The sequence below is a fragment of the Chelativorans sp. Marseille-P2723 genome (assembly GCF_902809845.1).
Lineage (GTDB): Bacteria > Pseudomonadota > Alphaproteobacteria > Rhizobiales > Rhizobiaceae > Chelativorans.
Map to the genome: position 1 here is coordinate 1 of NZ_CADDWI010000009.1, position 57,671 is coordinate 57,671.

The window sequence follows — 57,671 nt, forward strand, 5'->3', positions numbered from 1 at the left end:
CCAACGATCGGGAGGAATGAAGCCCTGCTCGCTCCTCTCGAAATAGAAGATGCGGTAACCAAGCAGGTTGGCGCGGTCCATCTCTTCCCGAAAGCCATCCGGCACAACACCGAGATCCTCACCGATGATGATGGCCTGCCGACTTTGCGATGCCTCGGCCAGAACACGCACCATTTCTGGCATCGGGTAAAGGACATAGGCGCCATCGGCGGCGCGCATTCCTTCCGGAACCCAGAACAATCGGTGAAGGCTCATCGCATGGTCGATCCGCAAAGCCCCTCCGTGGCGCAGAATCGTTTCATAGGCGAACCGCAAAGGCTGATATTGCCGGGCGGTGAGTTCGCGCGGCGACACGGGCGCTAACCCCCATTTCTGGCCCTCTGGATTGAACATGTCGGGCGGTGCGCCGATTTCGGCCCCGACTATGGTTAGCGTGCGATCGCTCCAAGTAGCGGCACCATCCGGTGCAGTGCCGACCGCCAGATCGAGATACAGACCGGTACGCATACCCGCCCTGCGAAGCCTGCCTGCTACAGCACCGAGTTGAGCGTCCGCGATCCACTGAAGCCAGATGAGAAACTCTACCTCTTCACTATGCTCGCGTGCAAATTGTGCCACTGCCTCGCCTTCAGGGTCCTGGAACTCCTTTGGCCAAGCATACCAGCCGCTCCCGATCTTCCGGCGTACCATCTCAAGGCTGATAGCCTCAAAAAGGGCGAAACGAAAAAGCGGGGTGCTCCCCTTTTCCCTAAAAGTGTTCAACGCCACCCGGTTCGCGGCGATGGTGCGCCGAAAGATGCGGCGGAGCACGCCAAGCTTATGGGAGCAGACAGCCGGATAGTCTACCAGCTCGCGCTCCCTCAGCGCCCCGATAGCTGCTTCATCCAGATCGCTGCCTGGGTCGAAGCCCTCGATCTTGTCGGTGGCGATATAAAGTGGGTTTAAAAAGCTGCGGTCGCTTGGGGAAAAGGGGCTTGCCTTCTGCGGCTCGGACAGAAAGAGGCCGTGAAGCGGATTGACGCCAATGAAGTCCGCACCTTTTTGCGCCAACAGCTCCCCAAGCCGGGCAAGGTCCTCAAAATCCCCTATCCCCCAGTTCCGCCGGGATCTGAGGCCGTAAAGCTGACAGGTCACTCCCCATGCCCTGCCCTCCTGCAGGAAGGCAGGGAGATAGCACGAAATATCGTCTGGCGCACGTGGCGGCGGCGGCCAGTCGCCTTTGGGTGCCGGAACGTTCTGGTATCCGGTTGCACCCAGGATATCGAGGATCGCATTTACGGCCTCGTCCGAAGCTCGCGAAATGGTCGCGTCGAGCGCCTGATAGGAGCGGACGATGCCATTGGCGGCTGCAAGCCGATCAAGATCGTCGTTCATTCCGCACCTTCGGTTAGAAGCAGGACGCTCTTTCCGGGCAGCCGTCCCTGCCGGAGTTTTTCAAAGGCGCCGCTGCTGCTTTCATAGATGGATGCGGGATTGCGGACAATTTCTCCTGCCTCAACATCGGCTGCAGCGAAGTTAGCAACCAGCAGGAGGGTCCGGTCACCCAATCCCCAGCGGACAGCAAAGGCAGCGTCCGCAATGCGCAGCGGTTCTGCGCGTATCGAGCGCATGCTTTTCAGATAGGGACCAAGATGGTTCATTCGAACCTGCAGAAGGTTGCGAAACAGGTTTAGCCGCCGCTGACCAACTGCACTTCCTGCACGATGCCAATCGAGGCGCGAAGCTTCGAAAGTAGAAAGTTCATTCGGATCGGGAATGCGAGCGGCATGATCGCCGGAAAACTGGCTGAACGAGGCAAACTCGCGACGCCGCCCCTCACGGACGGCGGTGGCCAGATCTCCGTGAAAATCAGTGAAGAACAGAAACGGATTCGCTTCTCCATATTCCTCGCCCATGAAGACCAGCGGAATCTGGGGATTGAGAAGAAGCACCGCGGTGAGCAGCTCCAGCGTCTCCGCATCAGCAAGCTGGGTGAGCCGCTCGCCTAGAGCGCGGTTGCCGATCTGGTCGTGGTTCTGGAGAAAATCGATGAACGCGGCCGGGGGCTGATTGACGCTCGGCACGCCGCGCGCCTGGCCACCTTTCGGGCCGTACGCTTCGCCTTGATAGCAAAAACCTTCCGCCAGCGCGCGGACCAGATGGCCGATCGGGTTGTCGGCGAAACCGGCGTAATAACCGCCATCCTCACCCGTGGCAAGGACGTGGGCAGCGTGGTGGAAATCGTCGTTCCACTCGGCGGTGAACAGGATCGGGCGGTTCGCCTCATCATAAGGGTGCAAGCAAACGATGTTGCGCTCGTCCTCGGTGGTCAGATGAATTTCCCGCCCATCGAAACGCTCGCGGATCGTGGTCGCGATCTCCTCCAGTATCGGCGTTGGGCTGCGATCCTGAATCTGGTCGATCGCGTCGAAGCGCAGCCCGTCGAAGCGGAACTCGTCGAGCCAGTAGATCGCGTTGTCGAGGAAGAAGGCGCGTACTGCCGGCTCTTCAAAGCGGATGGCCGGTCCCCAGGGCGTGTTACGGTCTGGGTCGAAGAACGCGGGCGCATAGGTGCCTAGATAATTCCCGTCCGGGCCGAAATGATTGTACACCACGTCGAGAATCATCATCAGGCCGCGTTCGTGCGCGGCATCGACCAGCCGCTTCAGTCCGATGATTCCGCCATAAACCGAATGAGGACAATAAGGCAGAACGCCATCATAACCCCAGCCGCGAAGCCCTGAAAATTGCGCGACGGGCATCAGCTCGATTGCCGTAAAGCCTACGCCCGCCAGGTGATCGAGCTTGCGCCGTATGCCGTCGAAGTCTCCTTCGGGGGTGAATGTGCCGGTGTGAAGCTCATAAATGACCGCCTGCTCCCATGGCCTTCCCCTCCAGTTCCTGGTCTTCCAATCGAAAGCGGAGGAGACCAGAAGGCTTGGCCCGTGTACGTCCGCGACCTGCGCCCGAGAGGCAGGATCTGGAACCGCCAGTCCGTCGGCAAGGACAAACTGATAGGGCGTGCCTTCGGCCATGCCGTCCAGTTCTAGTTCAAACCAGCCATGCTCGTGTGGCTCCATCTCCTGCTCTTCGCCCTGGCCCAGCCGGAGGCGCAGCCGGTCAGCTCCGGGTGCCCAGAGGCGAAATACGGACGTTCCGTCGCCACGCAGATGTCCGCCCCAGCGGCCTTCGAAGGAAAAGGTCATCGTATACGCCCCTCCAGAAGAAGCACCGTATGAGCGCCAACATCGATCTCGGCCGGCGTTCGGAGCACATCCCAAACCGGCCATCTGCCGGTATCGGTGCGCATTACAATCCTCCATCCGGCTGCGCCCAGTTCGCGTGGAAGCTTGAACTCCACAGCTTCCGGGGCAGCATTGAAGAGGATGAGGATGGCGGAGCCATGTGCCTCGCAATGCATCAGGCCGAGCGTCCGGAGGTTCGGATCGGCCCAATCCTCATCAACCATCGGTTCGCCGGAAGGGCGCAGCCAGGACACGTCGCGAATACCATCCGCCACCATCCTTCCATGCAAAAAGCTTCGATAAGTCAGGCGGGGGCGGGCATGCCGGTACTGGAGCAACTTGCGGACAAACTGAAGGAAAGCCTCATCCTCGGGATCAATACCTTCCCAGGGGAGCCAGTTCATCTCATTGTCTTGGCAATACGCATTGTTGTTGCCGTGCTGCGTACGGCCTACCTCATCTCCCATCAGAATCATGGGCGTGCCTTGGGAAAGCAGCATGGTGGCGATGGCGTTGCGGCGCATCCTTGCTCGCAGTGCCAGAATGTCGGGATCGTCAGTGGGACCCTCGACGCCACAATTCCAGCTTTTGTTGTCGCTGTGGCCGTCGCGATTTTCTTCCTGGTTCGCCTCGTTGTGCCGCTCGTTGTAGCTGTACAGGTCCGCAAGGGTGAATCCATCATGAGCGGTGACGAAGTTGACGCTCGCCCAAGGCCTGCGTCCCCGGCGATCGAACATGGCGGCCGAGCCCAGAAGCCCGCTGGCAAGATTTGGCGCCACCTGCTCGTCACCGCGCCAGAAAGATCGAACCCAATCGCGATAAGCACCGTTCCATTCCGCCCAGCCGGGTGGAAAATTCCCTAGCTGGTAACCGTCGGGCCCGAGATCCCAGGGTTCGGCGATGAGTTTCACGCCTGAAAGAACCGGGTCCTGCCGCACCGTGTCGAAGAAGACCGATGACGGCTCGAAATTGTCACGTTCACGCCCAAGCGCGGTGGCCAGATCAAAGCGGAAGCCATCCACATGGCATTCCTCAACCCAGTATCGCAGCGAATCCATGACCATCTGCAACACCCGAGGGTGCTTCAGGTTAAGCGTGTTGCCGCAGCCGGTGGTGTCATAATAGTAGCGCGGGTCGTCTGCGAGGATGTAATAGCTGGCATTGTCAAGGCCGCGGAAGGAAAGCGTCGGCCCTAGCTGATTACCTTCAGCCGTATGGTTGTAGACCACGTCGAGAATGACCTCTATGCCTGCCTGATGCAGCTTGCGCACCATACGCTTGAACTCATGCAAGCCGCCTGCCGGCGATATGTAGCGCGGGGCCGCTGCGAAGAAGCCGATGGTGTTGTAGCCCCAGTAATTGGTGAGGCGCTTTTCGACGAGATAGCGGTCGTCAAAGAAAGCCTGGACAGGCAGCAGCTCGATGGCCGTTATGCCAAGCTTGACCAGATAATCGATAACACGGCTGTCAGCGAGGCCGCCGAAGGTGCCGCGAACCTGCTCGGGCACGTCGGGATGAAGCGCTGTCATTCCCTTCACATGCGCTTCATAGATGATCGTTTCCTGCCATCGACGGCGCGGGCGAACGTCGTCGCCCCAAGTGGTGGCTGTATCGGTGACCACGCATTTAGGCATGACGAAAGCGGAGTCACGCCGGTCGATCGAAAGATCCTGACGCTGGGAGCCAACACGGTAGCCGAAGCAGGCGTCATGCCACCGCAAGTCGCCCAGCAGCAGCTTCGCGTAAGGATCGATCAGAAGCTTGTGAGGATTAAAGCGGTGTCCCCGTGAAGGATCGTAGGGACCGTGGGCGCGCAGGCCGTAGACCTGGCCGGGCCGCATATCGGGAAAATAGCCGTGCCAGACTTCGTGGGTATATTCCGGCAAGGGCACGCGTTGCAACTCGCGCCTACCCTTGGCGTCGAAAATGCATAGCTCGATCTTCTCAGCATGGGCCGAGAATACAGCTACGTTGACACCCGAACCATCCCATGTGGCGCCAAGAGGAAACGGAAGACCGGCATCAACGTGCATGCTTCATCTACCCAGGTTCGCGGATCAGAACAGTGCTGCCGAGCGGAGGCAGCCTCAGTTCAGCCGATGCCGGCCGCCCATGCCACGGCTCTTCCGTTACCTCCAGAACCCCGTTGGTCACGCCGGAGCCGCCATAACGGACGTCGTCACTGTTTAGGATTTCCCGCCAACGGCCAGCTTCAGGCAGGCCAATGCGGTATCCTTCGCGGGGAATGGGCGTGAAGTTGCAGGCGACAACGACCTGCGGCGCTTCGACGTTACCCTTGCGCAGATAAATGAATACGCTGAGGTCGGGATTGGATGCGTCGATCCATTCGAAACCTGCCGCTTCGCAATCCAGTTCGTGGAGCGCTCTATGGTTGCGGTAAATCCCGTTTAGGTCACGGATAAGATCGTGCACGCCCCTATGCAGCGGATCGTCGAGATGGTGCCAATCGAGCTGCCAATCATGGTTCCATTCGCGCTCCTGTGCGAACTCGCCTCCCATGAAGAGCAGCTTCTTGCCCGGATGCGTCCACATGAAGGTGAAGTATGCCCGCAGATTAGCGAATCTCTGCCAGCGGTCGCCCGGCATGCGCCCGATTAGCGATCCCTTTCCGTGCACTACTTCATCATGGCTCAAGGGCAGGATGAAGTTTTCAGAAAAAGCATACACCAGGCCGAAGGTCATCTGGTTATGATGATGCCTACGATGGATAGCGTCGCGCTTCATGTAATCAAGCGTGTCGTGCATCCATCCCATGTTCCACTTGAAGCCGAAACCCAGGCCCCCGTCATGGACGGGCCGGGAGACACCTGGGAACGCGGTGGACTCCTCGGCAATCGAGGTCGCACCGGGATGCTTCGAGAACAGCGCGATGTTGGTGTCGCGCAGGAAGGCAATTGCCTCCAGGTTCTCGTTGCCGCCATGAACATTCGGCACCCACTCGCCAGGCTGGCGGCTGTAATCGAGATACAGCATCGACGCGACCGCATCCACGCGTAAGGCATCGACATGATACTGATCGATCCAGAAGAGCGCATTGGCAGCGAGGTAATTCGCAACCTCCCGGCGGCCGAAATTATAGATCAGCGTGTTCCAGTCGCGATGGAACCCAAGCCGCGGGTCGGCGTGCTCGTAAAGGGCGGTTCCGTCGAACCGGACCAAGCCGTGGGCATCGGACGGAAAATGCGCCGGCACCCAATCGATGATCACGCCAAGCCCCTCGACATGGCAGCGGTCGACGAAGCGTGCGAATTCCTCGGGTTCGCCAAAGCGGCTAGTGGGCGCATAAAGCCCGACGGGTTGGTAACCCCAGGAGCCGGAGAAGGGATGCTCGCTGACAGGCAGGCATTCGATATGCGTGAAGCCCAGATCTTTCACATACGGGATGAGCCGGTCAGCAAGCTCTCCATAGGACAGATAGCCGCCATCGTCGCGTCTCCGCCAGGAGCCGAGATGCACCTCATAGATGGAAATCGGGGCACTGCGATCATTGCGCGCGGCCCGGCTTTCCATCCATTGCACATCTTGCCATTCGTACCGGGGAAGACCCTTGACCACGGAGGCGGTCGCCGGCGGCACCTCGCTTGCAAAGCCTACAGGGTCGGCCTTGGCAGGTAGCATCTCTCCGTGCGCGCCAATGATCTCGTATTTATAGATGGCTCCGGATCCCACTCCCGGCAAGAAAAGTTCCCATACGCCGATGGCTGGATGCCGCCGCATCGGATGCCTGCGGCCGTCCCAATCGTTGAAAATTCCCACAACGCTGACCCGACTGGCGTTAGGGGCCCAAACGGCGAAGCGGGTGCCCTCGACACCCTCGCAGCGTAATGGGTGCGCTCCCAGCTTGTCGTAAAGCCGGAAGTGGCGGCCTTCACCGAAAAGATGGCGATCGAGTTCTCCAAGCGTACTGTGGAAGCGATATGGGTCCTCCTCCTCCCAAACATCCCTATCCCGTCTGAAACGCAGCCGGTAAGCAGGAGTGTCCTGTCCGTTCCCAATCAGTCCTTCAAAAAACCCTCTTGCATGACGCTTCAGCAGCTTGCCAAGGCTCCTGCCCGACACTGGATCAAATGGCTCGGCGCTGTCGGCTTCCGGCCGCAGGACGCGAAGGACGATGCCGGCATCTGTCCTGTGCGGCCCGAGCACTGCAAAGGGGTCACCATGCCGCCCCGCCACAAGCGCAGCTATCGCGTGGGGGTCAGCAAGCCGCCAGGATGGGAGCGGGCTCTCCTCCACCGCATTCATTCGCCCGGCCCTTCCATGAGGTTGAGCACACCCTGAAGGGGAATAGCGACCCAGTCTGGACGGTTGGAGAGCTCATAATTGACCTCGTAAAGCGCCTTTTGCAGCAGGAACAATTGCAAAAGTGCATCCCGGGTTACTTGCTCATCGGTCCCGCTTACCGGGCTACCCGCGACCGCCGAGTAACCTGCGAGAAACTCACCTGACATGCGGTCGCGCCATCGCGCGGCGAGCGCTTCGCTGTCCCGCGACTGATCGGGAAGCCGCGCGGCCACCTGGCGCGCCGCGGTTGAGGCGGCATAATCGAACGAACGCAGCATCCCGGCCAGATCGCGCAAGGGTGAAGTCTTGGCCCGGCGTTCCGCAAGGGAGCGGCGAGGCTCGCCCTCGAAGTCAATGATGAAGAGATCCTGTTGCGCCACCAGCACCTGTCCCAGATGGTAATCGCCATGAATACGGGTCTTCATGCCGGAAGGCCGGATCCTGCGCAGGCCGGCGAGTCGGCGGTCCAGGTTGCGTGCCAAGGAAAGCACATGTTCCGCCATTTCCCTGCTTGTCGGGGGAAGGCGTTCGAGTGCATTTCCCAGGCCGGTTCGAACGGTGGAAAGCTCCGCCCTGGCATCCTTTACCCATTCGTCAATATCGGCACGGCGGACTGGCTCGGCGCGAAACGACTCAATATCCGTCTTTATGGCGAGGGCCGCATGCATCTGCCCCGACCGTTCTCCCAGCCGATAGATGAGATCGAGAGGGTAAACGAATGGAATTGGCATATTTTCAGCGGATGGAGGTGACAGGATTTCATCCTCCATGTGGCGCTCCAGGGCATGCACGAACACGCTCCAGGCGTCTCCCTGATTCTCGATATAGGCTGCAACGCTCACGAGTACCGTGTTCTCCTCTCCCTCCTCTAAAAGTTCAATGCTGCCCAGGAAGGCAGGTGTATTCGTGAAGCCTGCCTCCTCGGTAAGAAAACGCGCCACCTCGACTTCCGGCTGGTGGCCCGGACGGAGACGGCGGAAGATCTTCATGAGCGCCTGTCGGCCAAAAGCGATGGAAACATTGCTTTGCTCCTGCCTGAGTGCGGAGGGTGGCTCTGCGAAGCTCATCTCTGTCAATTTCTGGCTCCCGTAGAAGCGTAGAACGCCTCCAGGGCCGGAAAGTTCGCGGCCCGCCTGCATGCACCGCATCAATTCGGACGCGAAACGCTCATCATAGGACCCGTCGACAAGCGCTCCCAACTGAGCACCCCGGCGCACGCGGGCAAGCGTGGCAGAGAGGCTGGGGGCGCCGTACAGCACGTGCTCCTCGCCCCAGAGAATGCTCAATGGCAGCAGGTAGTGCTGATTGCCCGAAGCAAGATCGACCTCGACTATGGCAAGCAATCCGGCCTCTTCATCGAGCCTTGCCAGCTCGCGGATGCGTGCAGAGCGTATTTCCTCGCTCTTGGCGCCGAACCATCGCTGACGTTGAAGAAACGGAGCCAGCACGTCCTCTTCAAGCTGTCGCAGCGCCCGTCCTTCCAGCACCCGCTCGATGTTCGTGCGCACCAGGGTCAGCGTAATGAATTCGGGAAGCGGCTCCGGAACGGGTGCATGCCAGTGCGGCGCCTGCGATTCATCGGCGATCAGAAACCAGAAGGCACCGTAGCTTGAGAGCGTCAGCATATAAGGCAGGTCGCCAATGGGCGGAAAAGGCGAGTGGCTGATAAGTTCTATGGGGACGCAGCCACGATATTTTGAAAGATCAAGCTCTACTGCCTGCGCTGAACGGGAAAGATTAGCCACGCACAGGATGGTCTCGTTACCGTCGCTTCGCGTATAGGCGAGAATGCGGCGATTGCCGGGATAGAGCATGGTGAAGTCGCCGCGCCCGAAGGCCGGATGCTGTTTGCGTACGGCGATCATCCGGCGGACCCAGTTGAGCAGCGAAGACGGGTCCGTCTCCTGCGCCTCCACATTGATGGTTTGATAGCCATAGATCGGGTCCATGACCGGCGGCAGATAGAGCATCTGGGGGTTGGCGCGCGAGAAACCCCCATTGCGATCAGGCGACCACTGCATTGGCGTGCGGACCCCATCACGGTCGCCCAGATAGATATTGTCGCCCATGCCCAGTTCGTCCCCATAATACATGACCGGTGTGCCGGGCATCGACAGGAGCAGCGCGTAGAGCAGTTCGATCTTGCGCCGGTCGTTCTGCATCAGCGGCGCAAGCCTGCGGCGGATGCCTAGATTGATGCGTGCACGCACGTCCTCTGCATAGGTACGCCAGAGGTAGTCGCGTTCGCGGTCCGTCACCATTTCCAGCGTCAGCTCGTCGTGGTTGCGTAGGAAAATGGCCCATTGGCAGCTTTCAGGAATCTCCGGCGTCTGCCGCATGATGTCGGAGATGGGGTGCCGGTCCTCCTGCGCGAGCGCCATGTAGATGCGTGGCATAAGCGGGAAGTGGAAGGCCATGTGGCATTCATCGCCATCGCCGAAATAGGGACGGGTGTCCTCGGGCCACTGATTGGCTTCGGCAAGCAGCATACGGTCCGGATATCGCTCGTCCAGCGCGGCCCTAAGCTTCTTCAGGATTTCGTGCGTTTCCGGAAGGTTCTCGTTGTTCGTACCATCGCGCTCGACCAAATAGGGAATCGCGTCCAGCCGAAGCCCGTCAACGCCCATATCAAGCCAGTACCGCATGATCTTGATGACCTCATCAAGAACGCGCGGATTGTCGAAGTTTAGATCCGGCTGATGGGAGTAAAACCGGTGCCAGAAGAACTGTCCGGCAACCGGGTCCCAGGTCCAGTTGGATTTTTCCGTGTCCAGAAAGATAATGCGCGTTTCGGGGTAGCGCTCGTCATCGTCGTTCCAGACATAGAAGTTGCGCGCAGCAGAACCTTTCCTGGCGTGGCGCGCGCGCTGGAACCAGGGATGCTGATCGGAAGTGTGATTGATGACAAGTTCCGTGATGACGCGGATCCCCCTCCGGTGTGCTTCCGCCACGAAACGGCGGAAATCCCGCATCTTCCCGTATGCAGGATTGATGGCGCGGTAGTCGGAGATGTCGTAGCCGTCGTCGCGCAGCGGCGAGGGATAGAAGGGAAGCACCCAGATGGTGTTCACCCCCAGCCGCTCTATGTAATCGAGCCGCTGCAAAAGCCCGTTGAAATCTCCGATTCCATCGCCATTGGAATCGTGAAACGCCTTGATATGAAGCTGGTAGATGATCGCGTCCTTGTACCAGTCGGCTGCATCCGCCGTTTCCGGGGGGAGCCCGGCTTGCCGATCGCCCGTATCTGCCGCTGCAACAAGCGTTTCCGTCGCGTTCATCGGCGTCCTCCGGGTACGATGAGCCGCCATGCCATATAGGGGCGCTGGCGTGGGTCGAGATGCATGTGCTGGATTTTTCCGGTCCAGGCGAAAGGCTGTTCCGTGACTAGATCGAACGCCTCTATCGTCGCATCGTCCGGCAGGCCAAACTCCCACAAGGGCACTTCGAAGTATGCGCCCTGGGGATTGTGGGGGTCGAGATTGACAGCAAAGAGAAGGAAGTTGGAGAGGTCGTCCGTATACTTGCCGTAATAAAGAATTGCGTCGTTCCAGGCGTTATAGAAATTGAGATTGATGAACTGCTGCAACGCCGGGTTCTCGCGCCGCATCCGGTTTACGAACGCAATATCGGCCTTGATGTTGCCTGGTCGATCCCAGTCCCAGGCCCGGATCTCGTATTTTTCCGAATTTAGATACTCCTCCTTGCCGGGGATTGCCTCCGCCTCGCAAAGCTCAAAGCCGCTATAAATGCCGTAATTTCCCCCAAGCGTGGCCGCCAGAAACAGCCGCACCTGAAAGCCCGGCCGCCCGCTAGTCTGAAGATAAAACGGGTTGATGTCCGGCGTGTTCACGAAGAAATTCGGCCGCATGTAGTGGCGGCATTCGTCGCGCGTAAGCTCCGTCAGATACTCGGTCAACTCCTGTTTGGTGTTGCGCCAGGTGAAATAGGAATAGGATTGGTTGAAGCCGACCTTGGCAAGCCGCTTCATCATCTTTGGCCGGGTGAAGGCTTCCGAAAGGAAGATAACTCCAGGGTCGGCCACCCGTACCTGCCTGATCAGCCATTCCCAGAAAGGCAAGGGCTTGGTGTGCGGATTGTCCACGCGGAAGATGCGCACGCCCTTTCCCAGCCAGAACAGCACCACATCGCGCAGGGCGAGCCAAAGGCTGGGAATCGCATCGCGGTAGAAATGGACGTTGACGATGTCCTCATATTTTTTGGGCGGGTTCTCGGCGAATTTGATCGTCCCGTCCGGCCGCCAGTCGAACCATTCTGGATGCTCCTTGACCCATGGATGATCCGGCGAGCACTGTATGGCGAAATCGAGCGCGATCTCCAATCCATGTTCTGCGGCCGCCTTCACGAGCCGCTCAAAATCCTCGAACGTACCGAGTTCGGGATGAATCGCATCGTGCCCCCCTTCGTCAGAGCCAATCGCATAGGGGCTGCCGGGATCGCCGGGCGCAGCAGTCAACGCATTGTTGCGCCCCTTCCGGTTGGTGCGGCCGATCGGGTGGATGGGCGGGAAGTAAAGCACATCGAAGCCAAGGCCGCGTACATAAGGCAGCCTGGCAATTACATCGTTGAAGGTGCCATGCCTTTGCACGCTGCCGGACTGGGAGCGGGGAAAAAGCTCGTACCAGGCGGAAAAGCCGGTCTTCGCGCGATCGACGAATACAGGAAATGGCGCCTCTGTCATCGTCAGGTTTACCCGCGGCCCGATGCGCCGCATCAACAATGCTGCCTCGTCATTCATCATCAGCGCGAACCGGCTGCCTTCGTCAGATGGCGGCGATAGCTCCGCCAACAGCGCGTTCAATGCCGCACGATCCTGCCGTGAACAGCCCCTGCAACGGGCAAGCGCCTGCTCGATCAGGATCTTTCCTTCCTCTAGTTCAAGTGAGATATTCTGCCCGGCGCCATGTTTTTTCGCCGTATCCATCCGCCAGGTGGCAAAGAGGTCGCGCCAGGAGGCGATGGCGAATTCGTGGTACCCGGCCTCCTCGAAAATGACGGCCGCCCGCCAGCGATCATTCACCAAGTGCCGCATAGGCGCCTCACGCCACGTGCCGTCTCCCCGACGACGGTGAAGAAGCACGGCTGTAATCGCCTCATGCCCGTCGCAGAAGATGTCCGCTTCCACCCGGAAACGCTCGCCTTCAAGCGCTTTAACAGCAAAGCGCCCCGCATCTATCGCCGGTTCTACGGCCTCTATCGCGATCCGGGCAGAGGCAAATTTCTCAAGCGGCGCGTCATGACGGTCCATCTGGATCTTCCTGGAGGTAACCCCGCTCTTCCAACGCCGCGGCAGGGAGCATGTTCCAGAAGGATCAAAGAAGAACGACGCGACAGCACCAGCACTGCCGACGCTCCTTGCGACAACTACACGAGCCAAATATGGGATTTGATATCTATTTATAGATACATAAACATAATCGCTATTCACGAATACAGCAGTTGAAAACGGGTACAGGCTTCTGGACACAGAGCGTATACATCGCCTAGATGGCTACAACTTTAAGAAGAATCTTCACTTCGATAACATCGGGAGCAAGTATGTTCCAGGTCCTTAGCCGCCTGCATCGCATCGCGCATGTCTTCATTTCCTCTACCCAGAACATACGATGGGCTCGGCATACTTATCGTCGAGCGCGGGAGGCCGCCGCCAACTCCATGCGAGCGGCAGTCGGCTGGCGCTTATTTTCGCCGTAGCCCTGCTGGAGGTTGCATTTTCAGCAAGCCCGGCCGGGGCTGTATACGTGGCCCCCACCTCACCATGTACGCCGTCGTCTCAGGTAATGCCCGACGGTTGGATGAAGGCAAGTTCGGATTCCGGGGGGTGTACGAACGGAAATCAATACCAGGGTTATGACGAGTATTTTTGGGATCCACCAATACCCCCTGCCCCGAACGGAGACGCCACCTGGCTGAGCGTCGATGGCAGAGGCAGCGCTGCACGGACGATGATCACCGGGTTGACGCCGGGTGTGGTCTACAGGCTTGACATGTATGCTTCCACCTCAAATATCGGAGGCACTAAACACCCAGTATACACCAGCTGCAGCGCTGCCACAGTCGCTGTCGGCGCGCATAGTCGCGAGACTCGACTTACACCGGTCCAGTGGGTACCTGCGCCTTTCCAGTTCACTGCTAACCATCATGAGTATCCCCTGGAATTGTCTTCACAAGGCGGATTTTGCACGGCGAACTTCTATCTCCGTGGCATTTCATGGATGAACAAGACGCTGGTTTCCCAGAGCCTGCCGAACAATCCGTCCGCCCAACGGAATGAGCGCCTCACCTACCGGATTGAGATATTCAATGTGGGCCCTGCTGTATCCTATGATATTCAGGACATGCTCGACCCGAACGTGATCTTCCGCTTCGACCTATATAACGGCGAGCAACCCGAGAACGGCAATATCAACTGGTCGAATGTCTCCGTGCCGGCCGGGTCTCCCGAACAGCCCGGAAGACTTGTGCTTGACATTGCTGTCGATATGCCAAATCTGTATCCTGCGAATAGTGATGGGTACATCCGCAACATGGTTCGATATGCGGATCTGGAAGAGGCGGGATGTCCCTCTACCCATTGCCAGATGACACCTATTAGCGGGTCGGGCTGGGGCGGCGGTGGCGGCGGGCCGGGCGATCCCGGCGAGCCCGGTGGCAGCAGCCCCGCGCCAACGCTGAAGAAGCAACTGACCGGAGAGGAGACGCCCGACGGCCTGGTATCGCCCGGTGAGCTTCTCACATACACGATCACCGTTACCAACCGCGGCTCGGCCATCTCCAGTTATCAACTGGAGGACGTTCTCGGCGCAGACCTTCAGTATGTGGATTCCAATCCTCCGGCCACGAATATGAGCCTGGGGAGCGACGGCTTCGGCGGCAGCGTCGGGTGGACGCTCAATCTGCCCGCGGGCACGGATGCTGCCCCTTCGCAAACGACACTCACGGTAAGGGCGCGAGCACGCTCACCTCTGCCAGTCAATGCAAATCTCAGAAACTTCGTCCGCAGGTCCGGTGGCCCTACGCCGAACTGCCAGATATCCGAGCAGTGCGTTGACCCCGATGCCGCCGGTATACGCATAGAAAAAAAGCTATCCAGCGATGAGAATGGCGATGGATTGGCATCTCCCGGCGAGACGCTGAAGTATCTCATCACCGTTACAAATCCCGGTGCCGCGGTTTCGGGTTTCCATCTACGCGACGTGCTCGGTGACGATCTGCGCCATGTAATCTCGTTCCCCCAAGGGTCAGTATCCGGCGCTGACCCGGATGGTTTTGGCGGCACCCTCAGTTGGACAACCGATCTTCCCGCAAGCAGCGTCCGGAATTTTCAGGTTCATGCCGTCGTCCGCGACGCACCCCCTCAGAATGCGGATCTGAAGAACTACGCTGCAGGACCTGGCGACGGCGAGCCGGCTGATTGCGAGGATGCGGCGCGCTGCGTCGAGCTCGATTTGGGGCCAGGACTATCGCTCATCAAGCAGGGCGTCTGGAATGACGACGGCAATGGCATAGCCGAGGAGGGTGAGACCATTACCTACACCTTCACCGTCAGGAATACTGGCGGCGTCCCACTCAACGACATCACTGTTGACGATCCCAATATTCCCTCCATTCCGGGCAGTCCGATCACTTCCCTGGCAGCGGGTGCGTCGCAGATCCTCACCACCACCTATACGCTGACGCCCGCCGACATCGCCGCCGGCCAGGTAGTCAATGCCGCAACCGTTACGGGAAGGTCATCAGAAGGTGTGGAGGTTACCCATACAACGGAAGTGATCACGCAGCTTGCCTCCGTGAGCATAGACAAGGCATTTGTCGCCGACGGTGACGGAGACGGCGAAATCTCTCCCGGCGAGGAACTCACCTACAAGGTGACATTGACCAACAACACCGAGCAGATCGCCCTCTATGACCTCAGGGACGACATAGACAACAACACCACCTATGTGGCAGGCTCGTCGCTCGTGGACGGGACGCCGCGGGAGCCCGACCAGACCGGCGATCCCCTTGCCTGGAATGGTCTCGCAATAGCTGCGAACGGGACAATGGAGATCACCTACAGAGTTGTCGTGAGTGATCCCCTTGCTGCCAATGTCACGGAAATCCGGAACCTCGCCTACAGGGAAGGCGACACGCCGCCCGACTGCGATGTGACGCCCCGTCCGGATAACTGCGAAAGCGTTCCTATCAGCCCCTTTGTCGTAGAAAAAAGCCTCATAGGGGATGCGGATGGCGATGGCTATGCCTCACCAGGCGAGGAACTCACCTATAAGGTGACGATCACCAATAATGGCGAGGAGGGGCCCTTCCGCCTTGTCGATAATATCGACGACAACACCACCTATGTCGCAGACTCCTCGACAGTTGACGGCGTTGCGCAAGAACCTAACCAAACCGGCGACCCGCTGGTGTGGAACTTTTTCGCGCTGCCCGGCAATAGCTCTGTAGAAGTTGTTTACAAAGTGCGTGTCGGCCAGATTCCGGCAGGCGTTACGCAGATCCGCAACGTGGCTTACAACTCTGAACGCCGCGAGCCGAACTGCGATGCGACACCCCTACCCACGCATTGCGAGATCGTGCCGGTTTATCCCGTGACGATCGAGAAGGATCTTCAGCTCGACGAAAATGGCGACGGCTATGCCGCCCCCGGCGAGGAGCTTACCTATCGGGTCATCCTGAGAAACAACACAGCCGCGCCGATTTCCTACAACCTCACGGATGATATCGATAACAACACAACCTACGTGCCCAACTCTTCCCGTATCGATGGCGTCTTACAGAACCCGGATCAGACTACCGATCCGCTCGTGTGGAACAATATCACGGTCCCTGCGAACGGCACGGCGGAAGTGACCTACAGCGTCATCGTGGACAGCCCACTTCCCGCCGGCGCAACCGAAATCCGCAACGTTGCTTTCGAGAGCGGAACCACCCCGCCCGACTGCGATAATTCGCCCTTGCTCGGCAACTGCGACACCGTCCCGGTTCAATTGTTCAGCATAACCAAGGCGCTGACCGGCGAGAGCATCAGTGACGGCTACGCCTCGCCCGGCGAGGAGCTCACCTATACGGTGACCCTCACCAACCTCACCGACCAGCCCGTCACCGGCTACGCGCTCACCGACGACATCGACGACAACACCGTCTATGTCGCCGGATCGACCGCCGGCACGGCCGGCGCCGGCGAGCCGGCCGGCACCGACCCGCTGGAGTGGAGCGGCATCACCCTGCCTGCCAACAGCGCCGTGACCGTCGAATACAAGGTGCGCGTCAAGCCGGCGGCGGAGATCCTGCCCGGCACCACCAGCCTGCGCAACATCGCCTATGAGGCGGGCACAACACCGCCCGACTGCACCGCAAGCCCGGCGCCGGCCAGTTGCGAAGTGACACCGTTCCCCACGGGCGATGTCGAACAATGGTCACTGACCAAGACGGCGGGGCTTCGTTATGTCCGTCGTGGAGAGCAGGTCCCGTTCACCATCCGTCTTGTGAATAATACGGATGTGCGAGCGGAAGGCCTGACGATAACGGATACGGTGCCATCAGGCTTCAGATATGTGGAGGGAACAGCCACCGTGAATGGAGTGGAAACGGCTCCTGTTATCGAGGGTCACAGCATCCGCTTTGCCAACCTCTCCATCGCTGCGCATCACGAACTCTCGATCCAACTGAGATTCCACGTTCTGAGTTCAGCCGGCGCCGGAGAAAAGATAAACCGCGCAGATGTCACGGACAGGAACGGCAAAGCCCTGGCTCCGACAACCAGTGCAAAAGTTGAGGTTCTCGCCGAAGCCGTACTCGATTGCGGAGAGGTCCTTGGCAGGGTGTTCGACGACGTCAACCGCAACGGCTACCCCGACGAAGGGGAGCGTGGACTTGCCGGTGTCCGCCTCGCTACTGTTGAAGGATGGCTGATCACAACGGACGAACATGGGCGCTTCCACATCGCCTGTGCCGACCTTCCCGATGGACGTACGGGTTCAAACTTCATCATGAAGCTTGACCCTCGCACGCTGCCCACGGGATACAGGCTGACTACGGAAAACCCGCGCGTTATCCGCCTGACGCCTGGAAAGACGAGCCGCATCAATTTCGGCGCCTCAATCGGCCGGGTGGTTCGCCTCGACCTGAACGACAGTGCATTCGTTCCCGGCAGCTTCGAACTCGACCCCGCCTGGGCGGCTGGAATCGATCAGCTCATTGCCCTGCTTGATAGCGAGCCTTCGGTTCTGCGCCTGAGCTACTTCGGGACGGCCTCGGACATGACACTTGCCCGGCAGCGGCTCAAACATGTCAAGGACCTGATTACCGAACGCTTTGAACAGTCGCTCTCCGATTACCATCTGAGTATCGAGACGCATTTGGAGATCGGGGAATAGCAAGAGGGGGAGCGGCGCATCAGGCGCCGCTCCTCCGTTCCAAATACGCCCAAAATGTGCCGATGCCGCCTGAGTGCGGCAAGCGAATTCGCCCTCCAGATTAAAACACGGTAAGCGGACGGAACGGGATCGAGCCTGCACCGCAAGTTGCATCGGCGGAAGTATAGGTCCTCCGGAAGTCACACAGTTCTTTTTGCTGCCGTTCAGTTTAAGCCGTTATGCGTCTTTAAAGGTCTTCGAGGAACTGCCTGTGAGCAGGCCCCAGTAACGCGTAAAGGGCGGCTGCAAGCTGCTTCCATCAAGTTTCCGGATTCTCGGAGTTGTGCGCTCAGGCCCGAGGATGCATTGGGATGAGCAACGGCGTCCTTGCACGCATTCTTACGGAACCCTGCTTCGGCGGGACACCGAATGCGCGTACACCTGGCCGCTTTCCGGCTAGCCGTATTTTCCCTCCAGTACTTGGAATAGATGTTGATTATCCAGGGCGTTACTGGACTTTCCAAGCAGCCGCGTAAACGATGGCGCATATTTAAACGTGAATACATTTATCGTTTTACTGGAAGCGGTTATGCCGGATTTTGCACGCTGGATCCGCGGAAGCGCCGATGCTCCGGATGCGGCTACTAGTTATCCTAATGAGCTATGGCCCATTCTCGAGGGCAATGCGTGCGCTGTTTCCCTGTCACGTATACGCTCTGGTCCGCAGGCTGATCTTTTGTACCAAACGTCGGGCGCCATATCGAACCTGAGCGCCGGCGATGCTCACAAGTACCCCGATATACCCGGCCTGCATTCCTGTGCGGTCACCAGCGCAACAGCCCCGGCACACCGCGTACCCTCCCGTATCTTTTCTGGACCCGCGCAACCGCCAAACCAGCGTTCATCCCGCGAGGATGGCGTCAAGCAAACCAACGAAAACACCATCGACACCCGAGTGGAGAACGATCGATGATATCCCGCAACAAGCCTGCTGATCTTGACAGCTTGCCCGTAAGTCGAGCGTCGGGCCTCCGTTCCATCCTCCTGACGGGTACCGCGCTCCTTGGCGGCATCCTTGCAGGCCCGGCTCTTGCTGAAGGACTGGGCGGCGACCTGCGATTTGGCAATTCCACATCCAGTCCTCCGGCAACGGAGAATACGGAGAAGGAGACGATTCTCGACACCCCGCCAATTCCGTTCATGATCAGCGTGGACGGTGTTCCCATCGACGCCAGCATCGAACCGGAGCGACTGGCGCCGGGCACGACGCTGCCGAATTCAAGACCTGTCGATCGGCAGCGTCAAACCGATGTGGGATTGAGCGCTGTCGACATTCAGGTGAAATTCGACGGCCTTGACCTTGCGCCCATGCTTAACGTCTCCACCGTCCCCATTCGCCGCGCCTACCTTCCCGGGGATGAGGTCCGCTTCCTTGCGACATCCAACTACCCAGCCTTCATCGAACGCGCGGAGATCCGGCTGTACGAGATCGGCGGAGGGCCTGCCGGAGAGCCGGTCAATATCGTTCCCGTACGAATCAATAGCGAGGCTAGCTGGGTGATGCCTGATGTTGGCGGCCCGGATTTCGCCTATGTGCTGCGTGTATATGATGCTTCGGGACGATATGACGAAACCGTCCCGCTAACGCTCCACCGTTCTGCCCGGGAACTGCCCTCACTGTCCGAGCAAACCCGATCCGAAGCCCCCGGCATGGCCGAAGACCGCACCGCCTTTCGTAACATTCCCGTAAGGGGCGGTGCCGTGACGGTCTATGGCCGCCACGTGCCACCGGGCTATACGGTCGAGGTCCTGGGTGATCCGATTCCGCTCGATTCAAACCAGGCATTCGTCGCACAACGTATCCTGCCATCGGGAGATCATTCGGTTGACGTTTCCGTGGCCGGCACCTCGAAAACGGGCGGGCTCGCCTTCAGCCGCGACATCAACATTCCGTATAATGACTGGTTCTATGTGGCGCTGGCGGATTTTACCTTAGGAAAGCGCTTCGGCGACGATCTCATAGAAACCGTTCGGCCAGGCGAGTTCGATGATGTCTACACCAAAGGCAGACTCGCCTTCTATCTGAGGGGGAAGATCAAGGGTGAGTATCTTCTGAAAGCGGCCGCAGATACCGGAGAGGAGGACCTTGACAAAATCTTCCGCGACCTCGACGCGAAGGACCCGCGCCAGCTGCTGCGCCGCCTCGACCCGGACAATTACTATCCGATATATGGCGATGATTCCGCCTTTCAGGAGGATGCCCCCACCAACGGCAAGTTTTATGTGCGGCTTGAGCGCGGAGACAGCCATGTCATGTGGGGCAACTACCGCACACAGGTGCGAGGAACCGAGTTTCTTCGCTCGGAGCGTGCGCTCTACGGTGCTTCCGCGGTATACCGGTCGGAATCGGCTACTACCTTCGGGGAGCGACGCACTGAGATCACCGGCTATGCCGCCCAGCCCGATACGCTGCCCCAGCGCGAGGAATTCTCCGGGACAGGCGGTTCCGGCTATTTCCTGAAGCGTCAGGATATCGTCGAAGGTTCCGAAACGGTGGCGATAGAGATTCGCGATGCCGTAAGCCAGCGTGTAATCAGGCGCCGTGTGCTTGTCCACGGGCAGGATTACGATTTTGACTACATGCAGGGCGTGATTATCCTCAGACGCCCGCTAATGTCCGTGAGCGTTCCCGACAGCCCCGTTCGGGATGGCGCGTTGGGTGGAGAGCGTCAGGTACTCACCGTACAATATGAGTTCGAGCCGCTGGGCCGCGATATTGACGGTTATACCTATGGAGGCCGTGGCCAGCACTGGCTGAATGAAATGGTGCGGATCGGTGCGACCGGGATGAAGGAAGGCACTGGCCCCGCAGATCAGCAAGCCTATGGCGCCGACGTGACCTTACGTCATACCGAAGAAACATATCTGTCGGCGGAGATTGCCAGATCAAAGGGCCCGGGTTTTGGCAGACTGAGATCCTATGATGGAGGCCTTACCTGGGGCAGCCAAGGGAGCACCGGCGATGCGGAGCACGGCGCCGACGCCTGGCGGATCGAGGGACAGGCCGCTCTTGAAGATTTCGCTGTGGGTCTGAAAGGACGTCTGGGAGCCTATTATGAGGAAAAGGACGCAGGTTTTTCGACGCTTTACGATCAGATTTCCGCAAAGCGCCACATCTGGGGAGCAGAAGCAAGGCTAGAGATGACCGATAATATCGGCCTCCGGCTCGTCTATGACGACTTCACAGACGATACTGGGAAGTTTGAGCGCGAGGGAACAGCAAGCGTCAGCTATCAATTCGACGCCCATTGGAAAGTCTCCTTCGGCGTCAGCTATACCGAACTGATGTCACCCACGGCCGTAGCTGCTCGGAAGTCCGGTTACGACGGCTCAAGGACAGATGCTGGGGTGCGCGTAGATTACCGGATCGATGACGACCGACTCGTTTATGGCTTTGCTCAGGGCACTGTGGACCGCTCCGGCGATATCGACAATAACGACCGGGGAGGCTTGGGCGCAGAGATCCGGCTTACCGAGAAGATCGGCCTCAATGGCGAGATCTCTTACGGTACCAATGGCTTCGGCGCATTGGCCGGCCTAACTTACGATCCGACGGCGGATGACCACCATTATATCGGCTATCGGCTCGACCCGGACCGCGCCTTTGAATTCGACCTTGGCCATGATCTGTTCGGCACGGACCGGGGAGCCGTCGTTGCAGGCACCCGACGGCGGATGGGAGACGCAATTTCGGCCTATGCTGAAAACAGCTATGACATGTTCGGCGCTCGGCGTTCGCTAGCCCAGACCTATGGCGTGGTGTACACGCCTGACGCCATGTGGACCGTAGATGCCGGACTTGAAATGGGGCTCATACGCGATGACACGCTGGACGGCGCAGGGAGGGAAAATTCGGATTTCGACCGCTACGCCCCTTCCCTTTCGCTGGGCTACCGGGACGAGGAAGCGGGGATTAAGGCCCATGCTCGGGGCGAGGTGCGCATAGAACGTTCCGAAGACGAAACGCGTGACCAGAACACCTATCTTATTGCTGCGGGTCTCGGCTGGAAAGCCAACGAGGACTGGCGGGTAATGGGGAATATCGATACCCTGATGTCTGATACCCAGTCTGAGGAAACATTCTTTGCCAATACGGATTATATCGAAGCATCGCTAGGTTATGCCTACCGACCGGTCAACCACGACCGCCTCAATGCACTCTTCAAATATACGTGGCTTTACGATCTGCCCGGCAACGATCAGGTAATCAGCACCGCCACGGGCGATCTCAACGCACCGGGCCAGAGGAGCCACATTCTTTCGGCCGACATTTCGTATGAATTGACACATTGGCTGTCCGTCGGAGGCAAATACGGCGTCCGCATCGGCGAGGTGCGTTATCGTGTGAATGACGGAGCAGGACGGGCCTTTGAGGAAGAGTGGCAGCGCTCGACCGCTCATCTGGGGATCATCCGTACCGACCTGCATCTGGTGAAGAACTGGGACCTCCTGTTAGAAGGGCGGATCCTGCATATGAAGGACGATTCAACAGATTTCGGCGCCCTTGCTGCCGTATACCGTCATGTCGGGGAAAATTTCAAAATCGGGATCGGCTATAATTTCGGGCGTTTCTCCGATGATCTGCGCGATCTTACCCTGAACGATCAGGGCGTCTTCCTCAATCTGGTTGGAAAGTTCTGATGCCATGCCGGATATTGTTGCTTTCGGGGAGAAGATTGATAGCCTTCCACTTAACTGATGCGCAGTGTGACGCCGCCTTTAAACGTGATGCGACAGGGAACCGACGGACAGGGACTGTGGGCCGAAACTGCGCCGGCCGCACCGAAAACCGCCAGCATTTGCGATGCCACAACCGCCGATGTTGCAATTGTCGGCGCAGGCTTTACAGGCTTGTCGGCTGCCCTCCACCTATCGCAAGCCGGTGCGAAAGTCGTTGTGCTGGAGGCCGGGGAGATCGGCGAAGGCGGTTCCGGGCGCAATGTCGGCCTCGTGAATGCCGGCATGTGGGTGTTGCCGGAGACTCTGCCGCAAACGCTTGGCAAGGAACATGGGGAACGCCTCCTCAAATTGCTGAGCGATGCACCGCGTTTGGTGTTCGACCTGATAAAGAAACATGGAATTGCCTGTGATCTAGAGGAGACGGGGACGCTCCATTGTGCAGTAGGAGAACGCGGCCTCCAGGAACTCGACGCACGCGCGAGGCAATGGGCCGCGCGGGGAGTGCCTGTCCGCCTACTCGATGGTAAGGAAACAGCAGAAAAGATCGGCAGCGATGCCTATGCCGGAGCCCTGCTCGATCTGAGGGCAGGAACGGTGCAGCCGCTCGCCTATGCGCGTGGGCTGGCCGAAGCAGCACTCGCTAGCGGAGCGCAAATCTTCACAAACTCGCAGGCAATTCGCATTGTCCCGCAAAATGGCGCCGTGCGCGTCGAGTGCGCCAACGGCCATGTGACGGCAGAACGAGTGATCGCCGCAACCAACGCCTATACGAGTGTCTTATGGCCGGAACTACGGGAGGAGCTGGTGCTGCTGCCCTACTTCAATTTCGCGACGATACCGCTCGATGGAATGGCGAGGGAAACGATCCTCCCGCAGCGGCAAGGGGCGTGGGATACGGAAAAGATCCTCACCTCTTTCCGCTGGGACCGCCAGGGCCGGCTCATCCTGGGCAGCGTCGGTTCGTTGCGCGGAACCGGCCGTGCCATCCATAAGGCGTGGGCCCGGCGGACTTTGGCGAAGCTCTTCCCGATGCTATGCGACGTACCGTTTACGCACGCCTGGTATGGATATATCGGTATGACGGACAATCATCTGCCAAGGCTCCACCGTTTAAGCCGCAACGTAATCGGGTTCAGCGGATATAACGGACGTGGCATCGCGCCTGGAACAGTTTTCGGAAAGATTCTGGCAGAGCATCTGATGGGACGAATATCCGACGAGGACCTGCCGCTGCCCGTGACGCAACCAAGGCCGCGTCCGTTTCGTGCCTTCCGGGAAACCGGCATCGAGTTGGGCTCGCAAGCGTTCCACACGCTTCAGATGATCCGATGAGGCAGGCAGTGCCTGCCGTCAACCGAATCTTTCGACGGCAATTGCCAATGCACCATCAAGGCCAGTACCCAAAGCAGGCTTCAGGTTGGCGCGAAATGCTGCCCCAAGATAAGGCACGTAGGATGCGCCCAGACCGCCGATAAAGCAGATGCGCGGACAGTCCTGCGGCATCACTGCCCGAAGATGCGCCTCTATGGCGCTGACTCCGTTAGAGACAAGGCTTTTGGCCACCGGGTCCCCCTGCCTTGCCCAGGAAAAGATTTCCGGCGCGAAAGCGGCAAAATGAGCTGGGCGTGCCTGATGCGCAAAGGCAATGATCTCTTCCGCATTGCCATTGAAGCGAGAGAGAACCGATTTCGTCATGTCGGAGTTCGCTGCTACTTTGTCCTGAGCAAGAAGCACCCTTTTGAGAAGCGCCCGCCCGAGCCATGCTCCGCTCGCCTGATCGCCGAGGAGGAAGCCCCAGCCGCCAATAAACCGCGCGTTGCCGCCTAGCTGAGCACCGAACACCGAACCCGTCCCGATAATCGCTGCGGCACCGTCGCCTGAGCCGAGCGCGCCTCTAAGCCCTGTCACGGCATCGGATAGAACGATGCTTTGAGAAAATGGAAGCTGTTGCCTGATCTTTTCCCCATGCTGACCCACATTGACGCCTGCCAATCCCAGAACTGCCGGGCACTCGGAGACTTTGCCAGCAGCCAGGTCCGCCGCTGCAAGTGCCTCTTGCGCCGCCCTGACCACATGGGAAAGGGCGCCATCAAGGTCGGTCATTGCATTGGCGGGTCCAGCATAGCCGCGGCCGAGAACGCGTCCCGCAGTGTCGGCTACGGCTGCACGGCAGCCGCTCCCGCCTCCATCGACGGCTATCAGCATCTTCATGTCAAGAATGCCTCCAGGCGAATGAAAGCGGTCGCACGATAACGGAGCACCAGAGCGGCATCCATTTTTTTAAAGCAACGATGAAACTGCCACAAAAGAAGCGAGGCGACAACGAGTCTCATTGACGTATACGTAATCTAGATGCTATTCAAGCTAGGGTGTACCGCCCTTTTTCCGGTGCTTGCAGACGCAGGCAGTTCAGACCTGTTGTTGCAACTTGCAAGATGAGGATCGCAAAAATGACCCTGGAGGAAATTGCCGGCACGATGCGTGAACGTCTGGCAGGCTCGGACTTCACCCGATCAGTGAAATTTGATTGCGGCACCGACGGCGCGGTCCTCGTGGCAGGCCGCAATGTTTCGGTCAGCGACGGATCGGCAGACTGCCTCATAACGCTGACCAAAGGCGATCTGCAGGCGTTGCTAGCTGGCGAAATGGATCCCACGGCCGCCTTTATGGAAGGCAAGATCAGGGTCGACGGAGATCTGTCGGTTGCAATTGAGGTCAGCCAAGCCCTCTGAGACAACGTCCTGAGCGGCAATCCCCCGTCCCTCGTTCGACGTTCATGGCGTTAGCAGCCGCATCCAGGCAGGGCTCTTTAGGCCAAAAGGCTGGCGGCCAGAAGCAAAAGCCCGAGAAGCAGGACAACCGCCGCACCGGCAATCTCGATCGTGGTGTGGATCCAGGAGCCTACAGCACCCCCGCCCGCAAATGCCACGGCCCAGTTCTTCGCGGTGACAGCAAGCAGGGCGAGGATGGAAACGGTAATCGCAGTACCCAGGGCCATAGCGAACACCGAGACGATGCCGCCCAACCATAGCGCATTCAGGAATGAGAAGGTGAGCACGATGAGTGCGCCTGAGCATGGGCGAAGGCCAACGGCAGCCACAGCCGCACAGGCCTCCCGCCAGTCCAGACGATCCTTCGAAAGTCTTGCAGGGTCCGGCATGTGCGCGTGGCCGCAAGCTGTACAGACGTCACCTGTTGCGTGTTCGTGATGGTGGTGATGAGCATCATGATGATGTCCGGCGAGAGCGGCAGATAGGTTGGGAACGGCATGGCTTGCATCACGCCGGAAAAGCGGGACGAGCTTTCGCCATAATAGCCAGGCCCCAAAAGAAGCGATCAGCGCGAAGCTTGCGATTTCCAGGACGTGGGTTGCGTCTGTCATGGAGATGGTGGTTCCGCGCAGAAGGAGGAACACCGCCGCCATAAGGACAATTGCCGTTACAGCCTGCATGAGTGCAGAGGCGAAAGAAAGCATGACACCACGCCGGAGCGCAACTTCGTTGGCGAGCATATAAGAGGAGATTACCGCCTTGCCATGACCGGGACCGGCGGCATGAAAGACTCCATAGGCGAAGGAAAGGCCGACCAAAAGCCAGAGTCCTGTGCCATCCTCCCGCATGGTCCTCAACGCGCCGGTGAGCGCGCGATAAAAGCCTTGCTGCTGAACGTTCACCCACTGCAGAAGCCCAGCCAGGGGTCCTGCGGGGGTGATAGCGGGCTCCGCCACGCCGATGCCCAGGGAGCTTTGCGCCTGGACGGGAAGGGAAAGTGCAACGATGAGAATGCCTGCGACAAGGAAGGTAACAGGCGTTCCGCGTATTTTCTGCCCTACCCTGGCCGCAGCAGGGAGTGAGGGCAGTGACCTGCCTTCCTCTCCCTTTGCTCCGCGGAGCAAAGATTGAACAGCATGTGTTTTGTTATGTGTCGAGAAACAATGGCGGCTCTCTTGATTGCAGAAAGTCAACAACTTCTCCCTAGCCATTGTCACTGCAGGCGATTTCCAATCTGGTGGCGAAAATCTTGCTGAGGTCATTGCCAGCCGGGTCGTTGAAGAAGGCATCAGTCAGGGTCTGCTGGTTCTGGGCAATCGCCTCCTCCGGGTCGGGGCGGATAACCTCTCGGGTACAGTGATCCGGCAGATTCTCCACCACGAGATAGCTGTCTTCGGCAAAGTCGATGGCCGTATAAAAGGTCGGATCGTAGACACCGAAACCGACAAGCCCTTTCAGTTCAAGCGGCTTTACTGGCCGCGACTCGAACAGGATAATGAGTTGACTATCCACAAAATCAGCAATGAAAGGTGAAGGTGGCTGCATCTCTACATCGCGCCCGTCGACTGTGACGATCTGGAAATAATCGAACTCAGCAAGCGATCCGAAAACGATATCAGCTACTTCCTGAAGCTCGTTGGCATCAAGCTCCAGATTCTGATTGCGATCGAACTCGAGGAGAACGGTGCTGGAGAAGAGGTCGTCGAAACGCCAGACATGACGCAGGGCTTCCACCTGGCCATTTTGGCCGACAGCGACATCGAGGCGCGCTTCCGCAAAGACATGCGGATGGGCAGCCGCCGCAAAGCACGAGGCTGTGACAAAAGTACCGACCATCGCTCCAAAGGCCGTCCGCATGCACCAAGTCCACCATTAAAAATGAGCCGGGCTCATGTAGCATGAAACCGTCAAAAATTCGATCACATGCGCTCGTTGGAGCAGCCTTCCTCCTTCAGCCATCGGGCGAGGTAATCTACAAGCACACGAACCTTGGCGGGAAGGTAGCGCCGATGCGGATAGACCGCGTAAATCCCTGCTCCATCAATCAGATAGTCGTCGAGAAGTGTCATCAGCCGCCCCGCCTTGATCTCCGGCAGGGCAATGAAATCGGGCAGAAAAGCGAAGCCGATGCCCGCCACCGCCGCTTCGCGCACGGTAAGCGGGCTGTTGACTTCGATGCGACTGCTTACAGATACGGTGAACGCTGTTCCGTCCGCACCTTGAAAGGGCCAATTATGTCTGTTGCGGCTGTTGGTATCGACGATGCAGGGCAGACCGGCAAGGACCTGCGGATGAGACGGGAGACCGTGGACCTCGATAAGCGAAGGCGCAGCGCAGAGCGGCATGCGGAAAGGAGCAAGCCGCCGTGCAATCAACGACGAATCATCGAGCCTGGCGATCCGTAGCGCAAGGTCAAATCCTTCTTCCACCAGGTCCACAAACCGGTCATCCAGGTGGATCTCCAGAATGATGTCGGGATGCGAAGCCGCAAAATCGATCAGAGAACGGCCGATGGGAGCGTCGGCGAAGGTGCGTGGCGCCGATAGCTTGATGCGGCCACCAACATCGCCTGTTTGCTCACGCACTGATTCGACCAGCGCGTCGATCTCACGAATTATTGCGGCGGAGCGCCCGTAGTAGATGTGGCCCGCTTCAGTAAGGGAGAACTTTCGTGTCGTGCGGTTAAGGAGAAGCACGCCGAGTTCATCCTCCAGTTCGCGCACATATTTGGAAAGCAGCGCTTTGGACCTGCCTGTGCGGCGTGCCGCGGCTGAAAAGCCTTCCGCTTCCACCACCTGAAGAAAGGCGCGCATGCGTCCAAGCATGTCCATAAATCCTAACCCTGAAGAATGGCGCCGGCGAGCCGGATGAGCTGCCGGTCGCTGCCTGCGTGAGCAAGGAGCGATATGCCAAAGGGAGCGTCGTGGACCGTGCCAAGAGGAATGGTGATCTGCGGCCAGCCGAGCAGCCCGGCAATGGAAGTGAGCGGCAGCGCCTTTTCCCGGTAGCTCTCAAGTTCCTCCTGATTGGCGATCTTGAGCGGTGCAGCCGAAGGCTGGGAAGGCATGATCACCACCATATCCGGGTCAATTACGGCAGAGAAGGCGTTAGCGAATGCAGCCCGGCGGCGCTGCGCCACGGCTACCTGTTCATCAGTAATGGAGCCTGCGTAGGCGAAGCGCTCCCTTACGCCCGATCCAAGGCGACGATCTTTCTGAGACAGGAAGGGACCATGCACCTTCCAGGCCTCATAGGCCTGGATCTCCTTAAAGCAGGTGAAAAGCTCGCCCGGCTCGCCGGGCAGGTCGACGAAGCATGGCGGACGCTTCCAATGGTCCAGAGCCTGGGAGAGCATGGCGTGATAGGCTGCGCGTTCCTCGTTGCCGAAAAGCAGCGCCTCAAGGGCAGGGATACGCACGGGGCGGGTGAAGGTTTCGTGGTGGGTATCCTCACCCAGAAGCACCGCGCCGACCACCTCATAAAGAGAGGCGTCACGGGCGAACCAGCCGAACGTGTCGAAGGAGGGCGCAAGCGGCATTGCGCCTTCCATGGAAATGCGGCCATGGGTGATCCTGAGCCCGATCAGCCCGCAAAAGGAAGCGGGCACGCGGATGGAACCGTTGGTGTCGGAGCCTATGGCAATATCGGCGAGGCCGCCGGCAACGGCGGCTGCCGAACCGGAAGAGGAACCGCCGGTAGCACGTTCGCGCGCTCTTGGGTTAACCGGCGGGGGGAAGTGCGCGTTCAGCCCGCTTATGGAATAGGTGAGTTCGTCCGTCTGCGCCTTGCCGATAAATCGGGCACCGGCATCGAGTAACGACTGGATTGCCGGTGCGGTCACCACAGCTATGGGGCTCTCGGCCTCCTTGTCCGGATTGCCTCCACCCGTCGGATATCCCGCCACATCGTAATTGTCCTTCACCGCCAGCGTAGCTCCGGCAAGCGGCCCCTGAGCAGCGGAAGCCACGGGGGATTCCGGATAGCCAAGGATGGCGTTCAACGGGTCGCGAGTCGTCGTCATCGCAGCTTCTCCGAGCGTTTCGCTCCGACATTCGGCGCTTCGCGAAATTTTTGCAAGCAAAGCGGAATTATCGATTGATTGTAAAGAGCAGTACGCTTATATCGCGCCTTGCCCAAAGTCGCACGTGCCTGTGGGTGTCCGCCGGACCTCGAAAATGGCGAGGAAACCGGTACGGTACCTGGACCTAACCGCTCCAGTCGATTCTGCGGCCAACCGCAAGATCGAGGACATCTTGAAGCAACGACGGTGCGGGCCTTTCTGGTGTCTGCCGGTTGTCCAAAGACCGGGGTTACTGAAGAGGCACACCTTCATTGCCGGCAGTGCGGAGGGTTTTCCCATCCAAAGCTGAGGCAGACAAAGCGAGCATTCGCCGCCAGGCGGGCGCTCAAAGCAATGCGTACGGCATGTCGTGTTCCCGGCGTCTTCCACCTTCCGGGCACGCGTCACGTCGAGCCGCATCCTTTGTCCACCGCAGGCGGCATGTTCCGCCCGCAGACCTTTGAGCTTCAGGAATCGGCGACCAGAGTGCGCCGATGGAGAGAACCGATGGCCACGCAGCGTATCCTCGACTTTCTCGCCACCCGACGTCCGGACGGCCCCTGCCTCGTCGTTGATCTCGACGTCGTGCGTGAAAACTATCAGGCCTTTGAAAAGGCCCTGCCAGATTCCCGGATCTACTATGCGGTGAAGGCAAATCCCGCGCCGGAGATCCTGCGCCTGCTCGCCTCGCTCGGTTCATCCTTCGACACGGCTTCCGTGGCCGAGATCGAGATGGCCCTCAATGCTGGGGCCTCACCCGACCGCATCTCCTACGGCAACACGATCAAGAAGGAGCGCGACATTGCTCGCGCCTTCGCGCTCGGCATCCGTCTCTTTGCCGTGGATTCGGTCGAGGAAGTTGAGAAAATCGCTCGTGCGGCTCCTGGCTCGCGCGTATTCTGCCGCGTGCTGACGGACGGGGCGGGCGCCGAGTGGCCGCTGTCGCGCAAGTTCGGCTGCGTTCCGGTGATGGCGGTGGACGTGCTGCGCTGCGCAAAGGCGCTTGGCCTTGATGCTTATGGCGTGTCCTTCCATGTCGGCTCGCAGCAGACAAATCTTTCCGCATGGGACGAGGCGCTGGGTGATGCTCGTTTTGTCTTCCAGACGCTTGCAGAGGAAGGCATCACGCTGCGCATGGTGAACATGGGTGGCGGCTTCCCGACCCGCTATCTGCGCGATGTGCCCAGCGCGCAGGCTTATGGCCATGCCATCTTCGAGGCTCTGAAGAAACATTTCGGCAATCGCCTTCCGGAGACGATTATAGAGCCCGGTCGCGGGATGGTGGGCAATGCTGGCGTCATCAAATCGGAGGTCGTGCTGATCTCCAAGAAGAGCGCAAACGACGATGTGCGCTGGATCTATCTCGATATCGGCAAGTTCGGCGGCCTTGCCGAAACCATGGACGAGGCGATCCGCTATCCGCTCGTGACTCCGCGGGACGGCGATGAGACGGCGCCCTGCGTGCTTGCGGGGCCCACCTGCGATTCGGCCGACGTGCTCTACGAGAAGACGCCCTACCCGATGCCCGTCTCGCTCACCATTGGTGACGAAGTTCTGATAATGGGCACCGGCGCCTATACAACCACCTACGCATCGGTCGCCTTCAACGGCTTCGAGCCGCTCAAGGCTTATGTGATCTGACAGCGTCTCCCCTTTTCGGGGAGAGCTTCGCCCTCAGCAGATTCATGCATTCTAGCAAACGCTCCGCGTCCGGGCGTGGCGTTTGCTGCGCGTCACAAAAACCGCTCATCGAGGATCGGGCCATGTCCCACCACGCGACCGCTTCTGCCATAAACACCACCTCGACCGTCGCCCCATCTTGCGAGGAGGCGTCAGCCCGTGCCTTCCAGATCGTGCCCGAACGCCCCGCTGACGTTGCCGCTCGCGAGGCACTGCTCAATCGCGCCATGGGTTTGACGCGCAAGCGCAAATCCTCCGAGAAGCTGCGCCGCGGCCGCGAGCCGGCCGATGGGCTTGCCTTCGTCGCCTATGGCGCCGGCGGGAAGCTGGTGGGCACAGTGCGGCTATGGAACATCCGCCTTGGACGCAGGGGAGCCCCTGCCCTGCTACTCGGACCGCTGGCGGTGGAACCGGCGGCGAAGGGCGTGGGCATAGGCAGCGCACTTATGCAGCGCGCAATCTTCGAGGCAGCAAGGCTCGGCCATCGCGCCATCCTGCTTGTGGGAGATGCTTCCTATTACGCGCGTTTCGGCTTTTCAGCCGTAAAGACTAACCGGCTCGCCATGCCTGGCCCGTATGAGATGGAACGTTTCCTGGCACTGGAGTTGGAAGCCGGCGCCCTGGATGGGGCGCATGGGGTATTGCAGCCGGCAGGCCGGAAGCTGGCTATCCGCCAAGCTCTTCTTTCGACCGCCGCCTCTGGCTGCGCGCCCTGAGCCAGAAGACGAGGAAGAAGGCGATTACGAAGGCCGTAGCCGCGACCCCAGCCGCGATGGCCGAAAAATCTCCCAGCCATGCCATTATACGCGGCATGAAGAGCGCAACGCCCCCGAAGCCGATCAGAATGAGGGCAGCGGCGATGATCGTGTGGCGGTTTTCGTTCATAAGGTCCAGCCGCCGTCTATCGGAATAGCCGTGCCGGTGGTGAAGGCGGACTCATCGGAGGCAAGATAGATGGCTAGTGCAGCAATCTCCGCTGGCCTGCCCACCCTTCCCATGGGCTGACGAGCGACAAACATTTCCATTGCCTTCTCCTTGCCTCCCATGGACCTGCCCATTTCCTCCACCCGCGCTTCCCATGAAGGCGAATGTACCGTGCCGGGGCAGATCGCGTTACAGCGGATATTCTTGTCAATGAAATCTATTGCGACCGACTTTGTAAGTCCGATAACGGCGGCCTTGGTCGCTCCATAGACATAGCGGTTCGGTGCTCCTTTGAGCGAAGACGCGCCAGAGGAAAGATTGATAATGGAGCCGGAGGTGCCCTGGCGCTGCGCCCTTGCGAGCATGCCGGGCAGAAATGCACGTATCGTCCGGTGCATCGATTTCACATTGAGGTCGAACGAAAAGTCCCAATCCTGCTCACTGCAGTCAAGAACAGTGCCATGATGCACAAATCCTGCAACATTGACCAGGATATCAATCTCCCCGACCTGCCCGGCATAAGCTTCCACATCCTTCGACGAGAGAACGTCGAGCCTTGCCTTCTTTGCCTGCCGCAGACCTTCAAGCTTTCCGTAATCAGCATCGCTTGCAAAGACCATCGCTCCTTCGTCAATGAAGGAGGCCGCGATGGCGCGGCCGATGCCCTGCCCTGCGGCGGTCACTACTGCATGCTTTCCTTCAAGCCTTCCTGCCACCTGTCCTCTCCATGAAAACGCCGAGCTTTTTCCGCTGCTGTCCGCCGGTAGAGAAATTTTCGGGGGCGAGCCATAGTTCAATCGCCTCGCGTATCGCCGACCATTCATGATCGAGGATGGCGAACCACGCAGTGTCGCGATTTTCGCCCTTGACCACCATGTGCTGGCGGAACGTTCCCTCGAAACGGAAGCCGAAGCGAATGGCGGCTCGTTTCGAAGGCTCGTTGCGGTCATCGCACTTCCACTCGAAGCGGCGATAGCCAAGGTCATCGAATATATGGCGGGCAAAAAGCAGGAAAGCTTCCGTAGCAAGCCGCGTCCCTGCCACTTGGGGGCCCCAGTAGATGCTGCCGATCTCCGCAACGCCGTTGTCGGCATCGATGCGCATCAGGGCCTGTCTACCGCCGACGCTTCCTGTTGCTGCGTCTATGACTGCGAAGAAGAGGGGATCACGGCTTGCCGACATTTTCTCCAGCCATGGCTGGAAATCTGCGCGGCATTGCGGCGGCTCCTCCCTGAGCCAGCGGAAACGTGCCTGTGCATCGGCAACGCTCGACACAGCGAACAGCCCGTCGCCATGAGCCGCCGTGTCCAGGGGCTCCAAACGGACATAGCGGCCTGCAAAGAGCGCGCGGTCAGGCGCGCTCCGCGGGGCCCAAGATGCCAAGTCCTGCACGTTCTCCACCTCGATTGACCTTTTTGTCACGAAGCTTCACAAATGCGCGAATAGTGCGACAGAACCAGATGGAACTCCAACGATGCTCCAAACAGTGCCCGCCTTCGACCGTCTCGGCGAGGAAAATGCCTTTGCCGTGCTGGCGCGGGCGACCGACCTTGCCCATCAGGGACGTGACATCATCAATCTGGGTATTGGCCAGCCCGATTTCCGCACGCCCGAACACATCGTAGAGGCGGCTGTCAAGGCTTTGCGCGATGGCCATCACGGCTATACTCCGGCGACCGGCATTCTCGCCGCCCGCGAGGCAGTAGCACGCCGTACGCTTGCGATGACAGGCATCGAAGTTTCGCCAGACAACATCATGATCCTGCCTGGCGGCAAGCCGACCATGTACGCAGCCATCGTGATGTTTGGCGCGCCGGGAGTGGATATCCTTTATCCTGATCCAGGCTTTCCGATCTACCGCTCAATGATCGAGTTCACCGGAGCAACACCGGTGCCGGTACCGATCCGCGAGGAGAATGGATTTGCCTTCTCGGCGGAGGAGACGCTGTCACTGATCACTCCAAACACCCGGCTTCTCATCCTAAACTCGCCGGCTAACCCTACCGGCGGCGTAACGCCACGCTCGGAGATCGAGAAACTCGTGAAAGGGCTTGAAGCACACCCGCAGGTAGCCATCCTTTCCGATGAGATCTATGACGTCATGACCTATGACGGGGAGAAAGCCACCTCGCTGCTAGCCTTCCCGGAAATTCGCGAGCGCCTCATCGTGCTCAACGGCTGGTCGAAGACCTGGGCCATGACCGGTTGGCGGATTGGGTGGTCCATCTGGCCGGATCAACTTTATGACAAGATCAGGAAGCTGGCAGTAAATTGCTGGTCCTGTGTCAACGCTCCGGCTCAATATGCGGGGATTGCTGCCATAGATGGTCCGCAGGATGAGGCGGAGAAGATGATGCGGGCCTTCGATGCGCGGCGGAAGATCGTCGTGGAGGGACTGAACGGACTTCCCGGCGTCACCTGTCAGACCCCCAAGGGCGCCTTCTACGCCTTTCCCAATATCACTGCGACCGGGTGGAAGGCTAAGCAGCTGGCTTCCTCACTGCTGGAGGAGGCAGGTGTAGCGCTGATCGGCGGGCCAGACTTCGGGGTGCTCGGTGAAGGTTATATTCGTCTTTCATATGCCAATTCGGAGGAGAACATCCTGCGCGCCATCGATCGGATAGGCAGGTTTCTCGCGGAGAGGTAATCTTGCAGGAAGCGGCTGGGCATTGCAGTCCGGCTGCCGAGCGGCTAGAGCCGTCAATTGGAACGAGCGATACGAAAGCCGGAGCAGAACCAGTTGACCGTTACCATCTATCACAATCCCGCCTGCGGAACCTCCCGCAAGGTGCTTGCGTTGATCCGCGAGGCCGGCCAAGAATTGGAGGTCATCGAGTATCTGAAAAATCCACCCTCCCGAGAAAAGCTTCAAGAACTCATCGCAGCTATGGGAATTGTCCCCCGTGACCTCTTGCGTAGGACAGGCACCCGTTATGACGAGCTAGAGCTCGACGATCCCAAATGGTCGGACGAAGAACTTATCGGCTTCATGCTGGAATATCCGCTTTTGATCAATCGCCCGATCGTCGTCACCTCGCTCGGTGCCAGACTATGCCGTCCGCCAGAAACTGTTATGGACATTCTGCCTTCTAATCTTCCGGATTAAAGAGGTGGTATTTCCGGCCTCTCTTTCTCCTAGAAACTATCTGACCAGCACCGGGCTATTCCCTTGAAGCTTATCGACAAGAGAACCGATCCGCTGCTTTACAGTCTTGCCGCCGTTCTGGTGGTCCTGACGTTCATCTCGGATCTTTTCTTTCCACTTGGTACCGCAATCTGGGTCGTCTATCTGCTCCCGGTGGCTTTGTGCTATCTGGGATCGAGGCCTGAAGTCCCTCTCGTCGTGGCGGCCGTCACGTCTGTGCTCGTGCTCATCGGCTACTTCAGCGCACCCGTCGGCGTGGACCCCGATTTTGCTCGCATCAATCGAGTTCTCGGCGTTCTCACGACATGGATCCTCGCAGGTGCCGGCTACTTCTTCATCGCAAACAAGCTGGCCATACAAAAGCATGAATGGCTTCAGGGTGGGCAGGTCGGTCTTTCCCAGAATATTGGCGGCAACCAGCGGCTTGAGGAACTTTGCCAGAACGCCCTCGCCTTCCTTGCGGAATATCTGGACGCCCAAGCCGGCGCGTTGTACGTGCGCGACGGTCTGGATTTTCACCGTCGCGCCGTCTATGCCGTGCCGGAGAACGCACCGATAGCCGACCGTTTTGCGCCCGGAGACGGCCTGCTTGGCCAGGCTGTCAGGGACAAACGAAGCTTTCTTCTAAACGACGTTCCCGATGATTATCTCTACTTCGGCTCTGGCCTTGGGAGAAGCAAGCCGCGCAGTCTGCTGATCGCTCCTGCATCGGTCGACGGCGATATTAATACTGTGCTGGAACTCGGCTTTCTCGACAAGGCGAGCGATGAGGTCGTCGAGCTTTTACAAAGTGTTTCCGAATCCATCGCTATCGCGGTTCGTTCCGCGCAACACCGCGCACGGTTAAGGGAGCTTCTGGAGGAAACACAGCGACAGGCGGAGGAACTTCAAGCGCAGAGCGAAGAACTTCGCAGCACCAATGAGGAGCTCGAAAGTCAAAGCCGTTCGTTGCAGGAATCTCAAGCAAGGCTAGAGCAGCAACAGGCGGAACTCGAGCAGACCAATGCGCAGCTCGAAGAGCAGACACAGGCCCTGGAACACCAGCGCGATGAGCTTACCCGCGCGCAGGCCGTCCTGCAGCAGCAGGCACACGATCTGGAAGAGGCTAGCCGCTACAAGTCGGAATTCCTTGCCAGCATGTCCCATGAACTGCGGACGCCGCTCAATTCGCTGCTAATCATGGCACGGCTGCTGGCCGAAAATCGCGACGGCAATCTTACCGCTGATCAGGTGATATACGCCCAGACCATCGAGACGGCTGGGAATGATCTGCTCGCACTCATCAATGACATCCTCGATATTTCGAAGATCGAGGCCGGCCATATCGAACTGCAGATCGAGAGCGTGCGGATTGACCAGATGCTGGAGAAGTTGCGGGCGAGCTTCCAGGCACCAGCCGCGGAGAAGGGTCTCGATTTCAGGATCGAGATCACCCCTGGCACACCTGACGAACTGGAAACGGACCCGCTGCGGCTCGAGCAAGTCCTGAAGAATTTCCTCTCAAACGCTATCAAGTTCACCGATAAAGGCGAGGTGGCGCTGAGCATAAGCATTAGGAAAGACGAACAGCTTGCATTTACAGTCCGCGATACTGGAATCGGAATTGCCGAGCACCACCGCGAAGCGATTTTCGAGGCTTTCCGTCAGGCGGACGGCGCCATCGATCGGAAATATGGCGGCACAGGCCTTGGCCTTTCCATCAGCAGCGAGCTGTCCAAGCTTCTCGGCGGTCAGATCGAGCTTGAGAGTGAGGAAGGCAGAGGCAGTGCATTCACCCTGGTGGTTCCCGCGGTCTACCAAGGCGACGCAGCGGAGCTTCCTTCGAATGCGGCTTCGGCCGTCGCTGACACGGGCTACAGGCACCAGGCCGCGCGCACCACTGGGAGAAACGGGGCGCCTGCCCAGCCGAGAAGTTTCGAAGATGATCGTGATCGCCTCACGACCGGCCCAGTGATACTCGTGGTGGAGGACGACCTGGCTTTTGCCCAGATACTCGTGGACCTTGCCCACGAACTAGGCTTTCAGTGCCTTGTCGCCGAGACAGCAGATGAAGGTGTCCTGCTGGCACGCCAATATCTGCCCTCCGGCGTCATTCTCGATATCGGTCTTCCCGACCATACTGGCCTATCAGTCCTGGACAGGCTCAAGCACGACACGCGCACGAGACATATTCCTGTCCACGTCGTTTCTGTCAGCGACTACATGCACACCGCCCTCTCCTTCGGTGCAGTGGGCTACATGCTCAAGCCGGTCAAGCGCGAGGAACTGGAGCACGCACTCAGGAACCTTACGGCTAGACTTACGCCGAGCCTCCGGCGGGTCCTCATCGTTGAAGACGATGCAGCTCAACTCGAAGCGCTCCAGCTCCTTCTGTCTTCCCAGAATGTGGAGACCGTTGCCGCTGCATCGGCGGCCGAGTGTCTTGAGAAGCTGAAGGCCGAGACGTTCGATTGTATGGTGCTCGATTTGAGCCTGCCGGATGCGACGGGCTTTGAAGTCCTTGAGCAACTGAGTGTCGACGAAGCTTATGCCTTTCCTCCCACCATCGTCTACACGGGTCGCGAATTGACCCCTGACGAGGAACTGGGTCTCAGAAAATTTTCCAGTTCCATCATTATCAAGGGAGCCAAGTCGCCCGAACGGCTTCTCGATGAGGTAACGCTTTTCCTGCATCAGATGGTCTCCGAGCTGCCGGAGCAGAAGCGCGAGATGCTCGCCCGCTCGCTCAATCGAGATGCCGCGCTTGAAGGCCGCTGCATTCTCGTCGTCGAGGACGACATCCGGAATGTCTACGCTCTCATGAGTATATTCGAAACGCATGGGGCAAGGGTGGAGATCGCCCGGAATGGCCGCGAGGCACTTCAGGCGCTGAAGCGCGCGGCAAATGGCAGCAGTCCTGCCATCGATCTTGTCCTTATGGATGTGATGATGCCGGAAATGGACGGGTTGACCGCTACGCGCGAGATCAGAAAGCTCAAGGAATGGAAGGGTCTGCCGATTATCATGCTTACAGCCAAGGCCATGCCTGGTGACCAGGAACAATGTCTTGCGGCCGGAGCAAATGATTATCTGGCAAAACCTCTCGATGTCGATAAGCTGCTTTCGCTCGCTCGTGTCTGGATCCCTCGCTAAGTTCGCGTCAGATGACAAAGCCGTCGGAGGAAATAGAGATTGGTTTGCTGCTTGAAGCAATCCGCCAGCGCTATCAGTACGATTTTACAGGCTATTCCGGCGCCTCAATCGCGCGCAGGCTGAAACGCGCGCAGCAATATTTTGGCTGCTCCAGCCTTTCCATGCTGCAGCACAAGGTGATGCACGATCCGAGTATCCTTCCCGAATTGCTGAACCAGCTCACAATCCAGGTCAGCGAAATGTTTCGCGACCCCTCCTACTACCGCGCCTTGCGTGAACAGGTCGTGCCACACCTGAAAACATATCCTTCGCTGAAAGTATGGGTTGCCGGGTGCGCCACCGGTGAAGAGCTTTACTCGCTCGCCATCCTTTTTCGCGAGGAGGGCCTTGCCGAACGGACTATCTTCTACGCGACCGATATTAACCCGGACGCACTTCGAAAAGCGGAGGCTGGTATCTATGAGCTCGACCGCCTCCCGCTTTTCACTGAAAACCATCGGAAGTCCGGCAGCGCGGTGTCACTGTCAGAATATTACACGGCAGCCTATGGTGCGGCTGTTTTCGACAGGACATTGCGGGCAAGGACCGTCTTTGCAGAGCACAATCTCGCCTCGGATGCCGTGTTCGCGGAGGTAAACCTCGTCTCCTGCCGTAATGTGCTCATCTATTTCGACCGAGAGCTTCAGGACCGCGCGGTTGGCCTGTTCAAGGATTCGCTCATACATGGCGGCTTCCTCGCGCTTGGAACCAAGGAAAGCCTACACTTTTCCAGTCACGGCCAAGAGTTTGGCCCGTTCGTGCAGCAGGAGAAGATCTACCGGAAGACGCCGCATGATGTGCTTGCCCGAAAGGTAAACCATGCAGCCGCTTGAGAATGTCAAATTCCTACTAGTGGACGATGTAGAGGAGAACCTTCTGGCTCTGGAGGCGCTTCTCAGGCGCGACGGCCTAGAGATGTTCAAGGCCCGTTCCGGCCGGCAAGCTTTGGAGATGCTCCTCGTCCATGATTTTGCGCTCGCCATCTTTGATGTTCAGATGCCCGAGATGGACGGGTTCGAGCTTGCGGAAGTCATGCGCAGCACGGAGCGCACATGCAAGGTGCCGATCATCTTCCTCACCGCCGTTGCGACAGACGAAAGACGCCGCTTCCGTGGCTACGAGGCAGGAGCGGTCGATTATCTGTTGAAGCCGGTCGATCCGCAGATGCTGCGAAACAAGGCAGAGATCTTCTTTGAGCTTGCCCGGCAGCGGCAGGAACTCGCGCGACAGCGCGATGAGTTGAGCCGCAGTGCCGAAAGACTGGCCGGCACGTTGAGCCTCCTTCAGGCGCACACTGACAATTCTCCTTTGGCCATCGTCGCCTTCGATTCAGACTTGCGGTTAGGCTCATGGTCGAAGGGCGCCGAGCGCATGTTCGGCTGGAACGAGGAGCAGATGCTGGGGCAGCTTGTGAAGGAATCAGGCTGGCTCCATGAGGAAGATGCGACGCGACTTGGCGCGGTTGCGGCGGAACTTCTCGACCGTTCAGGCCCGGCCAATGTCTTCCCTTGCCGGAACTATACCCGGGAAGGAAATGTGATCGAAAGCGAGTGGTACATCTCGGCGGTAGCTGATTCGCGGGGCAAGCTCGTTTCCATCAACGCCCAGATTCTGGATGTAACCGAGCGCAAGCGGGCGGAAGCCACGCAGCAATTGCTAATTGGCGAACTCAACCACCGCGTAAAGAACACGCTTGCCACCGTGCAGGCCATCGCAACCCAGACACTGCGCCACGCAAAATGCCCAAGTGATTTTGCGGCAAGCTTTTCCGGACGCCTGCAGTCTCTGGCGCATGCTCATTCGCTGCTAAGCGACGCTAACTGGCGCGGCGCCAACTTGATCAAGCTGGTTCGCGACCAGCAGAATCTGAGGGCGATAGAGGAAGGCAGGTTCATCGTTTCCGGTCCGGAAGTGCACCTGCCGCCGCAGCTTGCATTGCATCTTGGTCTTATCCTCCACGAGCTCACAACCAATGCCCAAAAACACGGTGCCCTCGCATTTCCCCAAGGCTATATCGAACTTAGCTGGGTGCTCGACGGTGAAGTACTACGGCTGAACTGGGTTGAGGCTGGCAGCGTTCTTGCCGAAGAACCGACGAAGCGGGGCTTCGGCTCCAGCCTGATAGAACGTAGCGCTTGCGCGGAAGGCGGGACCGCCCAGATGTCCATCAATCCCGATGGCATTTCCTGGGAACTGAGCTTTGCCATCTCGCAACAAAATGCATATCGGACGGCCACTCACAGCAAGTCATCTGTGAAGGGGCTGGAACGGCGGTACATACGCGCCGAAGCCGAACCGGCCGCCGATTAGCCGAAGCATTTCCGGGCGGCGGGCGCGCTTCCGCAAACGCCGCTACGGTCGTGCCAGGCGCCACCGAATAATGGCTGACCGCGACGAAGGGTGTTCCTCACCTGTTGCGCAATACGACGCAGGCTCCCCCTGCACTTCGGAGTTCGCCACAGAGACGATCTGCCTCCGCGCGCGATTCGGCGCCGACTCGTACGGCAAAAAGGCCGCTGCGCCCGCGCGGAGACCGGACCCGACTTACGACTGGCTCGTAAGCGGAAAGGACTTCCGGCATTTGCCGCCGCAGCCTATCCCACATCCGGATGGCTACTTCGCGCCGGAAATGTCCTGCTACCTGAATGCCCCAGGGCTTGATCGGGATGCTTGCCATAGCGGAAATCGCGCTTGCTGAGACCGGAAGCTTGCGACAGGCCTCGCCGAACGGTTCTTCCGAATCCAGGGGCGGAACATCCACTCTTCCGGTGCTGCCGACGAAAAGGTCCGCCGGCTGGCCGAGAATATCCAGAACGTAGTTCTCCGTCTCCAGGGGAAGGAAGCCTCCGCTGGCCAGCCATCGGGAGACGCGAGCTTCGCCAGCATTATAGGCCGCCGCCGCAAGGCCAAGATTGCCGAACGACTTTTCAAGCTCGGATAGATATTTGGCCGATGCGGCTATGGCCTGCTCTGCGTCAAAAGCATCACGCAGGCCGCGCGCGGCTGCTGTCGCCGGCATGAACTGAGCTATTCCCTGCGCGCCTTTTGGGCTGACCGCATTGGGATTGAAAAGGCTTTCCTTCCAGAGCAGACGGGCAAGGAAATGAGCGGGAAGATCGTTGAGCGCGCTATGCGTCTCGATGAGCGAGCATATGCTGGCAATGTAACCGCCAGCCTCTGCCGCTCGCGAGTTTTCCGGCATTGGATGAAGCGCCGCCAGGATGACAGCCAGAAGAAATGTCCGGAGCTTTTGCGCTTGTCCCCGCAGATAGGCCCGCATCTCTCCACTTCGCACTCAGGAAGCTTCGCACTCAGGAATATGCCAGTCTGCCCTCCTCACCAACACACAGCTGGTAAAAGCAAGAAGCGCGTTCAAGCTATAACAATGGCAGCGTCCGGCAATCTTGCCAATCAATAAAGGCAGCGCTTCATTTGTTCCCTGACGAACAGACTATTTCAAGGGGAAGAAGTAGGCGATCGCCAGAACGCTTGCCATTCCGGCGATGAGATTCATGGGGATGCCAATCTTCAGGAAGTCGGCAAAGCGATAATCGCCCGCGCCATATACAAGCGTGTTCGTCTGATAGCCTATGGGAGTGGCAAAACTGGCACTGGCTCCGAACATCACCGCCACGACAAAGGGGCGCGGATCTATGCCCAACTGCTGGGCCAGGCCGATCGCGATCGGCGTGAGAAGCACGGCCACGGCATTATTCGTCACAAACTCCGTGAGCAGCGAGGTGATGAAATAGACAGCAATAAGAGTTGCGAAGGGTGGCATGTCCGAGAGAAGAGGCGCAACCGAACCGACAAAGAGTTCGATACCACCTGACTGTTGCAAGCCTTCCCCCACCACCAGCATGGCCAGGATAAGAATGAGGATCGAGGCATCGAGAGAAGCCCACGCCTCGTCAGCATCGATGCAGCGCAGGAGCAAGATGCCCGCTACAGCAAGAAGCGCCAGTACACCGATGGGAGCTACTCCATAGGCGGAGAGCAGCACCACCGCCACCAGTGCACCCACCGCTATCGGCGCCTTGCGCCGGCGAAAGGCTCTTCCACTCGGGCGCGTTATCGTAATGAGGTCCGCTTCTTCCGACAGCGCGTCAAAGCCCGTGGCCGAACCTTCGAGAAGAAGCTTGTCCGCCGGCCTGAGGCGGACATTGTCCAGATCCGGCCCTGGAATATGCCTGTGCCGGTGGGCGCCAAGCACCCGCACGCCAAAACGGCTGCCAAGAGTGAGATCCGCTATTCGCTGGCCTGCAATGGAGCGGTGCGGCGCCACCACCGCTTCCACAACGACGGGATCGGACGTGCTTGCCAGCCCGCGCCTCCTGCCTACCCGCAGGTCCTCCCGCTCGTTAAGGGTGAGCAGTTCCGACGTGGTGGCCATGACGATGAGCGTGTCGCCCTTCTTGAGTGTGCGCTCGGCAATATTCGAGCGGATCACCTCACTGCCGCTCTTCAGGCCAACAATGCGCAGGCCGGGACGCTGGAATGCAGCAATCTCCGCAATGGGCTGACGCGTATAGCGGCCTTCGGAGCGTATCGTAATCTCGGAGAAGAACTCGGATTCGCCACCCGCCGCCTCGCTGGAGGCACCACGGTCGGGAAGCAGAAAACGCCCGAGGACAAGGAGGGTAATGATGCCCGACAGCGCCACGACAATTCCGACCGGCGTAATTTCAAATATCGAGAACGGCTCCATGCCGTTGGCACGGGCGACACCATCGACAAGCAGATTAGTCGACGTTCCGATCAGGGTGCATGTGCCACCCAGGATCGCGATGTAGGAGAGCGGGATGAGGAGCCGCGTTGGCGCGATATCAATTGTACCGGCAATCCTGATCACAATTGGGATCAGGATCAGAACCACGGGCGTATTGTTCATAAAGGCAGATGCGGCGAGGGCTGCCAGGATGAAGATGGCCAACGCCAAGAGCGGGTGTTCCTTGGCATGCACGACTAAAGCATTCGATACTGCTTCCAGAACGCCTGTGCGCACCAGAGCGCCGGACAGCACAAACATCGCAGCGATGGTGACGGGAGCCGGATTGGCGAGCACCTCCATGACTTCGCCGACTGGAACAAACCCCAGCAGCATAAAGGCTGCGGCTCCCCCAATGGCTGTTACCTCGGGAGGATAGAGTTCAAGAACGAAAACTGCGAAGAGGGCCACGAGCAGCGCAAGCGCAATGTAGGGCTCATAGCCGGAAAGGAATACTTCCATACGGTGCCACGCTGCCGTCCGGTGCCAGACGCGGACATCTAACCTGCCGCACCCTAGCCAGCCACAGCAAATATGACCAGCAGGAATTATTCCTGTGTAAAATTGGCGAAAGGGTTGGAGCGGGGCGGCACTTGGCCGCCCCTGTTCGAACCTGCTTGGGAGGAGGAAAAGCCGATTCGACTGAAATCATCATCGGCTCAAAAGGTTAAAAACTCGTTAATTTTGCAATCTTAGCGCGATATCCTTTCCACAAGAATACAACCTCACGGACGTATTCTAATCCGCGCGGAGGAGCCTTCCATGCTCGACCGACACCACCTTCACCAACGCAAAAACAGGCTTACCGGCAACCAGGCCAAGCGCATCGGCCGACTTGGATGTGACCCGGGAAACAATTCTTTCGCTGCCCACCGAAACCGTGACCTCGGCGAAGGTGCCGAATCGCTCCACCGTTTCGATTGTCCCGGCTAACTGGTTGCGGATAGACAAGCCTGCTTGAGGCGTTATGGCAATCGCCACGTCGGAAGCGCGAATCCTAAGACGCACATGGCTGCCTACGGCAAGAGCATCTTCCGGCAGTTCAATGGTTGCGCCGCCCGCCATGGCCGTTATCGTACCGTAGCGCTCATCCCGTTCCGTCACCCGGCCTTCAAGAATCGAAACCGGCTCGCCGCCATCCTGTCTGTCATGCCGGAGAATCTCTGCCGGGGTGCCGATTGCGCGCACCTTACCTCCCTCAACCGCCACCACGCGGTCAGCCAGTTGGGCCACCTCATCGGTCTCATGGCTGACGTAGAGGATGGGGATGCGCGCCTGGCTTGCTACGACTTCCAGATATGGAAGGATATCAGCCCGGCGTTCCCGGTCGAGGGAGGAAAGCGGTTCATCCATGAGCAGGATTTCAGGCTCCGCGAGCAGAGCCCTGCCGATGGCCACGCGCTGCCGTTCGCCGCCGGACAACGTCGCGGGATGGCGATTCAGGTGCTTTTCAAGGCCAAGCAGCGCAACCACCTCGTCAAAGCGGCGCTCGCCCCGCCGCCCCCCAGCCCAGCGCGCATAGGTGAGATTGCGACGCACGGTCATGTGTGGGAATAAGCGCCCCTCCTGGAAAACAAAGCCGATACCGCGGGTGCGCGGTGGCAGATCGACGGCTGCATCGGAATCAAAGAGTACCCGGCGGGCGGATGATATCCGTCCCCTTTCGGGTCGGACCGTACCTGCAATCATCTTGAGGATAGTGCTTTTTCCTGCGCCTGAACGGCCGAACAGCGCCGTCACTCCCGGTCGGGCGCAAAACTGGGCTACAATGGTGAAATTGCCCACCCTGCCAGAAATGTCGACTTCAAGGATTCCCATCGTTCAGCCTTTTAGCCAGGCTCCGGGCCACCCATTCCGAAGCGAGCACAGCGCCCAGCGCCAGTACAATGGAGAGCAGGATGAGGCGCAAGGCCGCCGCATCCCCTTCGGGGCTTTGCAGAAGCGCATATATGGCGAGGGAAAGCGTCTGCGTCTCACCGGGGATGTTTGAGACGAAGGTTATGGTGGCGCCGAACTCACCCAACGCTTTGGCAAAGCCAAGAACGGCTCCGGCAAGGAGCCCGGGCAACGCCAATGGAAGGGTGACGGTCAAGAAGACCACCATTCGATCCGCGCCGAGCGTCGCCGCCGCTTCCTCAAGCCCCTGATCGACCGCTTCCAGCGAAAGGCGAATGGGTCGTACAATGAGCGGGAAGGCCATGACGCCGGCGGCAAGTGCCGCTCCGGTCCAGCGGAAGGCAAAGGTGAGGCCGAAGAGATTCTCAAATAGTTGTCCAAGCGGCCCGCGTGCGCCGAAGAGCAAAAGTAGGGCGAAGCCGGTGACAACAGGCGGTAGAACGAGAGGCAGCGCGACCAGTCCCTCCAGAAGCGCCCTTCCCGCAAAGCGCCGCCGCGCGAGCAGCCAAGCCACGGCAAAGGCAGGAACCAGCGAAAATGCAATCGCCGCCAGCGCCACCTTTGCGGAAAGAAGAAGTATGTCGATTTCCACGCCGCTCATCAGGTCCCTGCCGCGCAACTAACTGGGTGGTAATGGCGTAAAGCCAAGTTCCCGGAATATTGCCTCAGCAGCCTTTCCAGACAAGAAATCCAGGAAAGCCGACGCCCCTGTGCTGGTGTGTGGCATCACAGCGGCGGCAGGATAGACGATGGGCGGGTGCGAGTTGGGCGGAAAGGTGTAGATTCTGAAGAGGCCCGGCGCCGCATGCAGGTCGGAGCGGTAGACAATCGCGGAGGTGACCTCACCACGCCGCGCAAGCTCCAGCACCACACGCACATTTTCGCCGAATACGGCGTGCTTTCTTACATTCTCCCAGAAGCCGAGGCTGGAAAGAGCTGCTTGCGCATAGCGCCCGGCGGGCACGTGGGACGGGTCACCCATGGCAAAGCGTCCTTCCGCAAGAATGGTTTCCGGATCGGCCTTCTCGTGAAATGGTCCGGCAGCCGCGATGACCAGCGCATTGGCTAGGACGAGCCTTCGGCTATCGCGGTCGATCAGGTCGCGTTCGGCCAGATAATCCATCCATTCCTCATCCGCCGAGATGAAGATATCGGCGGGAGCCCCGGCTTCGATCTGGCGCGCAAGTATGGAGCTTGCTGCGAAAGATATGACCGTTTCGACGCCTGTTTCCGCTTGAAACGCCACGGCGATACGGTCCATGGCTTCCTTCAGGCTGGCTGCTGCGAAGATCGTTACGCGATCGGCCGCGAAAGCAGCGTTAGTCTCAAGAACTCCAAACAGAATAAGGAAGATTATGACGAACTTTCTCATCACATGCCTTCAGAACCACGCAGAAGGTGGCCTTTGTGGAAACAGGACGTGATGGTGGACGGCACCGCATCCGCGCCCCGGATGCGCCTTCGACCTTGACCCTGAGGCGGCCAACACAGAGCCCCCGACATGCATCAAAGCGTGCCATGCATGACGCGGTGTAACTTTAGTCGTCCATGGGGAGGATTGGCAAGCCACCTGGTGCCCCCTGTTGCCGCCCTGCTGCCGCCACCACATGTTTCCCGCCGCGCAGGAAACGCTTGACGATTGCGCATCAACGGCTAGGGGCGGCGATATGCGGGGACTTATCCCCGCCGCCACGAGGCAAAGGAGAATGAAGGGAACCATCGGAGGCTTCTTTCATGATTCCAACTGAAACCGCTGCCCTCATCTCCCACCTTGCTTTGAAGGCCAGACTTGAACCCGCCACCCTCCTCGCAGTGGTCGAGGTGGAATCGGCAGGCAGGACTCACGCCGTAGTGGATGGAAGGAAGGAGCCGTTGATCCGGTTCGAGGGTCATTATTTCGACCGCCGCCTCTCTCCGGAAAAGCGGGAGGCAGCACGTCGCGCCGGGCTTGCAGCGCCAACGGCCGGTACGATCCGCAACCCGACGGCGCAGCCGGCTCGTTGGCACATGCTGGAACGCGCAGCGGAAATCGATAAGGCGGCCGCCTACGAAGCCACCTCATGGGGAGTTGGCCAAGTGATGGGCGCGCATTGGGCATGGCTCGGATATGGAAGTATTGAGGCGCTGGTGGAAGAAGCGCGCAGCGGGCTCGACGGCCAACTCCGTTTGATGATGCGCTATATCGAGAAGGCAGGACTTGCCGAAGCATTGCGGCGGCGCGACTGGACGGCCTTTGCACGGGGCTATAACGGCCCGGCCTACGCCCGCAACGGTTACCATCTGCGCCTCTCATTGGCTTACCGGCGTTATGCGCGAACGGAGTCCTCCGTTACCAAGGTCGACCAGCCATCAGTTCTGCTGCGTAGCGGGGACAGAGGCGAAAATGTCCGCCATCTGCAAGGGCTGCTCTGTGCGCTCGGGCATCCTGTTGTACAGGACGGCATCTTCGGGCCTGAGACCAGAGGGGCAGTGCTGACTTTCCAGCGCAGACACGGTCTTGCGGCGGACGGTATCGTTGGCCCGCTCACCTGGACCGCAATTAACGACAATCTGCCCGCAAAGCGGATCATGCACTTGATACACGATCTTGGGAGGCGTATCCGGCAAGGTGCAGCGGCGCTGTTAATGCGCTGGGGGATTTGAATTCCAGCGCGTAATCCGCTTAAATCGCGGGACAAGCTTGGAGCCCGCGATGAACACGAAGACCGAACGCCTTCTGCAGATCCTCTCGGGCCAGCCGGTAATCCCGGTCCTGCGGATCGAGCGTGCGGCCGATGCAGTACCGCTGGCGCGGGCGCTGGTCAGAGGCGGGCTGCCTGCCATTGAGATCACGCTGCGCACGCCCGGGGCGCTCGAAGCAATCCGCATTGTGACAAATGAGGTGCCGGAAGCTGCTGTCGGGGCGGGCACCATCCTTTCCAGCAAGGACTTTGAAAGTGCTGAGAAGGCTGGCGCCCAGTTCATCGTCTCACCTGGAGCAAACAGAAACCTGCTCACGGCCGCCAGCCAGTCCGCTCTGCCCTTCTTGCCCGGAGGTGTGACGCCGAGTGAGATCATGGCCCTCCGGGATGAAGGCTATGAGATCATCAAGTTCTTCCCCGCAGAGCAGGCGGGAGGCATTGCATATCTGAAATCGCTTGCTTCGCCGCTGCCAGGGATGCGCTTCTGCCCGACAGGCGGAATATCGTCTTGGAACGCAGCCGACTATCTGTCTTTGTCAAATGTGGTGTGTGTAGGCGGCTCGTGGGTTGCGCCCGAAGCATCGCTCGCAGCGGCCGACTGGGACAAGATCGAGGAGCTGGCGCGCCAGGCCGCTTCCCTACGGACCGGTTGAAGCGGAAAGCTTAATCCGGACAAGCACTGGCATCACACTCTTTACGGCTCCGCCAAACGCACTTCGTCATTGAAGTGCTTCCCCTGCGGCGCTTCGGCCAATGCTCAGTTGCCGTCGAACTTTGCCAACGACAGGAAGGTAACAGCCTTGCCGGTAAAGCGGCGAGCGTCCTTTATCGCCGGAGCGTGAAAACCGTCGGTGTACACAGCCTTAGGCGCTTCGGCGAGCTCCTTGCTGAAGGCGGGCGCTTTTGTCACCGGCTTGCTGCGCATAACGGATTCGGGGCTGAGCACAGTGCTTACCGTGACCTTCTCGACTGGCACCACGACCGGCGCGGGATCGCGTCGGACGTCATCCGCGCGCGGCCGAGCGGATTTCGGCGCTGTCCGGGCACTGGAGGAAAGGAGGGCTACTGCCCTTGCATCGTCAAGGCGTCGTTCAGCCTTTTTGTGGACAGCAACCGGCGAACCAGCCTCGCCGCCAGCAGTTCCCGCTAGCTGCTCCGCCTTTTCGGCAGCCGCCCCGATAGGCGTAATCTCTGAAGGCACCTTCTTAGGCCCGCTCTCGCCACTTCCCGTTGCTTTCGGACGCATGCCCGGCATCGAAGCACCACTTGCATAAGCTGTCTGGAGCGGAGTGGCGCTATCCTCCTGCGCGACCAGAAGCTCAGCGATAACATCGGATGTTGCACGCCGCTCCGGCCGGCTGGTGGGCATAACATAGGCGATCGCTGGCATGTTGTTTTCGTCAGTTTCTTCGGCCACCACGTCCTCAAGGGTCGGCGAGTGGTCCGGACGGCGCGAAGGAATGGGTACGTTGAGTGCGGAGGCAAGCACAGCCTGCCCCTCTGCCTGTGTTTCCTCATCGCCGGCGGCAGCCACGATCGGCTCCTGCAACTGCTGAGCACCGACAACAGCATCCGGCCGGGGCGCTTCGCGCGGCACAGGCACAGAACGTGGAGGCAGGGCTGCTATGATGGTCGAAGGCGCCTCATTCGTTTCTGGAGACTGCTGCGGTTGCGCGTGCTGCTGTATCGGGACCGGTGGCTGGAGGGGCGCCTGCTGCCTCGCCGTCCTGGCATTTGCCGCCGGGCGCTGGGCAACCAGCAGGCCTGCATTCGCATCGTCCTCGGCCTCGTCGGCTCCACCGCTAAAGAGGGCCGCGAGCAGGCCCCGGCCGCCGCGGTTCCTGGAAGTGTCATCGGCTACCTGAATAGCGCCACCACCGCGCTGACGCGCCTGATAAGCAGCCAGTGCCTGCTGATAACCGGGCAATGGCTTGCCGTCGGATGGCACATGCAGGGTCTTGCCGTCAGGGAAGATGGCTGCCAGTTGCTGCCGGTTAAGGCGCGGCCAATGACGCACGCCGCCAACATCCAAATGGATGAAAGGAGAGCCGGAGCGTGGATAATACCCCACTCCGCCAGCCTGCAATCTAAGAGCTATATCCCGCACGCGCGAAAGCTTTACATCCGGAAGGTAGAAGTCCACGGCCTTGCCTAGCATGTGCTGGCTTTTCTCGGCGACGCCGCTTGAGCGGCCGCGCAACATTGCGTTGGTTGCAGGAGAACGATAGGCGGAGACAACGTGAATGTAATCGCGCGAGCCAGACTGGCGGTAGACTTCCCATAAAAGGTCGAGCAGGCGCGGGTCCATGTTGGTGGGCTCGTTGCGCCGCCAGTCCCGCAGAAGATGGTTTATCTGCTTCAGGCCGCTCTGAAGATAGCGCCCATTGCGCTTATAAGTGATTTCCGCCCTCTCCTTGGTGTGCAGGAAGTAAATCTTCAGGATGCGCGTCTGCGCATCCGCGGCCGGCACAGCCAGAAAGAGAAAATTCGCGGCTAGCAGGAGACCGGCCAGACATCTGGCGCAGCCAAACCTTCCCCTCCGTCCGCCATCCCGTCCAATGTCGCTTTGCTTCAAAACGCAACCCGTCTGGATAAAACTGTCCCCACGAAGCGCCCGAGGCGCCAAACTCCTTCAAATTGTTCACCATAATGGTTAACCGCCTCTTATTGAAGCAGGAATGAGTTGAGAGAATGGCAAGAAAGCGGCGCGATGTGTAAACCGCTGACGTAGTTAATCAAATGTTACAATAATCACGGGCGCAAACGCTCATGGATTAGGCTCGCCAGGTTTCGCCGCCGACAGTCACGCCTCCTCGCCTCCGTCTGCCGGCTCAAGCCCCATCTCCTTCAGCTTCCGGTAAAGGGTTGAACGGCCGATGCCCAGGCGTCGAGCAACCTCGCTCATGCGACCGTCGTAATGGTCGATGGCGAAGCGTATCAACTCCTTTTCCACCTGCTCAAGCGTGCGGACGTGCCCCTTGTTGTCCACTGCTCGCAGCAGCCCAGGGTCGGATGGCTGCTCATCGATGCGCTCGGCTGCCGATCCTTCCACCAAGACCGGTTCGGCAGCCGGCAATTGTTCCCGCTCTAAGTAGCCTCTTAACTCTCCCCCGCTTTCGTCGATCCCCTCTACCTGGGCCCTGATCTGGGGAAACTCCGCCGTGGTGAGCATTTCGTCTTCACACAACACGACGGCCCGGAAGACCGCATTCTCCAGTTGCCGAATGTTTCCCGGCCAGTCATAGGCCGACAGCAGGTCGAGCGCGTTGGCAGAAATGCCGGTGGTTCTGCAGCCTGGAACGGATTGTGAGAAGCGGCCTATGAAATGCTGCACAAGCAGCGGAATATCTTCCTTCCGGTTTCGCAGCGGCGGCACCATGATGGGGAAGACGTTGAGCCGGTAGTAAAGGTCCTCGCGGAAACGTCCTTCCTTCACACGTTCGAGCAGGTTCTGATTCGTGGCCGAGACCAGGCGGATGTCCACCTTCACCGTGGAGCGCGCGCCGACAGGGTCTACCTCGCCTTCCTGGATGGCACGCAGAAGCTTGACCTGCACGTCTGGCGGAAGATCCCCTATCTCATCCAGAAAGAGCGTGCCGCTGTCTGCCTCCACGAACTTGCCCATGTGCTTTTCGGTAGCGCCTGTGAAAGCCCCCTTCTCATGACCAAAGAGGATACTTTCCACGAGGTTGTCGGGAATTGCGCCGCAATTAACGGTGACGAAGGGCTTGGTGCGGCGACCGCTGGCCCCTCGGATGGCACGCGCAATGAGTTCCTTCCCCACACCTGACTCCCCCTCGATAAGAACAGGGATGTCGGAAGCGGCGGCTTTGCGGGCTATACGGATAACCCGCTCCATTGCGGGGCTGCGCGTGACGATGTCCTGGAAGGAAAAAGCATCTGTGCCTTTGCCGCGCCTCTGCTTTTCGGCATTGCCCAGCGCTTCAACCTTAAGCGCATTGCGGATGGCGCTGCCCAGCCTCTCCACCGAAGCTGGCTTGACAACGAAATCGAATGCGCCGGCGCGCATGGCGGCAACCGCCGTCTCAACGCCGCCTCTTACGGTCTGCACGATGACGGGCACCATAATCCCGTCCTCACGCATTTGCCCAAGGACCTCCAGTCCATCCATGCCGGGCATGATAAGGTCGAGAATGACAACCCGGAACTGATTGTGCCCAGCATTCGCCATAGTCTGCAGCGCAGCCGCCCCATCCTCCGCGACCGTTACGGCATAGCCAAGCTTCGACACCGCAGCCTCGAGAAGGCGACGCTGAACCGGGTCGTCATCGACTATCAGGACTCGTTCAGACATGAATGCCACAGCTTCAAAAGATTTGCCCCAGGTGAGACGGACACACTAGACTCTATGTCACAGGCTTCTAAACAGGCTTTCAAGAATCCCGGTGAACGAATTATTGATTTAAGTTTTCTGGAAGCACGGAGAAAATCTCATGGCACACCCGGCTGGACCGTTCGGAGCATCATCCGTGCCGGCCTCCCCCAGCGGCGAAGGGGCAAGTAAGGCTTCCGGACTGGGCGATCTTCCCGAGTGGGACCTTTCCGACCTTTACCCTTCCATGGACAGCCCGGAGCTTTCGCGGGACCTGGCGCGCGCGGCCAAGGAAGCCATTGCCTTTGAAAAAGCATGGAAGGGGCGGCTTGCGGAAGAAGCGCGGAAGGGAAATAAAGGCCGGCTCGGCGAGGCAGTGCGTGCCTATGAGGCGCTTGATGAGCTGTTCGGCCGGCTCGGCTCCTATGCCGGGCTCGTCTACGCCGGCGACACGTCCGACCCGCAGAGGGCCAAGTTTTATGGTGACGTGCAGGAGAAGCTGACCGATGCCAGCACGCATCTGCTCTTCTTCACGCTCGAACTGAACAAGATCGACGACCAGATCATCGATGAGGCGCTGAAGGCCGATCCTCTCTTCAGTCATTACCGACCCTGGGTGCTCGATATCCGCAAGGACCGGCCGCACCAGCTCGAGGATCGCATCGAGCAGCTTTTCCACGAGACGTCCGTGACCGGCCGCGCCGCCTGGAACCGATTGTTTGACGAGACCATGACCAGCCTGCGCTTCAATGTCGATGGCGACGAGCTGACGCTTGAGCCAACGCTGAACCTGATGCAGGACCCGGATGGCGACAAGCGCCGCAAAGGAGCCGAGGCCCTCGCCGTCACGCTGAAGGAGCATATGCGCCTCTTCACACTCATCACCAACACGCTTGCCAAGGACAAGGAGATTTCAGATCGCTGGCGGAAGTTCGAGGATGTCGCGGACGCCCGCCATCTGGCCAATCGGGTAGAACGGGAGGTGGTGGATGCGCTGGCTGCTTCGGTCCGCGAGTCGTTTCCGCGTATTTCACATCGCTACTACGCCATGAAGGCGAAGTGGCTGGGAATGGACAAGCTCAACCACTGGGACCGAAATGCGCCGCTGCCCGAAACGCCGCAGACGGTCATCGGCTGGGAGGACGCGAAAGAGACGGTGCTTTCCGCCTATCACGCCTTCTCCCCTGAATTGGCGGATATCGCCGCACGCTTCTTCGACAGGAAGTGGATCGATGCACCGGTGCGCGCCGGCAAGTCGCCGGGTGCCTTCGCGCATCCGACGGTGCCGTCGGCCCACCCCTATTTGCTGCTCAACTATCTGGGCAAGCCGCGCGACGTGATGACGCTTGCACACGAATTAGGACATGGCGTTCATCAGGTGCTGGCGGCGGGCCAAGGCGCGCTCATGGCCGCGACGCCGCTCACCCTGGCCGAGACAGCGTCCGTGTTCGGCGAGATGCTGACCTTCCGCTCCCTTCTTGAGCGCACCTTAGACCATCGCGAGCGCAAGGCGATGCTCGCACAGAAGGCGGAGGACATGATCAACACCGTGGTGCGCCAGATTGCGTTCTATGAATTCGAGCGCAAGGTACATACCGAGCGGCGCAGCGGCGAACTCACCTCAGAACGGATCGGCGAATTGTGGCTTGAGGTGCAGGCCGAAAGCCTTGGCCCGGCGATCCGGCTCGGGGAAGGATATGAGACATTCTGGGCCTATATCCCGCATTTCATCCACTCGCCCTTCTATGTTTACGCTTACGCTTTCGGCGATTGCCTGGTGAACTCGCTTTTTGCTGTCTACAGCCAGGCCGAGATCGGCTTCAAGGAAAAGTACTTCGAGCTTCTCAAGGCCGGTGGCAGTAAGCATCATTCGGAACTGCTTGCGCCCTTCGGCCTCAATGCGGCCGATCCTTCCTTCTGGGGCAAGGGACTGTCGGTGATCGAGGGGCTGATTGACGAACTGGAAGCGCTGGACGAGGGGTGATATTCCTTCCACCAGATGTTCGCGCGCACTCACCTCGCCCTCTTCCGCAACGATCTCACGAACGAGACGCTCGTTTTCGATTGGCCGCAGGAAATCCTGCTCGCGGAAGAGCCGGAGCAGTTCTTTCCGGCCCTGGAAAGAGCGGAGGGTCTCCGCCAATCCGGCAAATGGCTCGCGGGCTATATATCCTACGAGGCCGGCTATCTTCTGGATGCAGCACTGATTCCTTATCTGCCCGAAGGTCGCCATTCTCCCCTTCTCTGCTTCGGCGTCTTCGACAGTCCGTCGCCTCCGCCACTTTCGCCCACCAAGGGATGGGAACCGGCGCGTCTTTTTAATGCCAGGCCGACCTGGAGCCTTTCTGAATATGCGGAACGTTTCGACCGGCTGCATCAGCATCTCAGAATGGGTGATTGTTATCAGGGCAACCTCACCTTCCCGGTTGTCGCAAATTGGCAGGGCCATCCGCTCGCGGTTTTCGAGGGGCTGACGGCACGTCAGCCTGTCCGCTACGCTGCCTTCATCGATCTGGGCGGGCCGGTTGTGGTGTCACGTTCGCCGGAACTGTTCTTCGAGGTTTCAGCAGACGGATGGATCGAGACGCTGCCCATGAAGGGCACGATGCCGCGCGGCAGAACCCTGGCCGAAGATGCGACGCTAAAGGAGGAGCTGCGCAACGATCCCAAAAACCAGGCTGAGAACCGCATGATTGTCGATCTGCTGCGCAATGATATCTCGCGCATCAGCAAGGTAGGGACACTCGACGTGCCGGAGCTTTTCCATGTCGAAACCTACCCGACGGTGCACACGATGATCAGCCGCGTGCGCGCCGAACTTCTGCCCGGTCTGTCCTTCACCGACATTCTAGGCGCGTTATTCCCTTGTGGCTCCGTGACGGGCGCACCGAAGATCTCGGCCATGAAGATATTGCGGGCACTGGAGACAGCCCCGCGTGATGTCTATTGCGGCGCCATCGGATGGGCGTCGCCCGATGGGCGAATGCGCTTCAACGTGGCAATCCGAACTGTTTCGCTATACCCGGATGGAGAGGCTGTTTTCAATGTCGGTGGCGGTGTCGTGTTCGATTCCACCGCCCGCTCTGAATATGACGAATGCCTGCTGAAGGGGCAATTTGCCACCTTCGGCGAATAGCGGCGACGCCCGAACACACCCACCAGAGGCATGGCAATTTCGCAACAGCTACATCCTGGTAAGGGCGGCATCCGCCCTTTTCCGGGTCCTCAATATTGCTTTCCGGCAAAATTCCGGCGATGAGGTCGTGGGATAGTGAGGAGGCCGCCATGGTCACATTTCGTCTGAAAGCCACCCTTTTTGCCCTGACATCCGCCCTGATAATATCCGGTTGCGCTGGGGTGGCACCGAGGAAGGCCGGGCCTTCATTGGAAGGAAGCTGGATGGACGAGCAGGGTGTGGCGATCTCCAGCTTTTCTAACGGCCAGTTCGTGACCGTGGCGACTGATACCGGCAACAGGCTGTCGGAAGGCTTCTATCGTTTCCGCGACGGTCAGACCATCGAAATCTCGATGCGTTCGCTCATTCGCGGAACGCAGACAAACGTGGTATGTGCGGCCGTCACATTGAGCCAGCTAAATTGCACAAATGCCGAGGGGCAGAATTTCGTGCTCAGGCGGCGCACCTGACGCGCCTGAGAGAACAGGTTGAATACGGCGCGTGATTTTTCGCGCGTTAGTGCATCCACAAACACCGGCGCTAGCCAGACCTGATGCGAAGGGTGAACCGGTCTGGCCGCGTGGTAGTCATTCGCCGCATTGCACATGATGCACATCACGTCGCCATGCGATCGCATAACGGCCTTCTGAACGACCTATCTTCCCTATCCGGATCGGATTCCAGCTCGGAGCCGCGTTTACCGTGCAGACGAGCTGATGCCCGTTAGGCAAGTTTCCCTTGCATAAGGTTGCAGCCGATGGGAACATTCCACCCAATAAGCCTGTCCGTTGCAAAAACGACATCCCGATGCGGTAGACGGGAACCTGGGAACTGGGAGAACATCATGAAGAGACTTGCCGTCCTCGCGTTGAGCGCGTCAGCGCTGGCGCTGTCCCACTCACCTTCGTTTGCCGCCTACACGCTGAATATCCTGCACATCAATGACTGGCACAGCAGGATCGAGCCCATCAATGCGTTCGATTCCACCTGTTCTGCGGAGGATGATGAAGCTGGCGAATGTTTTGGTGGCGCGGCGCGGCTTGTCACGGCCGTGCGTGAACGCAGGGCTGCACTCGGAGGTGAGAATGTCCTGTTCCTGAACGCGGGCGACAATTTTCAAGGTTCCCTGTTCTACACCACCTATAAGGGAGCCGCGGAGGCCGAATTTCTAAACCTCATGGAAACTGACGCCATGGTCGTTGGAAATCATGAGTTCGATGACGGCGAAGATGGCCTGGCTGCCTTTCTGGAACTGGTTCGGTTTCCGGTTCTGGGCTCTAACGTGAAGGCGCGGGAAGCGTCGGCGCTCGGTGACCGCGTGCGGGAGTATGTAATTCTCGACATCGGCGACGAGCAGGTGGGCATTGTCGGTGCGGTGGCCAATGACACCCCAGAGCTTTCCTCGCCGGGAGAGCACGTGTCCATCATAGAGGATGTCGAGGGCATAACCGCAGCCGTTCAGGCGGTGGAGGCCGAAGGCGTCAACAAGATCATCGCGCTCACCCATGTGGGTTATCCGCGCGATCTGGAAGCCATTGCCAGGATTCCGGGCGTGGACGTGGTGGTAGGCGGACACACCAACACGTTGCTTTCCAATACGGTCGAGGGGGCCGATGGGCCCTACCCCACCATGGTCGACAATCCAGGCGGTTATCAGGTGCCGGTGGTCCAGGCGAACGCCTATTCCAAATATCTTGGCGAGTTGAAAATCGTCTTCAATGACGAGGGCATCGTTACGGAAGCCGAAGGCGACGTGCACCTGCTCGATGCTTCCGTCGCAAAGGATGAGCAGGTGGTGGCGCGTGTGGCCGAGCTTGCCGGCCCGATCGAGGAATTGAAACGAACGGTCGTCTCGGAAGCCGTTGGGCCTATCGACGGCAGCCGCGAAAGCTGCCGGGCAGGCGAATGCGCCATGGGCAATCTTGTAGCGGACGCTATGCTTGCCCGTGCCCGCGATCAGGGCGTCCAGTTTGCGATTACCAATGGCGGCGGCCTGCGCGCGTCGATCGATGCGGGCGAGATCACCATGGGCGAGGTGATCGAAGTACTTCCCTTCCAGAACACGCTGGCAACCTTCCAGCTCAGCGGTGCCGATTTCGTGGCATCGCTGGAAAGCGGCGTGAGCCAGATTGAGGAAGGTGCTGGCCGGTTCCCGCAGGTCTCGGGCCTGCGCTTTTCCTTCGATCCGGCTGCTGAAAGCGGCTCGCGCGTGAGCGACGTGCAGGTGCAGACGGATGACGGCTGGGCGCCGATCGAGCCTGACGCTACCTATACGATCGCCACCAACAACTTCATGCGCAATGGTGGCGATGGCTACAGCCTTTTCGCAGAAGAGGCCGAGAACGCCTATGATTTCGGACCGGGGCTGGAGCAGGTCCTTGCCGATTATCTTGCTGAGAACCGGCCTTATGAGCCATATACGGACGGG

Annotated in this window: 38 protein-coding genes (1 of these 38 running past the window's edge); 17 read left to right on the top strand and 21 right to left on the bottom strand. The window is 59.3% G+C overall.

The features are described from left to right. The 6 genes from malQ to HUS57_RS07515 form a co-directional block, all read right to left on the bottom strand. On the bottom strand, nucleotides 1-1,374 hold a 1,374-nt coding region (malQ, locus tag HUS57_RS07490), incomplete at its 3' end, for a 4-alpha-glucanotransferase (RefSeq protein ID WP_173932366.1). Further along, a complete protein-coding gene (gene treZ / locus HUS57_RS07495; protein WP_173932368.1) occupies nucleotides 1,371-3,185 on the bottom strand; it encodes a malto-oligosyltrehalose trehalohydrolase in 1,815 nt (604 codons plus the stop codon). The genes treZ and malQ, both read right to left, overlap by 4 nt. Further along, nucleotides 3,182-5,257 (bottom strand): glycogen debranching protein GlgX, encoded by a 2,076-nt coding sequence (gene glgX, locus HUS57_RS07500; protein ID WP_173932370.1) that lies wholly within the window; start codon nucleotides 5,255-5,257, stop codon nucleotides 3,182-3,184. Before glgX ends, treZ begins: the two co-directional genes overlap by 4 nt. Nucleotides 5,258-5,264: 7 nt before the next feature. After that, a complete protein-coding gene (glgB, locus tag HUS57_RS07505) occupies nucleotides 5,265-7,487 on the bottom strand; it encodes a 1,4-alpha-glucan branching protein GlgB (RefSeq protein WP_173932372.1) in 2,223 nt (740 codons plus the stop codon). After that, nucleotides 7,484-10,804, bottom strand: a complete 3,321-nt coding sequence (gene treS, locus HUS57_RS07510; protein WP_173932375.1) for a maltose alpha-D-glucosyltransferase — start codon at nucleotides 10,802-10,804, stop codon at nucleotides 7,484-7,486. Before treS ends, glgB begins: the two co-directional genes overlap by 4 nt. Then, nucleotides 10,801-12,792 (bottom strand): alpha-1,4-glucan--maltose-1-phosphate maltosyltransferase, encoded by a 1,992-nt coding sequence (locus HUS57_RS07515; RefSeq protein WP_173932377.1) that lies wholly within the window; start codon nucleotides 12,790-12,792, stop codon nucleotides 10,801-10,803. The genes treS and HUS57_RS07515 overlap by 4 nt, the downstream gene beginning before the upstream one ends. Nucleotides 12,793-13,759: 967 nt before the next feature. Here HUS57_RS07515 and HUS57_RS07520 point away from each other — a divergent pair. The 3 genes from HUS57_RS07520 to HUS57_RS07530 all read left to right on the top strand — a co-directional run bounded on the left by HUS57_RS07520 (nucleotide 13,760) and on the right by HUS57_RS07530 (nucleotide 23,971). Further along, on the top strand, nucleotides 13,760-17,920 hold the full coding sequence (locus tag HUS57_RS07520) for a DUF11 domain-containing protein (protein ID WP_173932379.1): 4,161 nt from the start codon (nucleotides 13,760-13,762) through the stop codon (nucleotides 17,918-17,920). Nucleotides 17,921-18,868: 948 nt separating this feature from the next. Continuing rightward, nucleotides 18,869-22,600 (top strand): porin family protein, encoded by a 3,732-nt coding sequence (locus HUS57_RS07525; protein WP_246727793.1) that lies wholly within the window; start codon nucleotides 18,869-18,871, stop codon nucleotides 22,598-22,600. 87 nt (nucleotides 22,601-22,687) lie between these two features. Continuing rightward, on the top strand, nucleotides 22,688-23,971 hold the full coding sequence (locus tag HUS57_RS07530) for an FAD-binding oxidoreductase (RefSeq protein WP_173933197.1): 1,284 nt from the start codon (nucleotides 22,688-22,690) through the stop codon (nucleotides 23,969-23,971). Nucleotides 23,972-23,989: 18 nt separating this feature from the next. On the opposite strand, the gene HUS57_RS07535 is transcribed toward HUS57_RS07530, so the two are convergent. Next, complete coding sequence (locus HUS57_RS07535) at nucleotides 23,990-24,850, bottom strand: BadF/BadG/BcrA/BcrD ATPase family protein (protein ID WP_246727794.1); 861 nt, start codon at nucleotides 24,848-24,850, stop codon at nucleotides 23,990-23,992. 239 nt (nucleotides 24,851-25,089) lie between these two features. On the opposite strand from HUS57_RS07535, the gene HUS57_RS07540 reads away from it, so the two are divergent. After that, nucleotides 25,090-25,371, top strand: a complete 282-nt coding sequence (locus tag HUS57_RS07540) for an SCP2 sterol-binding domain-containing protein (protein WP_173932381.1) — start codon at nucleotides 25,090-25,092, stop codon at nucleotides 25,369-25,371. A gap of 77 nt (nucleotides 25,372-25,448) precedes the next feature. Here HUS57_RS07540 and HUS57_RS07545 read toward each other — a convergent pair whose 3' ends face one another. The 4 genes from HUS57_RS07545 to HUS57_RS07560 all read right to left on the bottom strand — a co-directional run bounded on the left by HUS57_RS07545 (nucleotide 25,449) and on the right by HUS57_RS07560 (nucleotide 29,431). Next, nucleotides 25,449-26,423 (bottom strand): nickel/cobalt transporter, encoded by a 975-nt coding sequence (locus HUS57_RS07545; RefSeq protein ID WP_246727824.1) that lies wholly within the window; start codon nucleotides 26,421-26,423, stop codon nucleotides 25,449-25,451. A 190-nt stretch (nucleotides 26,424-26,613) separates the two neighbouring features. Beyond that, nucleotides 26,614-27,246, bottom strand: a complete 633-nt coding sequence (locus HUS57_RS07550; protein ID WP_246727825.1) for a DUF1007 family protein — start codon at nucleotides 27,244-27,246, stop codon at nucleotides 26,614-26,616. A gap of 83 nt (nucleotides 27,247-27,329) precedes the next feature. Next, nucleotides 27,330-28,241 carry a LysR family transcriptional regulator gene (locus HUS57_RS07555; protein WP_173932386.1) on the bottom strand — a complete coding sequence of 304 codons (912 nt, stop codon included), beginning with the start codon at nucleotides 28,239-28,241 and terminating at the stop codon, nucleotides 27,330-27,332. A 5-nt stretch (nucleotides 28,242-28,246) separates the two neighbouring features. Beyond that, entirely contained in the window at nucleotides 28,247-29,431 is a 1,185-nt protein-coding gene (locus tag HUS57_RS07560) for an amidase (protein WP_173932388.1), read from the bottom strand. A gap of 546 nt (nucleotides 29,432-29,977) precedes the next feature. Here HUS57_RS07560 and odc2 point away from each other — a divergent pair. Both odc2 and HUS57_RS07570 read left to right on the top strand, forming a co-directional pair. Continuing rightward, a complete protein-coding gene (gene odc2, locus HUS57_RS07565) occupies nucleotides 29,978-31,111 on the top strand; it encodes an ornithine/lysine decarboxylase (protein WP_173932390.1) in 1,134 nt (377 codons plus the stop codon). Nucleotides 31,112-31,233: 122 nt separating this feature from the next. Continuing rightward, nucleotides 31,234-31,866, top strand: a complete 633-nt coding sequence (locus HUS57_RS07570; protein WP_173932392.1) for an N-acetyltransferase — start codon at nucleotides 31,234-31,236, stop codon at nucleotides 31,864-31,866. On the opposite strand, the gene HUS57_RS07575 is transcribed toward HUS57_RS07570, so the two are convergent. The 3 genes from HUS57_RS07575 to HUS57_RS07585 are packed head-to-tail and all read right to left on the bottom strand — an operon-like array spanning nucleotide 31,817 to nucleotide 33,466. Continuing rightward, entirely contained in the window at nucleotides 31,817-32,035 is a 219-nt protein-coding gene (locus HUS57_RS07575; RefSeq protein WP_173932394.1) for a hypothetical protein, read from the bottom strand. The genes HUS57_RS07570 and HUS57_RS07575 overlap by 50 nt on opposite strands. After that, nucleotides 32,032-32,790 carry an SDR family oxidoreductase gene (locus HUS57_RS07580; protein WP_173932396.1) on the bottom strand — a complete coding sequence of 253 codons (759 nt, stop codon included), beginning with the start codon at nucleotides 32,788-32,790 and terminating at the stop codon, nucleotides 32,032-32,034. Before HUS57_RS07580 ends, HUS57_RS07575 begins: the two co-directional genes overlap by 4 nt. Continuing rightward, nucleotides 32,774-33,466, bottom strand: coding sequence for a GNAT family protein (locus tag HUS57_RS07585; RefSeq protein ID WP_173933201.1), 693 nt, complete (start codon nucleotides 33,464-33,466; stop codon nucleotides 32,774-32,776). Before HUS57_RS07585 ends, HUS57_RS07580 begins: the two co-directional genes overlap by 17 nt. 82 nt (nucleotides 33,467-33,548) lie before the next feature. On the opposite strand from HUS57_RS07585, the gene HUS57_RS07590 reads away from it, so the two are divergent. From HUS57_RS07590 to HUS57_RS07610, 5 genes are all read left to right on the top strand, one after another. Further along, nucleotides 33,549-34,721 (top strand): pyridoxal phosphate-dependent aminotransferase, encoded by a 1,173-nt coding sequence (locus HUS57_RS07590; protein WP_173932398.1) that lies wholly within the window; start codon nucleotides 33,549-33,551, stop codon nucleotides 34,719-34,721. A 93-nt stretch (nucleotides 34,722-34,814) separates the two neighbouring features. Further along, nucleotides 34,815-35,180 (top strand): arsenate reductase (glutaredoxin), encoded by a 366-nt coding sequence (gene arsC / locus HUS57_RS07595; protein ID WP_173933202.1) that lies wholly within the window; start codon nucleotides 34,815-34,817, stop codon nucleotides 35,178-35,180. Between the two features lie 63 nt (nucleotides 35,181-35,243). Next, nucleotides 35,244-38,351, top strand: coding sequence for a response regulator (locus HUS57_RS07600; RefSeq protein ID WP_173932400.1), 3,108 nt, complete (start codon nucleotides 35,244-35,246; stop codon nucleotides 38,349-38,351). Nucleotides 38,352-38,362: 11 nt separating this feature from the next. Next, nucleotides 38,363-39,223: a CheR family methyltransferase gene (locus HUS57_RS07605; RefSeq protein WP_173932402.1), complete on the top strand. Its 861-nt coding sequence runs from the start codon at nucleotides 38,363-38,365 to the stop codon at nucleotides 39,221-39,223. Further along, the gene (locus HUS57_RS07610; RefSeq protein WP_173932404.1) at nucleotides 39,210-40,700 is read left to right on the top strand and encodes an HWE histidine kinase domain-containing protein; all 1,491 of its coding nucleotides are present in this window, start codon (nucleotides 39,210-39,212) and stop codon (nucleotides 40,698-40,700) included. Before HUS57_RS07605 ends, HUS57_RS07610 begins: the two co-directional genes overlap by 14 nt. 97 nt (nucleotides 40,701-40,797) lie before the next feature. Here the strand turns inward: HUS57_RS07610 and HUS57_RS07615 are convergent, their stop codons facing one another. The 5 genes from HUS57_RS07615 to modA all read right to left on the bottom strand — a co-directional run bounded on the left by HUS57_RS07615 (nucleotide 40,798) and on the right by modA (nucleotide 46,426). Continuing rightward, nucleotides 40,798-41,592, bottom strand: coding sequence for a lytic transglycosylase domain-containing protein (locus HUS57_RS07615; protein ID WP_173933204.1), 795 nt, complete (start codon nucleotides 41,590-41,592; stop codon nucleotides 40,798-40,800). A gap of 249 nt (nucleotides 41,593-41,841) precedes the next feature. Next, nucleotides 41,842-43,710 (bottom strand): SLC13 family permease, encoded by a 1,869-nt coding sequence (locus HUS57_RS07620; RefSeq protein WP_348640568.1) that lies wholly within the window; start codon nucleotides 43,708-43,710, stop codon nucleotides 41,842-41,844. Between the two features lie 186 nt (nucleotides 43,711-43,896). Further along, nucleotides 43,897-44,976, bottom strand: coding sequence for a molybdenum ABC transporter ATP-binding protein (gene modC, locus HUS57_RS07625; protein WP_173932408.1), 1,080 nt, complete (start codon nucleotides 44,974-44,976; stop codon nucleotides 43,897-43,899). Then, on the bottom strand, nucleotides 44,963-45,655 hold the full coding sequence (modB, locus tag HUS57_RS07630) for a molybdate ABC transporter permease subunit (RefSeq protein WP_173932410.1): 693 nt from the start codon (nucleotides 45,653-45,655) through the stop codon (nucleotides 44,963-44,965). Before modB ends, modC begins: the two co-directional genes overlap by 14 nt. 18 nt (nucleotides 45,656-45,673) lie before the next feature. Further along, a complete protein-coding gene (gene modA / locus HUS57_RS07635; RefSeq protein WP_173932412.1) occupies nucleotides 45,674-46,426 on the bottom strand; it encodes a molybdate ABC transporter substrate-binding protein in 753 nt (250 codons plus the stop codon). A 362-nt stretch (nucleotides 46,427-46,788) separates the two neighbouring features. Between modA and HUS57_RS07640 the strand changes: the two genes are divergently transcribed. Then, nucleotides 46,789-47,697 carry an N-acetylmuramidase domain-containing protein gene (locus tag HUS57_RS07640; RefSeq protein WP_173932414.1) on the top strand — a complete coding sequence of 303 codons (909 nt, stop codon included), beginning with the start codon at nucleotides 46,789-46,791 and terminating at the stop codon, nucleotides 47,695-47,697. Nucleotides 47,698-47,746: 49 nt separating this feature from the next. Then, entirely contained in the window at nucleotides 47,747-48,388 is a 642-nt protein-coding gene (locus HUS57_RS07645; protein WP_173932416.1) for a 2-dehydro-3-deoxy-phosphogluconate aldolase, read from the top strand. A 104-nt stretch (nucleotides 48,389-48,492) separates the two neighbouring features. Here the strand turns inward: HUS57_RS07645 and HUS57_RS07650 are convergent, their stop codons facing one another. Together HUS57_RS07650 and HUS57_RS07655 are read right to left on the bottom strand one after the other, a co-directional pair. After that, the gene (locus HUS57_RS07650; protein ID WP_246727795.1) at nucleotides 48,493-50,310 is read right to left on the bottom strand and encodes a DUF882 domain-containing protein; all 1,818 of its coding nucleotides are present in this window, start codon (nucleotides 50,308-50,310) and stop codon (nucleotides 48,493-48,495) included. 228 nt (nucleotides 50,311-50,538) lie between these two features. Continuing rightward, complete coding sequence (locus tag HUS57_RS07655; protein WP_173932418.1) at nucleotides 50,539-52,050, bottom strand: sigma-54 dependent transcriptional regulator; 1,512 nt, start codon at nucleotides 52,048-52,050, stop codon at nucleotides 50,539-50,541. 139 nt (nucleotides 52,051-52,189) lie between these two features. On the opposite strand from HUS57_RS07655, the gene HUS57_RS07660 reads away from it, so the two are divergent. The 4 genes from HUS57_RS07660 to HUS57_RS07675 all read left to right on the top strand — a co-directional run. After that, nucleotides 52,190-54,052, top strand: coding sequence for a M3 family oligoendopeptidase (locus HUS57_RS07660; RefSeq protein WP_173932420.1), 1,863 nt, complete (start codon nucleotides 52,190-52,192; stop codon nucleotides 54,050-54,052). 15 nt (nucleotides 54,053-54,067) lie between these two features. Further along, nucleotides 54,068-55,204: an aminodeoxychorismate synthase component I gene (locus HUS57_RS07665; protein ID WP_173932422.1), complete on the top strand. Its 1,137-nt coding sequence runs from the start codon at nucleotides 54,068-54,070 to the stop codon at nucleotides 55,202-55,204. A gap of 149 nt (nucleotides 55,205-55,353) precedes the next feature. Continuing rightward, complete coding sequence (locus HUS57_RS07670) at nucleotides 55,354-55,713, top strand: hypothetical protein (protein ID WP_173932424.1); 360 nt, start codon at nucleotides 55,354-55,356, stop codon at nucleotides 55,711-55,713. 374 nt (nucleotides 55,714-56,087) lie between these two features. After that, on the top strand, nucleotides 56,088-57,671 hold the 5' portion of the coding sequence (locus HUS57_RS07675; RefSeq protein WP_173932426.1) for a 5'-nucleotidase C-terminal domain-containing protein. 369 nt of this gene lie beyond the right edge of the window; only the first 1,584 of its 1,953 coding nucleotides appear in the window; it begins with the start codon at nucleotides 56,088-56,090; the stop codon falls past the right edge of the window.

Excerpts from the sequence above, each read along its gene's own strand:
- treZ (WP_173932368.1), bottom strand. The coding sequence starts at position 3,185 with ATGACCTTTTCCTTCGAAGGCCGCTGGGGCGGACATCTGCGTGGCGAC.
- glgX (WP_173932370.1), bottom strand. The coding sequence starts at position 5,257 with ATGCACGTTGATGCCGGTCTTCCGTTTCCTCTTGGCGCCACATGGGAT.
- glgB (WP_173932372.1), bottom strand. The coding sequence starts at position 7,487 with ATGAATGCGGTGGAGGAGAGCCCGCTCCCATCCTGGCGGCTTGCTGAC.
- treS (WP_173932375.1), bottom strand. The coding sequence starts at position 10,804 with ATGAACGCGACGGAAACGCTTGTTGCAGCGGCAGATACGGGCGATCGG.
- HUS57_RS07515 (WP_173932377.1), bottom strand. The coding sequence starts at position 12,792 with ATGGACCGTCATGACGCGCCGCTTGAGAAATTTGCCTCTGCCCGGATC.
- HUS57_RS07520 (WP_173932379.1), top strand. The coding sequence starts at position 13,760 with ATGAACAAGACGCTGGTTTCCCAGAGCCTGCCGAACAATCCGTCCGCC.
- HUS57_RS07525 (WP_246727793.1), top strand. The coding sequence starts at position 18,869 with ATGATATCCCGCAACAAGCCTGCTGATCTTGACAGCTTGCCCGTAAGT.
- HUS57_RS07530 (WP_173933197.1), top strand. The coding sequence starts at position 22,688 with ATGCGACAGGGAACCGACGGACAGGGACTGTGGGCCGAAACTGCGCCG.
- HUS57_RS07535 (WP_246727794.1), bottom strand. The coding sequence starts at position 24,850 with ATGAAGATGCTGATAGCCGTCGATGGAGGCGGGAGCGGCTGCCGTGCA.
- HUS57_RS07540 (WP_173932381.1), top strand. The coding sequence starts at position 25,090 with ATGACCCTGGAGGAAATTGCCGGCACGATGCGTGAACGTCTGGCAGGC.
- HUS57_RS07550 (WP_246727825.1), bottom strand. The coding sequence starts at position 27,246 with ATGGTCGGTACTTTTGTCACAGCCTCGTGCTTTGCGGCGGCTGCCCAT.
- HUS57_RS07555 (WP_173932386.1), bottom strand. The coding sequence starts at position 28,241 with ATGGACATGCTTGGACGCATGCGCGCCTTTCTTCAGGTGGTGGAAGCG.
- HUS57_RS07560 (WP_173932388.1), bottom strand. The coding sequence starts at position 29,431 with ATGACGACGACTCGCGACCCGTTGAACGCCATCCTTGGCTATCCGGAA.
- odc2 (WP_173932390.1), top strand. The coding sequence starts at position 29,978 with ATGGCCACGCAGCGTATCCTCGACTTTCTCGCCACCCGACGTCCGGAC.
- HUS57_RS07570 (WP_173932392.1), top strand. The coding sequence starts at position 31,234 with ATGTCCCACCACGCGACCGCTTCTGCCATAAACACCACCTCGACCGTC.
- HUS57_RS07575 (WP_173932394.1), bottom strand. The coding sequence starts at position 32,035 with ATGAACGAAAACCGCCACACGATCATCGCCGCTGCCCTCATTCTGATC.
- HUS57_RS07590 (WP_173932398.1), top strand. The coding sequence starts at position 33,549 with ATGCTCCAAACAGTGCCCGCCTTCGACCGTCTCGGCGAGGAAAATGCC.
- HUS57_RS07605 (WP_173932402.1), top strand. The coding sequence starts at position 38,363 with ATGACAAAGCCGTCGGAGGAAATAGAGATTGGTTTGCTGCTTGAAGCA.
- HUS57_RS07610 (WP_173932404.1), top strand. The coding sequence starts at position 39,210 with ATGCAGCCGCTTGAGAATGTCAAATTCCTACTAGTGGACGATGTAGAG.
- HUS57_RS07615 (WP_173933204.1), bottom strand. The coding sequence starts at position 41,592 with ATGCCGGAAAACTCGCGAGCGGCAGAGGCTGGCGGTTACATTGCCAGC.
- modC (WP_173932408.1), bottom strand. The coding sequence starts at position 44,976 with ATGGGAATCCTTGAAGTCGACATTTCTGGCAGGGTGGGCAATTTCACC.
- modB (WP_173932410.1), bottom strand. The coding sequence starts at position 45,655 with ATGAGCGGCGTGGAAATCGACATACTTCTTCTTTCCGCAAAGGTGGCG.
- modA (WP_173932412.1), bottom strand. The coding sequence starts at position 46,426 with ATGAGAAAGTTCGTCATAATCTTCCTTATTCTGTTTGGAGTTCTTGAG.
- HUS57_RS07640 (WP_173932414.1), top strand. The coding sequence starts at position 46,789 with ATGATTCCAACTGAAACCGCTGCCCTCATCTCCCACCTTGCTTTGAAG.
- HUS57_RS07645 (WP_173932416.1), top strand. The coding sequence starts at position 47,747 with ATGAACACGAAGACCGAACGCCTTCTGCAGATCCTCTCGGGCCAGCCG.
- HUS57_RS07655 (WP_173932418.1), bottom strand. The coding sequence starts at position 52,050 with ATGTCTGAACGAGTCCTGATAGTCGATGACGACCCGGTTCAGCGTCGC.
- HUS57_RS07660 (WP_173932420.1), top strand. The coding sequence starts at position 52,190 with ATGGCACACCCGGCTGGACCGTTCGGAGCATCATCCGTGCCGGCCTCC.
- HUS57_RS07665 (WP_173932422.1), top strand. The coding sequence starts at position 54,068 with ATGTTCGCGCGCACTCACCTCGCCCTCTTCCGCAACGATCTCACGAAC.
- HUS57_RS07670 (WP_173932424.1), top strand. The coding sequence starts at position 55,354 with ATGGTCACATTTCGTCTGAAAGCCACCCTTTTTGCCCTGACATCCGCC.